This window comes from Staphylococcus condimenti, assembly GCF_001618885.1.
GTDB lineage: Bacteria > Bacillota > Bacilli > Staphylococcales > Staphylococcaceae > Staphylococcus > Staphylococcus condimenti.
The window spans coordinates 1,152,140-1,209,810 of the sequence record NZ_CP015114.1 but is presented as its reverse complement, the minus strand read 5'-3'; the positions used below and the strand labels follow the sequence as shown (position 1 = coordinate 1,209,810).

Below are 57,671 nucleotides of genomic sequence, written 5' to 3'. Positions count from 1 at the left end.
ATTACACTATACAATTACACATTATGTGATTTTAAACAGCATTAAATTTGGGTTATTATTAAAAATTTGTTTTTAATTAATAATTGTGCTAAATTTGAGTTGGTTTATCCTTTATAATTTAATAGGAGAGGAAATAAAATAAAGACACTATCAATGATTTTACAGAAAAAGAGCTTATTTTATTTAAAGGTTATATTATGAGAAGTAGTATTATTGAATTATATACGGCAGACAGTTTGCCACAAAGTAGATGTTATGATGGAATTTTATTATTATGGCCTGCAGATTCTACTGCAGAAATTCAACACTTCACACAAATGTATACCTTATCTGATCAATTACATGTCATTAATCATAATGACCTTTTTCAAATTAATAAAAATGAAGCAACCATGATACTTTATATAGCAAGTGATTGGTTTATTGAAAATGGATTCAGCTTTTATAACTATATGTTCAACACGCAACTCATTCACTCAATAAAAGATATAAAGAAATGTATCGCAACTTTAATGATGTATCATCTCAAAGAAACACTGACTGAAGAAATCTTGACAGAACAAATTACCAAAATCTGTTCTGTTTTAATTGAAGAAGCTGCAGTGGATCGAAATTACATTACCTCTCAATTAACACCTTCGGTCAATAATCAATATAAGGATATTTTAGAATATATTGATTCCAAATTGACATTAGATTCAATATCGAAAACCTTTTTTACTTCTAAGACCGCACTATCTGCGCGATTCCAAGAAATTTTCAATGTGGGATTTAAAAAGTATGTAGAAACATTAAGAATTGGCTTATCTTTAGAATATTTGAATGCAACTGATGATACAATTAGTTACATTTCTGAAAGAGTAGGTTTCAGCCATTCAAGTTTGTACACAAAGAAATTCAAACAATACTTTGAAATGACGCCTAATATTTATCGTAAGCTTACTAAATTCCAAAAAAACCTGAATTACCTTCTGAAAGATTATAATATCCCGCTATCCGAAAAGAAAATAACATCTTACATTCTGTATCTCACAGAAGAATTGCGCAACTGGCGAGATGAAAAAGAAAATATTGTATATATTGATGATTTGCAGCCTCGCTTTTCTCCCACTCGTCCTTTTATCATGGTCATACACATTCATAAGATGAGTGAATTAAAAGCGATATTGATTGAAAGAAGTTATAGAGACATATTTGACTTTGATAAAGAGGTAATGTTGTTAATAGATATTAGTCTGGAAAAAATCTACCGTAAGTTAGATAGCGAAGAAATGCTCCAGTTGTTAAATACCATATATCACTATCAAGTGAGTGTCTCATTTACTATCAAAGATAAATCAGATATAGATTGTATAAAAAATGGTTTATTGCATTCAGAAAGATTTTTAAATCACCCTGTATATAACGCATTGAAATCGCCCAATCCGAATATATCATTTACTTTCTGTCTCCAACATGAATCTTTAAAAGAGATATATGTTCAGATGCTGCGTGTGCAAGAGTTAGATTTTAAAATCGACTTCAATCTTGATATTACTAATCTTTTTAATAATCCTGAAGAATTTAAAACACTGGAAACTCGATTAAAACGCATTAATTTCTGCTATTACTTTATTGATAATGAAAAGTTGGATTACCCTTATTTAGAAAAAGAATATGATAACTTGCCAATTAAGCAAGTTGCAGAACTATCAGAAATAAAAACAGTAATGAAAGAAATGGATCTAGATGAACGTCGTTATATTCTTATTAATCTGCCTAACCGCAATCTGATAAATGATGACTTAAGTTTATTAGACAGTACACCATTAATGATGTATATGTTTATGCAATTTTATGGAACATTGTATGGGATAGGTGTGGATTTAATACAGCAGCCGAATAGTAAAACAGTGTATCTTTATGATAAAAATAATTTGAAAACCACCCTTTATTTTTTGTATCAACAACTTTCAGATTTTAAAACGTTCTACTTTGATGAAGAAAAGTCTTATGTCATTACAGAAGATGAGGAACGTTTTGCGATTATGCTTTACGATTGGCGTGTGATAGAGAATGAATTGTATTTAACTAACCAAGGTAGCCAACTTTTCAGTATAGGTTTTAAAAATAATCAATTACGGAAACATTATCTTGTTACGAGGGAAATTACAGATTATAGATATGGTAATATTAATGAAATTATATCTCCTAAATTATTAGAGAGGTATAATTGGTCAGAATATTTGAAGCGGAAAATTAAAAGCGTAAACAACCCGAGGTTTGAAGTAGATGAACACAACTTCCAAAAGGGTGCAATGCGCATAAACATTAAATTTAATTCATTACAACTCATCTCTATTTATAAAAAGAATAGGTAACGCGAATAATTATCTAAACAAAATAATAAAGATTACGCAACTTAATGTGTGTTACTTGGAAAAAGTGAATAAAGAATATGGGCAAACATTAAAGACTTTCTGGCTTTAAATATTCATAATTAAAGTATTATATCTGTATAAAATATGGAGGAGTATACTTTGAAAAAAAGTAAAGTGATATCGTTATTAAACGAATATAAGAAGTATATGGATCTAATGAATTACATAGAGACATCATACAAAATTAACATGAATGATTTTATGGTGTTGAATTGTATTCACGATAATTGCACTGAAGAAAAAATGCTGATGCAACCATTTTTGAAGGTTGCAACTGACTCATTTGAGTTAAGCCGTACAAAAGTGCTAGCATCTATTCGCAAATTAGTGAATCAAGATCGTGTCAGCAAAGTTAGATCTGATACTGACGAACGTAAAGTTTATTTGTTTATGAATGAAAGCAACGTAGAAAAACTGAATGCTATGCTCGATGATATTGAAAAATATTTAGAAAAATAGCTCGGAAAGCATCAATACTTTCCTATAAAAGTACAGTGAAAGATATAATACCGCAAAAGATAGCCGCCTAATAGCGGCTATCTTTTTTTATATAAAAACAAGAAAATATTCACTAAACGGGTATTTCGTGTGTTAATCCTATATATTAGCCAGAAAATCATGTATAATAGTTGATGTTAAAAAATGAGAGCGAAAGCGAGATGGAAGTATGGGACGTAAATGGAATAACATCAAAGAGAAAAAAGCCCAAAAAGATAAAAATACAAGTCGTATTTATGCGAAATTCGGTAAAGAAATATATGTTGCCGCAAAATCAGGTGAACCTGATCCAGAATCGAATCAAAATTTACGCTTAGTTTTAGAGCGTGCTAAAACATATAATGTACCTAGAAATATTATTGATCGTGCAATTGATAAAGCTAAGGGCTCAGATGATGAAAATTATGATAATTTGCGTTATGAAGGATTTGGACCTAATGGTTCTATGTTAATCGTTGATGCTTTGACAAATAATGTTAACCGTACAGCTTCTGATGTCCGTGCAGCATTTGGTAAAAATGGTGGGAACATGGGCGTATCTGGTTCAGTTTCATACATGTTCGATCATACTGCTACATTTGCATTTGAAGGCAAATCAGCAGATGAAATTTTAGAAGTATTAATGGAACAAGATTTAGATGTACGTGACGTTGTAGATGACGGCAACTTAACAATTGTTTATGCTGAGCCTGACCAATTTGCTCAAGTGCAAGATGCTTTACGTCAAGATGGAGTAGAAGATTTCCAAGTAGCTGAATTTGAAATGCTGCCTCAAAATGACATTCAATTATCAGATGAAGACAAAGCAACACTTGAAGGTTTGATTGATGCATTAGAAGACTTAGAAGATGTACAAAACGTTTATCATAACGTAGATTTGGATTCTTAAAATGCGTTCAGCTAACGAATGGGTGCAATTACTGGATTTAACACCTCACCCAGAAGGCGGTTTTTTTAAAGAAGTTGTGCGAGAACCAAAAGAATCTCGTCAATCTCGAGCAGATTATACAAGTATTTACTTTTTGTTAACAGATGATAATATTTCGCATTTTCATCGTATTGATGCAGATGAAATTTGGTATTATCATGCAGGTCAAACGTTGACAGTTCATATGATTTACCCGGATGGTCAATATGAAGCGGTTCATATTGGACCGAACATTGCTGATGGAGATGTGTTACAGCATGTTGTTCCTGTAGGAACGATTTTTGCTTCTTCCATCAAGGATGAAGAAGGTTATGCGTTAGTAGGTTGCATGTGTCATCCTGGTTTTATGTTTGAGACCTTTGAATTGTTTAAACAATCAACTTTGAAACGACAATTTCCTGAGTTGACTGAAGTTATTGAAAAGTATGCACTTACTGAAATATAAATTGAAATAATATCACGTTGTCTTGAAATGGCTTTTATCCTCAAAGACAACGTGTTTTTTTTAGATTTTTGTTGAGTCTGATTACTTTTTAAAATACATTTGAATTTTTAAACAAACGCAAATGTTAACTGGTTACTTTTTAAAAAATTGAAATTGTAATGTGTATAAATGTTAAGATTAGCAAACATTGAGTGACATGTATCTTTCAGTTTTATATAATGATGTCAAGGAGTTGGTGACTATGAAAGTGAAGTATATCGATAAACGTCACTGGCGTCGGCTGATTGAGAGAGATTATACTGAAGTTAAGGTGAATAATAATAAATTCAAAGGAATCATTGGATTAATCACAATGAAGAAGGTCAAAGAACCATTGAAAGTAAATGTTGTCGGTCAAACAATTGTCGTTGCAGATGATAATTATCAATGGTTGCAAATTGTACCAGACAAAAAACGCTACAGTATAACAGTGATGCTAGATGAACAGGGAAATCCGCTAGAATATTATTTTGATATAAATATTAAAAATATTACGCAAAAAGGGAAAGCGCGCACAGTTGATTTATGCTTAGATGTAATTGTATTGCCGAATGGAAAGTATGAACTTGTTGATGAGGATGACTTATTGCGTGCTTTAGAATCAAAACAAATTTCTAAAAAACAATATCATGAAGCATATATCATTGCACATCAACTAATGATGAAAATTGATAACGACTTCCCGGGTATGCAGGATAATATCATGTACTGTTATAATAAAATCAAACGAAAATATCTAAGTGATAAACATACGACACATCACCATCGAAGTTGAATGCATCGGTGATGCTGCATTTTAAAGTTGCGGGGATACATTAGTTTATTATGGGGGCCATGCTGTTAGCTTTATTGCTGCATGGTTTTATTTTTTAGAAGCAAGATTTGAATGATGTAGGAGGAAATGGTGTGAAGATTGAAGATTATCGTTTGTTAATCACATTGGATGAAACGCGTACATTGCGTAAGGCTGCCGAAATTTTATATATTTCGCAACCTGCTGTGACGCAAAGATTGAAGGCGATTGAAAATACGTTCGGCGTGGACATTTTTATTCGCACGAAAAAACAGCTGATTACGACAACTGAAGGTGCTATGGTGATAGAGCATGCACGTGAGATGTTGAAACGGGAGCGTCTTTTCTTTGATAAGATGCAAGCACATATTGGTGAAGTCAACGGCACCATTTCTATCGGCTGTTCATCACTGATTGGGCAAACGTTGTTGCCAGAAGTACTAAGTCACTATAATGATAAATATCCCAATGTAGAAATTCAGGTGCGTGTTGGTTCTAGTGACCATATTAAAGCACATCATCGTGATTACCATATTATGATAATTCGTGGCAGCAAAATTACGAATTTGAATAATGAACACTTATTTAATGACAAACATTATTTTATTTACCCTAAAGGAAAAAGAGATACAGTTGCAGAAATGCCTTTTATCGAGTTTCAAGCTGATCCAATATATATGAACCAAATTAAAGAATGGTATGGACGTAATTTAGGCCGAGATTATCATGCTATGATTTCAGTTGACCAAGTTGCAACATGTAAAGAAATGCTAGTTGGCGGTGTCGGTGTAACAATCTTGCCTGAGATTATGGTGAAAGGTCTTGATAAAAACCGTTTTGAATTTGAACAGGTAGATATTGAAGGTAACCCACTCGGCCGTTCTACTTACTTAAGTTACGATTCTAGTATGCTGCAGTTGCCACAAGTTGAATCTTTTGTAGAACTAGTAAATCATGATTTGAAAGATAAAGATGAATAATTTAAAAAATGAATTCTTGTTGAGGCACACCTTGGTTGTTAGGACTAAAATCTAACAATCAGGGTGTTTTTTGGGGGAATTTTAGTAAATCTCTATCCAGCTATTCCAAATCAAAGATAAATTCATTAGAATAGTATAGAATCAAATATTTAAATATGTTGAGTGAGGTTAAAGTATGTTTCGAGCTTTACTGCAAATTAAGAACTATAAATTGTTTGCAGTTAACATGATGCTCTTAGGTATGGCAATCGCAATTACGATTCCATTCCTCGTCTTGTTTGCTACAAACGAATTAGGTATGACAACCACACAATTTGGTATATTGCTCGCACTTGCTGCAATTAGCCAATTTTCTGTGAATGCAATTGTGGCACGTTTTTCTGATAATGGAAAAGTAAATCGCAAACTGCTGGTTATTATCGCATTGTTTATGGGTGCTATGAGTTTTAGTATTTATTTTTATGTCCATAATATTTGGTTGTTTATTGTTTTATACGCTATGTTACAAGGTCTTTTTGCTCCTGCAATGCCGCAACTCTATGCTTCAGCAAGAGAAGCGATTAATCAATCTTCTTCACGTAATCGTGCGAAATTTGCAAACACTGTTTTACGTTCCATGTTTTCATTCGGTTTTTTATTTGGACCTTTGATTGGTTCGGTATTAAATAGAACAATGGGATATGCGGGCTTATTTGGCGGTACCGTAGCGGTTATTCTTATCACGTTGATTCTTCAAATTTTCTTTTTTAAAGATATTAAAGTAGAACATCCGGTTGAAGAAGGTCCTCATGTGGAAACAAAAGCTCCGAGTATGTTAAAAGAAAAATCTTTAATCATTCCATTTTTAGCATTTATCTTATTACATATCGGACAATGGATGTATACATTGAACATGCCGTTATTTGTAACGAACTATTTACATGAAAGTGAAGATTATGTAGGTTATTTAGCAAGTTTATGTGCAGGATTAGAAGTGCCATTTATGATTATTTTAGGTGTTTTATCTTCAAAATTAGAAACACGAACTCTTTTAATATTAGGTGCTATCTCTGGTGCATTATTCTTCTTCAGCATCGGTGTATTTGATGATGTTCGTATGATGTTAGTAGGGCAGATCTTCTTAGCAATGTTCTTGGCGATTTTATTAGGTATTGGAATCAGTTATTTCCAAGACATATTACCTGCATTTCCAGGGTATGCATCAACACTTTTTGCCAATGCAATGGTTATAGGACAACTTTTAGGGAATTTACTTGGCGGTGTTATGAGTCAATTTGTGGGATTAGGGAATGTGTTTTATGTATCAGCTGCGTCTTTAGTCTTAGGTATGATATTAATTTTCTTTACAAAAGAGCAGAAATTTATAGAATAAGAGGTAGAATAATTAATGGTAGCAACTATTTTATGGATATGTATTATCGCTTGTTTTGTCGTCGCATTTGTCGGATTGATTAAACCGATTATCCCTTCTATGCCAATGATATGGATTGGTTTTCTGATTTATCAAATTGGTTTTCATAACGGACGTTTATCTTGGATTTTCTTTGTATCCATGATTATCTTGACAATCCTTGTGTTTGCAGCAGATTTAATGATGAGCCAATATTTTACACGACGTTTCGGTGGTTCGAAGGCTGGAGAATATACTGCGTTAATCGGTGTGATTGCAGGTTGTTTTATCTTCCCTCCATTTGGAATTATTATTGTGCCGCTAGTAGCCGTGTTTATTGTTGAATTGATACTGCGAAAAGATCCGACGATTGCTTTAAAAGCAAGTTTCGGTTCAGTTGTAGGATTTTTGGCGAGCACAGCAGCTCAAGCAATTGTGATGATTATTATGGTATTGTGGTTCTTTTTAGATATTATTTTTTAAGTAGAACATAGGTATTGAATTAATAAACTCCCGATAAAGCAAACACTGGATTGTGCAACTTTATCGGGAGTTTTGATATTCATAAATATAGTATTAATAAAACAAAATAAACATATGCTTTTCTCTTATTATAAATAAGTATTTGAGTCCTTTTTCACATAGTGATGATCAACATAAAATGCAATGGGTGTAATAATGAATGAAATGATAATAAAAGTCCAGTTTGCAATTTTAATATGCGGACCGAAAGCTAGGAAAGATTGCGGAATATAAACGACATAAAAGAGCAATGCCACGATTGCAAAAATAATCGCATAAGTAAGCAACCAAACCCAATTTGAATGATTAAAAGCTTGTATTTGTACTGTTTTGAATGCCCACCAGACAAACAAGAAAATGATAAATAATCCTGCTAATAAAGTAATCGGAAATGTATATAAGTACAGCGGCTTTTCACCGATGAAAAATCCGATAAAACCTTTGAAAAAGCAAAAGATTCCGAGTAAGAACAGAATATGATGCCATATGTATTTGAAAATATTCTGGACCATTTCGTTTTTTAATTCTTTTATCGTTCGAACTGCATGCGCTTTTGGGTTATGGTCGAAGAAGTCCATCGCCAACATCCCTTTATTTTCAGCTTTTAACAAATGTTTCAAAATACGATTCAGCATACGTTCTGAGTCATGCGGGTTAACACGTAAATCTGCACGTATATAAGTCATGTAGTTTTCGAAAATTTCTCGGTCTGTATTATTTAGTTGCAATGATTTAACATTGTTTTCTCGCATTAACTGCTCAGTTGATTTAGCCATCTACTCCGCCCCCCTTTATTTTAATTATACAATCAAAGAATATTATGACTAAGTTAAGCATGGAAATCAATCGATGTTCGTTTAATTGCCTAACTTTCCGTATACTTTGCTTTCAATCAATGAACCAAACTTGGAAAAATGGTAAAATAGAGATGATTTAGTTTTTATTTTTCAAAGGAGCCGAACCATGAAGAAAATAATGATGTTGCTGTTAGCATCTACGTTGATTTTAGGTGCTTGTGCTAAAAATGATGAAAAAGCAGCGCTTCAAAAAGATATTGATAAATTGCAAAAAGAAAATAAATCATTAAAAGCCACGAAAGATAAACTTCAAAAGCAAGAAAAGAGCACACAAGAACGTGTAGATAAACTTCAAGATGAAGTGAAAGAAAAAGTGGCTTCTGAAAGCGTCAAACAAAAATCAGATGAAAAAAGTAAGGAAGATGACAAAAAAGAATCAACATCTGAAAATACTCAAAATAAACCTGAAAAATCATCAGATCAAAATCAAGCAGCAAAAGATAAACCAACAAAAGACAATCAAGCAGCTTCAACTACAACAAAAGATAAGACATCTGGAACTGCAGCAGATAAGAAAACTGACAATACTTCCCACTAGTTTTGTATGAAACACACAAGGGTAAGAAATATATAATAGAAAATGCGGAAAAATTAAAAGGAGTCGATACCATGTATGAACCAGAATTTCATGAATTAGAAGGTAAGAAAATGACTTTAAAACAAGTCAGCGAAGCAATTGAAAAAATTTCAGGATACCAATTAGAACAACCTACTGGGCAAATTAAACGTATCGTTGCACAAAAACCAAACTTTGAGTCCGACACGGATACATTCCAAGCTACATATAAACTGAATCATCTTGGTGACTTTGTTGATGTGACATTCACAGCATTAAAAAGTGAACGTGAGCGTTTGAATGATGTCCAAGTTACGATTCAGTTAATTACTTATATTACACGTTCAAAATTACCGCAAGCATAAATCTTAAATAGATAAAAGGTAATTACAAACGTACTCTACTTGAAGAGGGTAGAATAATTTCAGAGTTAATCTGAAAGTCAGTGCCGACAATCGAATAAGTAAAAGAAATAAAGGCGCTTGCGAGTAAGGTAGATATTAATAATTAAGAAATCAAACCTTACTTTCAGTGCTTTTTCTATAGGAATTTACGCAAAGTATTTGAGATTTATTTGGTGTATGAGGTGGAATCAATGAGCGTATATATAGAAACAGAACGATTAAAATTAAGAGATTGGGAAGAAAAAGATTTATTACCATTTCAAAAAATGAATGCTAATCGACAAGTGCGTCGTTTTTTCCCGAGTATATTGAGTTATCGTCGTTCTGAACTGGATATGCAAGCGATGCAAAAAAATCTTGAACAAGATAGCATCGGTTTATTTGCAGTTGAGTTGAAAGAAAGCGGAGAATGGATCGGTTTTATAGGTCTGAATTATATTCCAACAAACAGTCAATATGATTTTCCAGAGTTGCCTTTTTATGAAATAGGCTGGCGACTTATCCCAGAAGTGTGGGATAACGGAATTGCAACTGAGGGTGCAAAAGCAGTTTTAGATTATGCAACTGAAAAAGGCTTGAAAGATGTATATAGTATCGCAGCTGAATCTAACGCTGCTTCAAGACGTGTGATGGAAAAAATAGGCATGTCATTAATGGATACATTTGAATTGCCTGGGGTGTCTGAAATTCATCCATTACGCCCACAAGTTCGATATCATAAACGATTGAATGAATAAAGAGGAAGCAATCTTGGACAGGACTGCTTCCTCTTTTAATAACATTTAAAGACACGATATATACTATATTCAAGTTTAATCAATCGTAGCTGCGCGTGCCTACTGATGTATAATTTTCCAAGCTTTCGAATAAAGCATCTAAATCATCATATAATGGCGCTAATGCGCGATATTTAGCATCGATGAAACCTGCATCAATCATATCATCAAGCATAGTTTGAAGCGGTATAAAGAAGTTATTGATATTAAAAACTGCCATAGGTTTATCATGAATACCGATTTGAGCCCAACTGTATGTTTCGAAAAATTCTTCTAATGATCCTGCGCCTCCAGGAGCTAGTATGAAAGCATCTGCAAGTTCGGACATTTTTGCTTTACGACCATGCAATGAATCTACCAAAACGAGGTCAGTGAGACGTTGACTTGTAATTTCTTTATCATCTAAACTGCGCGGCATGACTCCAGTTGCTGAGCCTCCATGGTCTAAAATGCCATTCTGAATTGCCCCCATAATACCTACAGAACCGGCACCGAATATTAATTCATATCCATGTTCTGCCATGTATTTACCAAGTTCGTAACCGCGTTCCATGTAGATAGAATCTTTACCTTTACTTGCGCCGCAATATACGGCAATTCTTTTTAAACTCATTTTTTACCATCTCCATACTTCATGAAGTAATTTCATTAATTACATACTGGAATTTTTGTTCGAATTTTGTGCGTGCTTCTTCAGTGAATCGACGAGGGCCTTTATGACGTTCACCTTGTTGGCGTGCTTGTGCATGTTGATAACGTTGTTCTAACAAGCGTCCCATGTTATTTTCAGTATATATCATTCCATTATGATGCATAACCACACGTGCTTTGCCGATGAGCAGACTTGCTAAACCATAGTCTTGTGTAATGACAATATCTGATGGATTTGTCAATTGTACGATTTTATAATCTACCATATCTGGACCGTCATCTACATACTTTACTGTTACGTGAGAAGGATAATCTTGCATCGAGAAATGTGAATAGCTTCTTATTAACACAACAAAAATGCCTGTCCCTTCAGTCAGTCGAATTACTGAATCTGTAACAGGACAAGCATCACCATCAATCATCACCCGAGTCATTTAAAGATTCGGCTTCTTTTCATATTTTTGGATTTCTTTGATGCGTTCCTCTTGGTTAGCACGTCGCGCTTCTTCTTCTTTTTTCAAACGCTGCTCGATGCGGTCTTCCAAGATACGGTTCATATCGTATGCTTCATCTTTATTTTCTTGTTCAAGTTCTTCACCTTTGTTGGCAACTTGTTTATCAGAAGCACCGCCAGGAACAAGACCTACTTTTTCTTGATATTTTTGTGCATCTTTCATTTCTTTAACTAAACGTTTACGTGTTTTTTCATCATCTTTTTCTTCTTCTTTATGGCGTTTTTCTATGTTTTTATCCAACTTTTTCGCCATTTTTTCAGCTTCTTTGCGATTTTTCTTCTCTAATTTTTCACCTTTTGCTTTAATGCGCTCCGGATCATTTTCTTTTGCTTCTTTTTTTGCTTGGCGTTTTTCTTCAAATTCTTCCTTCTTATCGCCAACATATTGTGCAAATTCAGAAGATTTATTTGAAACCGCAGACGCAGCTTGAGAAGATTTATTAGATATACCGCTTGCTAGTTGAGATGATTTGTCAGATACGTTTTGTCTTAAATCAGCAGTCTTATCATTTACCTTCTGTACATCAGGGTGATCCTTGATGCGTTTTCGTTCTACGATTAAAGGTACAAGAATAACTGGTAAAACCGTAATTAAAGTTCTAATTAATCTCTTCTTCTCCATTGTAGTGTCCTCCATTTGTTGTTAGTGTATAACTTTTAAATACCCTGTCACTCTTTGTATTAAACGATATATTCAGTATATCATTAAAGCCTTAAACCATGCTGATATACGTCTTTGGAGCGGAAAGGCAGACGTTTTAATATAAAAATAAAAGACATCGAAATGAATCGATGTCTTAGAGATACTATAATTTTAAATTCCTTTTCCAATACCGAATCCGAAGTAAAGGATTGCGATAAAGATAACTAAAATAATTCGATAAATCGCAAATGGTACCAATTTAACACGATTAATCAAGTTTAAGAACAGACGGATTGAAAGTAATCCAAATATAAATGCTGCTAAAAATCCGATGATGTAAAATGGAATATGATTTAAATGAATATATCCGATGTGTTTTATTAATGATAAACCACTTGCCGCAAGCATAATCGGAACTGCCATAATGAACGTAAAGTCTGAAGCAGCCTTATAATTCATTTTCATTAATACACCTGTTGAAATAGTTGAACCAGAACGACTGAAACCAGGCCACATTGCTACAGCTTGTGATAAACCGATAACAAAAGCTTGGAAGAATGTAATTTGGTCAATATTTTCACGGTGTGCATAGCGTTCGCTGAATTTTTGAGCGAAAATCATGTAAAATGCACCTAGTAATAATCCAATCATTACTGTCGGTACACTAAATAAGTATTTTTCAATCACATCATCAAAAAGTAATCCTAAAATACCGGCAGGAATCATACCTACAAGTACATGCCACAATGTTAAACGTTTCGGTTTAGCACGTTTGCCGATTTCACTATTAACTGATTCAGTTTCTGTAGCAGCGGGCTGATATTTTCCTATGTACAGCATTTCGAAATAACGTTTTCTAAACACCCAAGCAGCTGCAAATACGGAACCTAACTGTATGACAATTTTAAACGTAAACGCTGACTGTGATCCCAGAAACTCAGGGGATTTCAGCCACATATCATCCACTAAGATCATATGACCCGTAGAAGATACTGGCGCAAATTCCGTCAATCCTTCAACAATTCCTAGAATCAACGCTTTTAATAATTCTAACAATAACATAGCGTACCTTCCTTATTTCTAAATGATATTCAGATTTTGATTTATTATGTAAGCACATGTTGAAACAACTTTTATGATAGCATAATAAAAAATATTTGTGCTACTAATATTAGAATAATGTAAAAAGATAGGTCTTAAGATGTACGTGGGGTGAATTTAATATAATTGCACACACATGAATTTTAAATAAATACATTTTGCAGAAAATATAAAGAAGTAAACAACGCATTATTTTAAGCTTTTCAAGTCGAATAAATTGAAATTATACAACGCATGTTTTAAGTTAAGAGTAAGACATTTTTGACACAAAAAGGACAGCACCATCGTCCGAACTTCTAAAATAAGATTAAAAAACACAGTGGGTGGAACAAGTATGCATATAACACATACGTGTTCCGCCTTTGTTGTGTATTTTGAACCTGATAAAAAGATACAAGGTGAATTTATATGAAGAATTTAACGCGTTATATTCAAAAGTACATATCATATCCTATTTTGATGGCATTTGTATGTGCTTTACTCGCTATTGTTGTTGTAGCTCAAAATGTCACAATCGCGAAAGTATTAAATATCATGTTGACGAAAGCACAAAGCAGTATTTCCTTAACGGCTATTCTAGGAATTTTATTAGTCATTCTTATTTTACGTGCTGTACTCAATATGTCTAATCAATTGCTAGGGTCACAACTCGCTTATAAAGTAAAAACAAATCTGCGAAAGCGTGCGGTTGCACAAAATGCTGATCAGCCGATTGGTGAACAAATGAGTGTCATTACTGAAAGTATTGATGGTATTGCACCGTTTTATCAAGATTACTTGCCGCAAGTTTTTAAAGCAGTTATGATTCCGCTGTTTATTATTATTGCGATGTGTTTTATTCATTTGAATACGGCACTTATTATGATGGTCACTGCTCCATTTATTCCTGTTTTTTATATTCTATTCGGATTAAAAACACGTGATGAGTCAAAAGATCAAATGACTTATTTAACGCAATTCAGCCAACGCTTTTTGAATTTAGCACAAGGTTTAATTACTTTGAAACTTTTTAATCGTTCAAAACAGGCTGAAACAACGATTTATCAGGAAAGTACTAAGTTTCGTGATAAAACAATGAAAATTTTGCGCAGCGCATTTCTATCAGGTCTGATGCTGGAATTCATCAGCTTGCTCGGAATCGGTTTAGTAGCCCTCGAAGCAGGCCTAGGGCTTGTCTTATTTCATAACATCAACTTTCAAACTGCTGCTATTGCTATTATTTTAGCGCCTGAATTTTATAATTCGATAAAAGATTTAGGACAAGCATTCCATACTGGTAAACAAAGTGAAGGGGCAGCTGATGTTGTTTTTGACATGTTGGATACTGACCAAAACAACATTGGAACAACACGTTATTCAGTCAATGCAGCTCAAGATGCTCAAATTCATTTAGACCAGGTGTCTTATCATTACCCTAATACTGAACGTCTTGCGGTAGATAAGGTAACTTTAGATATTCATAAAGGAGACCATATTGCTTTGGTAGGACCCAGCGGGGCAGGAAAGACAACACTTTCTCAATTAATTTTGCAAATACGCCAACCTTCTAAAGGTACAGTTTCTTTTAATAAAGAGAATTTAAAATTAGGCGTTTTAAGTCAACAGCCTTATATTTTTAATGCAAGTATTCGTGATAATGTGGCGATGTTTAAAGATGTTCCAGATCATGAGATTATGAAAGTAATCGAAGCCGTAGGTCTAATGGATAAAATAGAATCACTGCCGCAAGGGTTAGATACAGCCATTGGAGAAGGCGGAGAAATGTTATCTGGAGGACAAATGAGACGTATTGAATTATCACGTGTTCTCTTAGACCGTCCAGAAGTTGTTGTATTTGATGAACCGGCTACGGGCCTTGATGTTTGGACTGAACGAATTATTCAAACAGCATTAAAAGAATATTTTGACACACGGACGGTTATCATGATTGCACACCGTCAAAGTACAATACGTGCTGCTGATCGCAGAATTTATATGAAACAAGGTCGTATTGAAACGGATGACCGAGACATTTCAATAGGCATGCGTAAAGGACGTGAGGACTCATGAAGAAACGACCAATACAATTTAAATTAGATAAAGACTTGCTATTTGCGATTATAGTAGGAGTTATTGGCGCACTTGTTGCTATCGGAATGTTCTTTTTAAGTGGTTTGATGATTTCCCAAGCTGCTCAAAATGCACCGCTTGTTGCATTAATTATACTTGTTGTGCTTGTGAAAATGTTCGGGTTTATTCGAGCACTCGCACGTTACTTTGAACGTCTGTTTTCACATCGTACAACCTTTACAATGCTAAGAGATGTACGTGTTCAATTTTTCTCAGGTCTGACAAAAGTAGTACCTGATATTTACCGGAAATTTAAATCAAGTGACTTAATTTCACGAATGGTTTCAAGTGTAGAAGCTTTGCAGAATATTTACCTTCGCGTATATTATCCGCCTGTAGTGATTGGAATCACTGCTTTGATTACAGTTATAGCGCTTTGGGAATTTTCATTTGCACATGCACTTTTATTGTTTTTCAGTATGGCAGTTTCTTTAGGCATCTTACCATGGTTAAGCGCCAAACGTGCACGTGTATTAAGCGAACGTGTCACTGAAGATGAAAGTCAATTTCTCAGCCGATATTTTGACTATAAAGAAGGTTATGGAGAGTTGCAGCGTTTCCATCAAGCAGAGAGTTATCGTAAAGGTTTAATGCACCGTTTGATTAGTTACAGTAAGCGTCAACGCAGTGAACAACGTTTTTTAACACTTTATGATTTTGCATTAGATGCAGTATCGATGATTTCGCTATTTTTATGTGTGTGGCTAGGAATAATTCAAGTTCAAAGTGGTAATATGGATGTTATCTATCTTACTAGTATTGTATTGATGTTATTAACATTATTCGAACAAGCGGTACCCATGAGCAATGTAGCTTATTTCAAAGCAGATACTGATCAAGCAATTATAAACATTAGTGAAGTTTTAAATGATGTTCCAGATTCATCCATATATTCACACAGTGGCTTGAAAAACAACTCAAATATAAAACATGAATTAATAGATGTTGAAAATGTTGACTTCAAATATTGGAATCAAGTAGGGAACGTTTTGAAACAAATAAACTTACATGTGAAAAAAGGTGAACGTTTAGCAATCATTGGACCATCTGGCTCTGGTAAAAGTACATTGATGCAAGTCATAGCGGGTCTATATCAAACTGAAACAGGATCCGCGTTATTAAATGGACAAACTATTTTTGAACTAACAGAAGCAGAAAAAGCAGAAAACTTTAATGTGATGTTGCAGCATCAACAATTATTTGATGGTACCGTCAGAGATAACTTATTGTCAGATGCTGATGATAATAAATTGCGGCAAGTTTTAGATGATTTAGGTTTAGAACATGTGGAATTAGATTATGAAATTACTTTAACAGGCGCCGGATTGTCTGGCGGAGAATTACAACGTTTATGTTTAGCACGTTTATTCTTAAAAGAAGCACCTATTTGGTTATTAGATGAACCTACACGTTCGCTTGATTGGGATAACTCTGAACGTATGATGCTGCGTATTTTTGAACAAAGTGAAACACTAATTGTTGCGACACACGATTTAGAACTACTTCCAAAATTTGATCGTATTGCAGTAATGATTGAAGGAGAACTTGTAGAAATAGATAGTTATCACCATTTAATGCAGCAAGAAGGTTATCTCTATGATATGGTAACACTGAATAAATAATTGTAAGAACTTTCCATTTGGGAAGTTCTTTTTTGTAATAAAAAAAGACAAATCCTAATTTAGAATTTGTCTTTCCTACGCTTAAGCTCTATTTTAAAAGTGACAAATGAAATTATCACTTTAATTTTGATAGCATTAAAATTTATGCATTTTCTTTAGCAAGTGAGTCGATTAATTTATCAAGTAAACGATTTAATTCTTTTTCTTCACTTTCAGATAAACCTGAGATATCAGCTAATTGATTGCAAGCTTGACCAAGTTCAGGTTTAATTGCTTCACTTTTTTCTGTTAAATGAATAAATACTTCACGTTGATCCACTTCAGAACGTTCTCTTTTAATAAGATCAACTTGTTCCATTCTTTTTAATAGAGGTGAAACAGTACCAGTATCAAGAGCTAGTTCAGTTACTACTTTCTTAACATTTACAGGTGAATCTTCCCATAAAATTGTTAATACTAAAAATTGCGGGTAAGTTAATTTGTACTTTTTAAAAACTTTATTAGAGTAGTAGCGATTTACTTGTCTTTGAGCATTGTACAAACTAAAGCATAGACGCCCGCCTAAATTAAGTTGTTCAGACATTGAGTTCTCCTCCAGACATTCTATCCGTATTTTTCTGTGTTCGGAATTTGTTCCGTCTTAGTTGAATAATTGAGCAAGGACAAAGATAATAGCATGAAAATGCCATTTTGTCTATTGCTTACAAGCCATGTTAAAATTAAAGCATGTATAAATTTTAAAAGATACCTTGCATTAAATCAAGTTGTATCATAATATAATACATCCATTATTCATTGTACCTTCAAGAACTTTAGAAATGAGTGTTAAAAATGGAAAGAAATAATAACAGTAAATTATCTATTTGTATTGTAACAGGTTTTCTAGGCAGTGGTAAAACGTCTTTCCTCAAACATTATACTGAGGAATTATTAAAAAGAGATGAGAAAATTGCAGTCATCATGAATGAATTTGGCGATTTTGATGTAGACAGCCAAATTCTAGAGCCTGTTATTCAAACTATTTCCCTACAGAACGGTTGTGTTTGCTGCGATTTATCGCAGGATTTAGTTGCACAACTTTCTACCTTAATCAATCAAAATCAAGCACAACATGTCATAATTGAAGCTACAGGCATTGCCCACCCACTTCAACTCATTGAAGCCTGTTTTGACCCTGTTTTAGCTAATCATGTCAATCCGCCTCTAGTAATCGGGCTTGTAGACACTCCGAGATTTTTACAACGCCATGAATACTCTGCTTCCACACAACAATTGATGGAAGAACAAATTGAAGTAAGTCATGACATTATTGTGAACAAAATAGATTTAATCAGTGATGATGAACAAAATGAAGTAAAATCACAGTTGAAAGCTTTGAATCCTCATGGAATTATACTTTCAACAACATACGGTCAAGTTGATTTTGACAGGTTGAAACAAAATCATTCATCAGATCAACCGCATTCCCATTCGCATTTGCATCATCATGGAATCAGTTCGATAGCGTATACTTTCACGGCACCTATTGATAGACAAATGTTTTATCAATTTATATTACGCTTACCTGAAAATGTATACCGCTTAAAAGGATATGTTCGTTTTAAAGACATGCCTGAAACAACCTATTTATTTCAATTTGCATACGGAATGCCTGATTATGAACCTATTCAAGGGAACAAAATCAATACGGTTGTATTGATTGGTGAAAACCTTGATAAAGAACGTTTGCGAAACCAGTTAGATGCTCTGCAATTCACTTGAAAATTGACGAGTAAGTAAAAGTAAAACTATAATAGATACAACGTTTTGTAAGGTATAGAACTAATAATAATCAACAAAATTTGCAATTGTGTCGATAATCTACTCTATTATAGTGAACTTCTTAGGTGAATATAGCAAGCGATTCAGCTTATTTTTTTAAAATTAAGTGTGAGAAAGGTGACGGTGAAATGGAAAGAGTACAAATCAATCATAACGTAGACTATTCACGGATTATACAAGGATTTTGGAGAACCAAAGATTGGCAAAAATCAACACAAGAATTGAATCGTTTTATCCATGAACTCGTAGAATTAGGAGTAACCACTATGGATCACGCAGATATTTATGGAGATTATTCTTGTGAAGCTTTGTTCGGCAAAGCTTTAGCGCTCTCACCAGAACTACGCGAGAAATCCAGTTGATTTCTAAATGCGGCATCATTTTGCCAACAGATCGTTTAGAATTATTTGACGGACATCGTTATGATTTAAGCAAATCACATATTGTAGGTGCCGTAGACCGCTCTTTAAAAGCGTTAGGTACAGATTATCTAGATACTTTACTCTTACATCGTCCATCACCATTAATGAACCCCGATGAAGTTCGAACTGCTTTAGATATACTGGTAGAACAAGGGAAAATTAAATCTTTTGGCGTGTCTAATTTTTCTAACACGCAATATGACTTATTGAATTCCGATATTAAATCTCACAAATTGCATATTGCAGTGAATCAACTTCAAGTATCACCGTATCATGCTGAACCGATGTATGATGGTACAATTGATCATATGTATCAAGATGGTGTTAAAATTATGGGGTGGAGTCCGTTGGCAGGCGGTAAACTGTTAAATTTAAATGATGACAAAGCCAAACGTGTAATGTCTATCATCAGCCCGATTGCATATAAAAATAATGTTGCACCAACGTCAGTTGTAACTGCATGGCTTGCTAAACATCCAGCAACGATTATGCCGATTATGGGAACAGGTCAGATTGAACATATGCAAGATGCGGTTAAAGGTTTAGAAATAGAATTAAGTGATCAAGAATGGTTTGATATTTATGTCGCAGTATTAGGGCAAGATATCCCATAAATATATTTAAGTTTGAAGGAGTAAAAAAGAAATGAATCCAGATGAAAAAGCACGTCAACGTATAAAGTTTGAACGCAACTTTGTCGTGTTACCATATATTATCTTTGCTATTATCGTATTTATATTTACAACGATTTTTGCACAGCCGACTGTTGTGCTTGCCCTTTTCGGTATTTTCTTAATTTATAATGCAGTATTATTGTTTGTTGCGTTTATCAAACACTATCATCGTACAATGATTTTATTGTTGATATTGACGATATTTGTTGGATTGATATTCGGCATTTCTGCAACAGCACATTTTTCTGCGCGATATAATTAAACAGTAGAATTAGAAAAGAAATTTACACCTGAGTTGTATTGCTAGGGTGTATTTTTTATATTAAAGAATTGAGGTGAAGTTTTTGAACCAATGGTTAACCCATGTGATGGAACAATTTGGATATCTAGGTGTTGCATTGCTCATTTTTTTAGAGAATTTATTTCCTCCGATTCCTTCTGAAATTGTTTTAACTTTTGGAGGATTTTTAGCGGGTGAACATAAATTATCATTTATTGGTGTTGTGCTTTCTGCTACGACAGGTTCTGTGGCGGGAGCAATTTTATTATACGGCTTAGGTGCTTGGATTGGTAAAAAACGTATTTATCATTTTACTGAAAAGTATGGGAAGTACGTTTATATAAAAGAGACAGATATTGATCGGACAGTACACTGGTTTGATAAATATGGACATTGGACTGTGTTCTTTTGTCGTTTCATACCTGTCCTGCGCTGTTTAATTTCTTTACCAGCTGGAATGACGCATATGTCATTTTGGACATTTGTTACCTATAGTGCAGCGGGTGCATTAATTTGGAACGGTATTATGATTTATCTTGGCAAAGCAGTTGGCAATCATTGGCATTCTGTTTTACAATATATCGACTATTATTCTAAGTTTTTTATCATTATCTTAGTTATTGCCGTGATTTTCTTAATTTGGAAATGGTGGAAACGAAAAAAATCAGATAATAAATAAGCGACTTGAACATAAATTAATGGGTTCAAGTCTTTTTGGTTTTTAAATAAAAGTTAAATTAAATCTTTCTTTTTTGCAAAATTCCAAAATTAGTGGAAGCGTTTTCTTTAATTTGCTATGCTTGAATTGAAAGAGGTACGTAGCGTGTTACACACTAAGGGGGAAGAAAAGATGGCTAAAAATAAAATTGCAATTATCGGAGGAGGACATACAGGTTCAACGTTAGCTTTTATTATTGCAGAACGTACATTAGCAGATGTGGTGCTGTTGGAAACTCCGAAAAATGAGAAGCCGGCAAGTGGGAAGGCACTAGATATTAAAGAAAGCGGTCCGATTTTAGGATTTAACGGGAATGTTTTGGGCACTTCTGATTATCAGGATATTGCAGGTGCGGATATTGTTGTAATTACAGCAGGAGCAGCACGTAAACCTGGTATGAGCCGTGATGATTTGATTCAAATTAATGAAAATGTAATGGCACAAGTGACAGAAGGTATTAAGAAGTATGCACCAGAAAGTAAAATTATCGTTTTAACAAATCCAGTAGATGCAATGACATATGCAGTATATAAATTGTCAGGTTTTCCAAAAGAACGTGTACTTGGCCAATCAGGTGTTTTAGACACAGCACGTTATCGTACATTTGTATCAGAAGCATTGAATGTAGCCCAAACAGATGTAACAGGATTAGTACTTGGCGGTCATGGTGATACAATGGTACCGCTATTAAGCACAACAATGGTTGGAGGCGTGCCATTAAGAGAATTGTTAGTACGAGATAAAATTGACGCAATCGTTGAACGCACGCGTAAAGGTGGTGCAGAAATTGTTGGGTTGTTAGGGAATGGTTCAGCGTATTATGCGCCAGCCGCAGCAATTTATGAAATGGCTGCAGCGATTTTAAATGATGAGAGACGTTTAGTGCCTGCCATTACTTATTTAGATGGTGAATATGGATTTAAAGATATTTGCTTAGGGGTGCCAACAATTTTAGGTGCTAATGGTGTTGAAAAAGTGGTAGAGATCGAGTTGTCAGATGAAGAAGAGCAACAACTGCGTGATTCAGCTGATGCAGTTGAAGATGTTAAATCTGCGTTGAAAAATAAATAATTGTGATATGAAGTGATTTAAGCGAGCTTATTTAAAGCTCGCTTTTTGCTTTTTCAAGTACTTGCTGAACTAATTTTGAATAAAATGTGAATTTTTTAACAAATTCCTGAGAAATACATCTATGTAAACGCATTATTGCTATAATAAAGTTGAAAAAGGTGTATTGCTAAAGAAGGAAACAGTATTGTGAAACACCTGTAAAAGTGGCTTGTTCTTTTGTAAAACACCAGATAAAACTGTTTTTCGTTTTAAAGACGGACAGTATGCTTTAAGGGAGGAAATTGATATGGCAAGAAAGGAAGATACTTCACAAAAAGAAAAGAAAAATAAGAAAGTAAAACCGTTGTGGATTGTAATTAGTTTTGTTGTGCTTATTGCAATTATGTTGATACCGACAGGCAATAGCATACCAGTGATGGCTAAAGTTTCATTGGCAATTCTCGCTTTCGCAGTTATTATGTGGGTGACCGAAGCGGTATCTTATCCTGTTTCATCTACAATGATTGCAGCATTAATGATTTTACTGCTTGGATTTAGTCCAGTACAAAACCTTGCTGAAAAATTAGGTAATCCAAAAGCAAACGGGGCAGTGCTGCATGGTAGTGATATGTTTGGAACTTCTAACGCTTTGAAATTAGCATTTAGCGGTTTTGCTACACCAGCATTAGTACTTGTGGCAGCAGCTTTATTCTTAGCAGCAGCAATGCAAGTGACAAATCTGCATAAACGTCTTGCATTACTTGTTTTATCTATCGTGGGTAATAAAACAAATCGTATTGTAATCGGGGCTATTTTAGTATCTATTGTACTTGCTTTCTTTGTACCGTCAGCAACAGCACGTGCAGGAGCGGTTGTGCCAATTCTGTTGGGTATGATTGCAGCATTCAAAGCTTCAAAAGAAAGTAAGCTTGCAGGTCTATTAATTATTACAGCAGTTCAAGCAGTGTCTATTTGGAATGTAGGAATCAAAACAGCAGCAGCTCAAAATATAGTAGCAATCAACTTTATCAACCAAAGTTTCGGACAGGATGTTTCTTGGGGACAATGGTTTTTATATGCAGCGCCATGGTCCGTACTTATGTCGATTGCATTATACTTTATTATGTTGAAAGTCATGCCGCCAGAACATAAAGAAATTGAAGGCGGTAAACAGCTTATCCGTCAAGAATTGGATAAACTTGGTCCGATTACTTCGCGCGAATGGCGTTTAATCGCAATTTCAGTGTTATTGTTATTCTTTTGGTCAACTGAAAAAATCTTACATCCAATCGATTCATCTTCTATCACACTTGTAGCAATGGCTGTTATGTTGATGCCGAAAATTGGTGTAATGACATGGAAAGAAGTAGAAAATAAGATTCCATGGGGAACAATTATTGTCTTTGGAATTGGTATTTCACTGGGTAATGTATTGTTAAATACTGGCGGAGCGCAGTGGTTGAGTGATAAAACATTCGGCTTGATGGGCTTGCAACACATGCCGTTAGTAGCCACTATCGCACTTATTACATTATTCAATATCCTAATTCATTTAGGATTTGCGAGTGCAACAAGTTTATCATCAGCATTGATTCCAGTCTTTATTTCATTAACAACAACTTTGCATCTAGGCGATCAAAGTATCGGATTTGTGCTTATTCAACAATTCGTTATTAGTTTCGGATTCTTGTTGCCAGTAAGTGCACCGCAAAATATGCTTGCATATGGTACAGGTACATTTACAGTTAAAGACTTCTTAAAATCTGGTGTTCCATTAACTATTGTAGGTTATATTCTTATTGTTATTTTCAGTATGACGTATTGGAAATGGTTGGGACTTATTTAAAAAGTGAAGTTCGGTAAAATAATAAATATTAATTTTTAGTAATATAAGAAGCGCACAGACAGTTAAAAAAACTAGTCTGTGCGCTGTATTGTTTAAAAAACAAAAAAGCAAACATATAACGCTATATATTCAAAGAAAGTCAGTAAATACATATATTTTAACCGTAGTTTTACACCAATTGGAACTTCCCATTTCGGATAATGTTGTTCATAATAAGTGATTTGCAGTAAAAACAACCCTATTCCTAGAGGCAACAACATAAGACCGATACTGACTGGATATGAAAAACCAATTTTACGGATAAGATGTCCGATAATCATTTGAAATAAAACGATAATGGCTAAAAAAATTCCTAGATAGACTGTCATTTTACCATGCGCACTCCTTTAATTAAGATCAAGAATAGGAATTGTAATACTGTCATCAAAAAGATAAAGAATACACCTCGAGTATCAAGCAAAGTCATCACATCACGGAAGATGGATAAGGGCTGGTTGACTAAATAGACTGTGTGCAAGCGTAAAAATCGGCCCATGAAAATGCCTAAACTATTTGTGAAAACCAAGATGATTACAATGAGGTAATTAAACACGGGTTTATCTGTTAAATGCAGCAGTTTCATATAAATAAGTGCATATAAATAAAGTGCAAATAGAACACCTGATACTAAGAATGTAAAATACATCCATTCCGTTGGACGTGCACCATTATAAATGTTGAAACCAAATTGATTGATATGAATGAGATCTGTAACCATATAGAACGTATTTGGAAGTATCAAGATAAAGATTACAGTGAATACAATAAATAATGGCCATTCAAATGTTCTTTTAGGTAAAAATAATGGAAGCAGTAGTGCTAATTCAAAAGGTATATATGCTAAAAAGAGATTCAGTGCCATAAAACCATAAAAATGATTTAAAGGAAAAGTTAATAATAATAACAGCACAAAGAGTATTCTAGCAATATAGCGAGATTGCATAATTGATGCCTTCTTTCTACGATCGTAACGAATAATTTTAAATTTATATTAGTCATATTGTAATTTGGATCATTCAGACTTATTTGTTTATGTTACAGAGTTTTGAACATGATATCAATTTAAAAGGACAGTAAATACCTAACTAAAGTGTTATATAAAAGTGATGGATTTTGAATTTTTAATTTAGGGAATAACACAAGAAATTGCAATATTGCTATAAAATGTATCTATTGAGCGTTAGGGAGACTATGGTGTATAATGGGTAGTCATTAAAAATTTAGGTGCAAATAAGCAATAAAGGAGGACATCATGAGTAAGCAATTAATCACATTATATTTTAATATATTTCTTGTTTTCTTAGGTATCGGATTAGTTGTACCAGTATTACCAGTATATTTAAAAGATCTTGGTTTAAATGGAAGTGATTTAGGAATTCTTGTTGCGGCCTTTGCATTGGCCCAAATGGTTATTTCGCCATTTGGTGGTAACTTAGCAGATAAATTAGGTAAAAAATTAATTATTTGTATTGGGCTCGTTCTTTTTTCCGTTTCGGAATTTATTTTTGCAATGAGCAGCAATTATACTTTATTAATTATTTCAAGAATTATCGGCGGTTTCAGTGCAGGTATGGTAATGCCGGGGGTTACTGGAATGATTGCGGATATTTCTCCTGCTAAAGATAAAGCGAAGAACTTCGGATATATGTCAGCCATTATTAACTCAGGATTCATATTAGGCCCCGGACTTGGCGGTTTTATGGCAGAGTTTTCACACCGTTTACCGTTCTATTTTGCAGGAACTTTAGGTATTGCAGCTTTCATTTGTTCGATCTTTTTTATACATGGTGCAAAACGTCAAACAACAGATGGTTTTACTCACTTTGAACCGCAAGAATTGGCTAAAATCAATGTTAAAGCTTTTATCACACCAGTGATTATTACTTTTGTATTAGCTTTTGGTCTATCAGCGTTTGAAACATTATTCCCGCTTTATACAGCAGATAAAGCGCACTATACACCTAAAGATATTTCAATTTCAATCACTGGAGGCGGAATTTTAGGTGCTGTTTTCCAAATCTTTTTATTTGATAAATTTATGAAATACTTTAAAGAATTGACATTCATACAACTCGCATTATTTTATTCAGCTTTAGTCTTATTCTTTTTAATTATTGCACATAGTTATTGGTCTATCATGCTTATCAGCTTTATTGTATTTATCGGTTTTGATATGATCCGCCCAGCAGTCACTAATTATTTTTCAAACATTGCAGGAAACCGACAAGGTTTGGCTGGTGGGTTGAACTCGACTTTTACCAGCATGGGTAACTTTATTGGACCTTTAGTTGCAGGAATCTTGTATGATTTTAATTTTGAATTTCCATTATACATGTCGATTGCTGTCATGTTATTAGGAATATTTATTATATTTGTTGAGAAAACGATTAGAGAAAAAAATAAACTCAAAAAGGTTGATAATAAGGCTTGAAACATAGATTGTTTCAGCTTTATTATTCACTTTTATTTTTCAGAAAAATTAAAAATTTAATTGACGGTGTTTATTGATAATGATAGGATAAAAATAATTCAATTAATCAAACTCTTATCCAGAGTGGCGGAGGGATGTGCCCGACGAAGCCCAGCAACCATCGTATAACGAAAAGGTGCTAATTCACATTAAGCGAAAGCTTATAAAGATGAGAGAAAGTAATTAAGACTTTCTCTTTTTAAAGGGAAGGTCTTTTTCATCGTGATGTAAGAGTGGATTAAATTGGAGAACTCTTACATAGGATGGTGTCCATAGATATGAAAAAATTAATAAGCGTCTTAACTTTAGTAGTGATTGCATTTACGCTTTCAGCTTGCGGTCAAAGTAATAGTGCAGAGAATAAGAAAATAACAGTGGCAGCTTCTCCTGCTCCTCACGGTGAAGTATTAGAGCATGCGAAAGAAGAAATGAAGAAAAAAGGGTACGACTTAGAAATCAAAGTCGTCAATGATTATAAAGTGCCTAATAAATTGTTGGATAAAGGTGACGTTGATGCTAACTTATTCCAGCACGTACCTTATTTAAACGCAGAGAAAAAATCTCATGGATACAAAATTGAAGAAGTAGGCAAAGTATTTACGACACCAATGGGTGTATATAGTAAAAAATATAAAGACATTAAAGATATCCCAGAAGGTTCTACGATATATGTTTCAAATAACCCTGCCGAAGAAGGACGCTTCTTGTCATTTTTCGTTAACGAAGGTTTAGTGAAACTTAAAAAAGGTGTCAAAATTGAAGATGCTAAATTTGATGACATTGTTGAAAATAAAAAACACCTGAAATTTAATAATCAACAAGGTGCAGAATTCTTACCGAAAACTTATAAAAGCGGAGAAGGTGCAGCTGTGATTATGAACTCTAATTACGCAATGGACAATGGTTTGAAACCTTCTAAAGATGCGATTGTTATGGAAGATAAATCATCGCCGTTCGCGAATATTCTCGCAGTAAAAGAGGGTCATAAAAACGATAAAAATTCCAAGAATTAATTAAAGTCTTGCAATCTAAAGATATGAAAAACTTCATTGAGAAAAAATATGGAAAAGATGTAGTTCCATATGAAGCAAAATAACTGACAACTTGGAGGTAATCAAATGACAAAATTAGGAATTATCGGGACAGGACGTGTAGGCAGTCAAGTATTAACGGACGCACAATATTTAGGAATCTTTTCAGAAATAGTTTTGATAGATACGAATGAAGATTTGGCGAAAGGTGAGGCTCTGGATCATCGTCATTTACAAGGGTTGGGACATACACACCATGTCGATATTTATAGTGGTAACTATCAAGATTTATCAGATGCAGATATCGTAATCGTATCGGCAAGCGCGCCTTCTACGCCAGAGATGGCAGATAGAACGTTATTGACGCGTGCGAATAGTTTAATCGTACATTCAGTTTTTCAACAATTATCTGAGGTTAATCAAGAAGCAGCCATTATTTTGATTTCGAATCCAGTAGATGCTATGACATTGATTGCACAAGAAGCGGGTTACCCAGCACATAAAGTCATTGGAACTGGAACAAATTTAGAGTCGTCGCGTTTTCGTACTTTAATTGCAGATCATTACAATGTGGATCCTAAGAGTGTTGAAGCATTTGTATTAGGTGAACATGGATCCCATGCAGTACCGATTTGGAGTCGAGTTCGTATTGCTGGTATTGAATTGTCTGAATTTGAAACATTAACCAAAAGTACACCGATAGATAAAAAAGCAGTTTCAAAACGCATAGATGAAGTGGCCTTTGAAGTATTCAAGAAGAAAGGCTGGACCAATTCTGCTATTTCAAGATCAGCTGTTCAGTTGGCACAAGCAATTTTATTAGATGAACATACAATTGAACCTGTCAGTGCCTCTGTAAACGGAGAATATGGATTAACAGGTGGAGCGCTCAGCTTATTATCTTTAATTGATAAGAATGGTATCGCAAAACGTTTGCCAATTTCATTGCACCCTGACGAGCTTCAGCAGCTTAAAGATGCACATACATTTATTAAAGAAGCTGTAGAACAAGCGCATAAGGAGATTGAAAATATATCATAAGCAACAAGCTTGTAAGTTTTGTTGAATGTTTGTAACATAAAAGAATTAAAAAACTAGGGAAAATTACGTACTTTACTTTGATAGTTGTGAAGTACGTATTTTATTTTGAACAAAGCGCTTGAATAACAACGATGAAAACAGTTACATAAAAAAGGTATGTCACCATTTCAAAAGTATCGTTTGTGTTACATTTATTACGTATATTACATTTGGTTTAAATAGCATACCACATAAAGATTTGGCATAGTTTCTGTGTTAATATTGTAAACACAATGATAGAACTATGAGGGAAGTAGAATGAAAACAGTTATTTTATGGATTTATGCTGGCATTCTGACTTGTTGTCTGGTATTTCTACTTGTCTTAGTATCTAATGAATCAGAACTTGCTAAGTTCCAAAATAGCGTTTCAACGTTTATGCAAGGGGAACAAGTTTCTTCAAGCGATACAAAAGATAGTGGAACGCCGCCGACTTATAGTGCGGTTGCAGGAAATAACATCAATCATCAGACACATTCAGAAAGTAAGCAACATACTGAAAAACAAAATGCAGACAAGACATTTGTAATCTCACTTACATCTGTCAACTTGAAAATGAGTCACTATTTATTTGAAGACCTTTCGTCACAAGGTGCCCATGACACAAGACTTCGCTAAGTGCGAATGTTTACATAATGTCAGGCGCCTTGTTTTTTTGTCTAAAATTTTAATATAGTACTATAAGTTCCTTTTAATGGATTTAAAATGCTATATTTGAATTGTGAGGTGAATGACATGAAACAGAAGAAAACGAATGCAATGCGTATACTTGAAAATGAAGGTGTTGATTACGAAGTGCGCACCTTTAAACTAGGAAAAGAACATTTAGAGGGGAAAGAAGTCGCTGAATTGATAGGCGCCTCTTCAGAGCAGGTGTTTAAAACGCTTCTTTTTATTAATAATAACCATGATCCTTATGTGTTTGTTATTCCTGTTGAAGGTAACTTAAATATGAAACATGCAGCTCAAGCGGTTGGTGAAAAGAAGCTGCATCTATTACCTCTATCAGAGCTTACTAAAGTAACAGGATATATAAGAGGCGGTTGTTCACCTGTAGGCATGAAACATTTATATCCTACTGTAATTGATGCGTCTGCTGAGCAGCAGAAGACCATCTTTGTCAGTGCAGGACATCGTGGTGTTCAAATGGAAGTAAATGTTGAAGACTTAGCTAAGGTGACAAAGGCAAAAATAGCAGATGTAGCAAATCATCATGTTAACTAAGGAAGATGGACAAAAGTTCATCTTCTTTTATTTGTCACAAAATGATTGTTTTTGAATGAAAATGAAAGTTTTTGGTTGAAATTTGTAAGCGGAAACATTATAATAAAATAGAAATGAGGTGGCGATATGATTACTGAGAAACGATTTGAAGTCATCATTAACTTATTAAAAGAAAAAGAATTTCTCACTTTGCAAGAGCTTATTAAAATGACTGGATGCAGCGCTTCTACTATTCGGCGCGATTTGTCTAAGTTACAGCAGCAAGGTAAATTGCAACGTGTGCATGGCGGTGCAACTTTGAAAACAACGTCTCTTAATGAGCCGAAATTATCTGAGAAGCAAGTACGCAATACGCAAGAAAAAAGAGAAATTGCTAAAATTGCGGCCATGAAAATAGAAGATAATGATTGTATCTATATTGATGCAGGATCTTCAACATATGAAATGGTTGAGTATATCACTGCAGAGAATATAGTTGTTGTAACTAATGGCTTAACGCATGTTGAAGCATTATTGCAAAAAGGATTTAAAACAATCATTGTCGGCGGAGATGTGAAAGCTAACACACTTGCTGCAGTAGGACCAAAAGCAATCGAAACTATAAAAAGGTATCATTTCGACAAAGTGTTTATCGGCATGAATGGTGTTGATTTAGAAAAAGGATTGACCACACCTGATGAGCAAGAAGCTTATGTAAAAGAAACGGCGATGAAATCTGGTGCACAGATTTATATATTAATTGATTCATCCAAATTCGCGCATACATATTTTGCTGATGTTCAAATACCGCAAAATAAACATGCTTTGCTTTTAACATCTGAAAAAGCACTTCAACGTCAAGATATTAAAGCATATCGCAATCGATTTGTAATAAAAGGAGGACAATCATGATCTATACAGTAACATTTAATCCATCTATTGATTATGTAATGAAAGTTGATGGGTTTAACACTGGTGGTTTGAATCGAGCAGCTGCCACTTATAAATTTGCAGGCGGTAAAGGAATTAATGTATCACGTGTACTTCAAACACATGGTACAACTTCAACTGCATTAGGATTTATCGGCGGTTTTCCAGGAAAATTCATTAAAGATGCATTAGAAAAAGCAGAAATTCCAACTGGGTTTATTGAAGTAGATGAAGATACGCGTATCAACGTTAAGCTTAAATCAGGTAATGAAACAGAAATCAATGCGAATGGACCAACAATTTCTGAAGATGCTTTCCAAGCTTTACTTTCTCAAATAAAACTTACTACACCAGAAGATACAGTGGTGGTTGCGGGAAGCGTACCAAAAAGTATCCCGGACGATGCTTATGAACAAATTGCTCAGATTACAAAAGAAACGGGCGCGAAATTGGTTGTGGATGCAGAAAAACATTTAGTAGAAGCAGTACTTCCTTATCATCCGTTCTTTATCAAACCGAATAAAGATGAATTAGAAGTCATGTTTGATACTGAAATTAATTCAGACGCAGATGTTGTACGTTTCGGAAAAGAAATTTTAGCGAAAGGTGCGCATGCAGTGATTGTATCACTTGGTGGCGATGGTGCAATTTATATTGATGAGACGCATCAATTAAAAGCTGAAGTTCCAAAAGGTGATGTAGTGAATACTGTTGGGTCAGGAGACAGTACGGTAGCTGGTATGATTGCTGGATTAGAAAAGGGCATGAGTGTTGAAGAAGCATTTCGAAATGCAGTAGCTTCAGGAACTGCAACAGCATTTAGTGATGATTTAGCGGAAAAAGAAATGATTGAAGCGGTAAAAGAAAAAATTGTTTTGGCGGATTTGGAAAAGGAGTGACAATGAATGAGAATAACTGAATTGTTAACACGCGATACTATCGCAATGGATATTGATGCAACGACTAAAGACGGTGTCATAGATACACTTGTTGATCAATTAGATCAAGCAGGTATTTTAAGCGATAAAGCAGCGTTTAAAGAGGCGATTTTTGCAAGAGAAGGTCAAAGTACAACAGGAATCGGAGAAGGAATAGCGATTCCGCATGCGAAAGTAGCAGCTGTAAAGAAACCAGCAATTGCATTTGGGAAATCTAAAGAAGGTGTAGACTATCAAAGTTTGGACGGGCAACCCGCACATTTATTCTTCATGATAGCAGCGCCTGAAGGCGGAGCTCAAACGCATTTGGATGCTTTAGCAAAATTGTCAGGTATTTTAATGGATGATAATGTGAGAGAAGCATTACTGCATGCTGAAACACCAGAAGAGGTTTTAGCAATTATTGATAAAGCAGATGATGAAGCGCCGGATGAAGATGAAGAAGCATCTGTAGACCCAGCTGCAGATAACAAAGAAACAGCAGACAATGAACCATATGTATTAGGTGTAACAGCTTGTCCTACAGGTATTGCTCACACGTATATGGCAAAAGATGCATTACTGAAACAAGCTAAAAAAATGGGCGTCAAAATGAAAGTTGAAACAAACGGTTCAAGCGGTATTAAAAATCGTTTAACTTCAGAAGATATCGAAAAAGCTGAAGGAATTATTGTTGCTGCGGATGTACATGTTGAAACAGATCGTTTTGATGGTAAAAATGTGGTTCAAGTTCCAGTAGCAGACGGGATTAAACGTCCAGGTGAACTTATTGATTTAGCACTAGCTACTGATCGTACACCTTTTAGAGCGAAAGAAGGACATAGTAAAGGTGCTCAAGGTGCTGCAGGTGGTAAAACTGAAAAACAAAGTGTTGGTAAAACAATTTATAAACATTTAATGAACGGTGTTTCTAATATGTTACCACTTGTTATTGCCGGTGGTATTTTAATGGCAATTGCATTTATGTTCGGTACTAACTCATTTGATCCGAAATCTTCAGATTATAATGCTTTTGCCGAGCAACTTTGGAATATAGGTAAAAACAGTGCCTTTGCATTGATTATTCCAATCCTTGCTGCATTCATCGCACGTAGTATCGCAGATAAACCAGGTATGGCAGCAGGTTTAGTTGGTGGTATGTTAGCGATTAGCGGTGACTCAGGATTTATCGGTGGTATTATCGCTGGTTTCTTAGCAGGTTATTTAACTGAAGGCATTAAAGCGATGACACGTCGCATGCCACAATCATTGGAAGGTTTAAAACCTACATTAATCTATCCAGTATTATCTGTAACAATTACTGGTTTGCTTATGATATATGTATTCAACCCGCCAGCATCTTGGATTAATCATTTATTATTAAATGGATTAAACAGTTTATCAGGAACTAACATTATGCTTTTAGGTCTTGTTATCGGTGCGATGATGGCCATTGATATGGGTGGACCTTTCAACAAAGCTGCATATGTATTTGCAACAGCTGCTTTAACAGAAGGTAATGCTGCGCCAATTACAGCAGCAATGGTTGGTGGTATGGTTCCGCCAATCGCAATTGCTTTAGCGATGATTATATTTAAACGTAAATTTACAAAAGCGCAACGCGGTTCAATCGTTCCTAACTTTGTAATGGGTGCTTCATTTATTACAGAAGGTGCTATTCCATTTGCTGCAGCTGATCCATTAAGAGTTATTCCATCCATGATGGTTGGTTCTGGTGTAGCTGGTGCTATCGCGCTTGCTTTAGGATCATCAATTCGTGCGCCGCATGGTGGTATCTTTGTAATATTTGGTACAGACTGGAGCCACTCTTTACAAACATTATTAGCAATTATTATTGGTTCAGTTATCGGCGCTTTAATCTATGGTTTATTGAAACGTAAACCAACAGCTGATGAAATTGAAGCATCAGAATCTATGGACGAATAATCATATTTGAAATTTAATACAATTTATCGCATTATATATAAGGTGCTTCTTTAAATTAGAATCACTTTGAGAATAATATTTACTGTGGTAGGTAAATGAATATATTCAAAAAAACAGTTGAGCAAAGACAACTTGCAGATATAACTTGTTGTCTTTGTACTCAGCTGTTTTTTTGTATCATATAAAATGTGATGGAATTATGTGATTAAATTCTGAGTAAAGACGTCCAAATAATTTACTATTACATGAGCTACTATGGTATGATAGTCTTGTTAGATTTTACGCAAGTTGGGAGGTGTCGCTGTGATCATGGGAAGGATGTAGCTTTAATTCATGTAACATTAAGCATTACGGAATATACATCAATGCCGTACACAGTGGCATTTAATTTTGGAGGTGAATCCCTAGCAATAGGGAACTAATTGGATAGTACGACCATAATAAATTTAGTTATATTTATATTTTTAATCGCTTTAACTACAGTCTTTGTAGGATCTGAATTTGCTCTAGTAAAAGTAAGAGCAACGAAAATTGAGGAAATGATAGCAGAAGGAAACGGTAGTGCAAAAGTGGTCAAGAAGATGATTACAAATCTTGATTATTATTTATCTGCCTGCCAACTTGGTATTACGGTTACATCTTTAGGATTAGGTTGGTTAGGAGAACCAGTTTTCGAAAAATTACTACATCCTTTATTTGTTCTATTGCCATTACCAGATGCGCTAACTACGACAGTTTCTTTGATTGTTTCGTTTTTAGTTGTTACTTACTTGCATGTGGTCATTGGTGAATTAGCACCTAAATCATTCGCGATTCAACATACTGAAAGAGTGGCGTTATTATATGCACGTCCGCTATATTATTTCGGTTTGATTATGAAACCATTAATTTGGTTAATGAATGGCTCAGCACGTATGATTATTCGCATCTTTGGAATTGATCCCGACGAAAATAACGATGCGATGTCTGAGGAAGAAATCAAAATGATTATTAATAACAGTTATAATAGCGGTGAAATTAACCAAACAGAGTTGGCTTATATGCAAAATATTTTTTCATTTGATGAAAGACAAGCTAAAGATGTCATGGTTCCTAGAACACAAATGTCAACATTAAATGAACCGTTTACTGTTAATGAATTGTTAGAAACAATCAGAGAATATCAATTCACACGTTATCCTATTACAGAGGATGGAGATAAGGACCATATTAAAGGTTTTATCAATGTGAAAGAATTTTTAACAGAATATGCATCAGGCAAACCTATTAAAATCAGCAATTATATTCATGAGTTGCCGTTAATTTCTGAAACTACACGTATCAGTGATGCATTAATCAGAATGCAGCGTGAACGTGTGCATATCAGTTTGATTATTGATGAATATGGTGGGACAGCCGGTATTTTAACAATGGAAGATATTTTAGAAGAAATCGTCGGTGAAATTCGAGATGAATTTGATGAAAATGAAGTCAATGATGTTGTTAAATTGGGAGAAAACACGTATCAAATTAATGGACGTGTGTTACTTGAAGATTTAACAGATGACTTCGGTATTGAATTTGAAGATTCGGATGATATTGATACAATCGGCGGTTGGTTGCAAGCACATAACACTAACTTGCAACAAAACGATTATGTAGATACTTTTTATGATCGATGGATTATTTCAGAAATTGATAATCATCAAATCATTTCAGTCATTTTAAAATATGAATATAATGAAGAGCGTAAAGAAGAAATTGAAGAAGATAGCGATGACGATAAAAATCATAAAGATAAACATCACAAAGATAAAAAAGATAAGAAAGACCGTAAAGATAAAGAAGAATAATACTTTTACAACCAGCACTTAAAAAGGGTGCTGGTTTTTTCACGTTTAGACACATTTTCGACATGATAAAAAGTTATATTTCAATTAATAAATAGTTAATGGTATCCAATTCATGTTCAACATATAATTAACTCAACATATTTCAAATAAATAGAGAAATGAGGGGTTAACATGAAACCATCACATTTAATAGCAACAGCATCTTTGGCAGCAGCGCTTGTTTTAGGAGGATGCGGAAACAAAGAAAAAGAAGAAAAACATGAGCACGATAATAAAACAGAAGAGCATCAACATAGCAATAAATCACATAAAACTTTGACAGGTAAATTCAAGTCTGGAGAAGAACATGTAGAAGGCAACGCTAAGATTGAAAACGGAAAAATCATGCTTACAGATTTTAAATCTGCTAAAGGTCCTGATTTATATGTGTATTTAACTAAAGACGGTAATATCAAAGAAGGAAAACAACTTGAAATGGTAGATTACAATAAGCCAGAACAAACTTTTGATATTCAAGGTGCAGATTTAGATAAATATAACGAGGTAACAATTTATTGTAAGAAAGCGCACGTAATCTTCGGTGCAGCAAAAGTAAAATAATAATACAGACAATGAAGTTGGGAGACAGTCAACCCAACTTCATTTTTAAATCAAACAACATTAAAGGAGAATAAACATGAAAAATTACAAGGACATCATACAATATATTATTATTTTCATTATCCGCGTAGGTTCAGGCGGTTATATTTTAGTACAAGGTTGGGAAAAATTAACAGGAGGATTCACAATTAATGGTCTTATTCCAGTTGTGATTAAGAATGAAGATTCACCAGAATGGTTTAAATTCTTTTTTGAACATATAGTAGCACATACAGCTGGAATCTTTAATATTGTAGTGCCTTTAGGAGAGATTGCTATAGGTCTTGGATTATTGTTCGGAATTATGTCACAAATTGCGAGTTTCTTTGGAGCGTTTGTTATGCTAAATTATATTTTATCGGATATGATTTTCACATACCCTGTTCAACTCGCATTTTTTATTATCCTACTTATGAATCCTGTTATTTTGAATAAGATATCCTTAAAGGCTATGATCCTATATATTAGAGAAAAAGGTGATTACAAACATGAACCACATCCTACTCGTAGACGATGAAAAAGATATCGTAGATATCTGTCAAACCTACTTTGAATACGAAGGCTACACTGTAACTACAGCTTCAAATGGCGAAGAAGCACTGCAACATCTCGATGATTCCATTGATTTAATAGTATTAGATATTATGATGCCTGAATTAAATGGCTATGATGTTGTTAAAGAAATGAAATTAAGACAACTAGATATACCGTTTATATACTTATCAGCAAAAACACAAGAACAAGATACAATATATGCATTAACGCTAGGTGCAGATGATTATATGACAAAACCCTTTAGTCCGCGTGAGTTAGTGCTTCGCGCAAATAATTTATTGAATCGTGTCCAAAAATGCATGAATTTACAATCTTGCTTAAAATTTGGTGCACTTGAATTGAATGATACTCAAAAACGAGCACTTATTTATGACGAGCCAGTCAACCTCCGAATTAAAGAATTTGAACTACTATGGTATTTAGGAAAACATGAGAACGAAGTTATTTCAAAATCTGAATTAATACAAGAAGTATGGCAATATGATTATTACGAAGATGTCAATACTGTTAATGTCCACATACATCGTTTACGTGAAAAATTTGAACAATTTAATTATCGTGATTATACGATTAAAACCGTTTGGGGATTAGGCTATACTTTCGAAAGGAACCAAATTTGATGTTTTCAATTAGAACACAAGTAATTATTGGTGTGCTTTCGAGTATTTTGTTAGCTTCGACGATATTAGGAATGGCATATAAGCTAATGGTATTTAATGGTCACACCACAGCCCTACTGACCATTAGTGCGATAATTTCTAGTTGTTTAGCTTTATTAATTTGTAGTTTGTTTTTGACGCCTTTAGTAAAGAGAATTAAAGTTTTCAATCGAAAAACTAAAGAGTTTGCGAACGGCAATTATAAAATGGAGCCTATTAATTTTAAATCACCTCGAGAAATTAAAGAATTAAGTCATTCTTTTAACAAAATGGCAAAAGAAATTACTGAACAGATGGCACAAATAAAAACAGAGCAGCAAGAAAAATATGAACTTATTCAAAATCTTGCGCATGATTTAAAAACGCCACTTTCATGTATTATTTCATATTCTGAAGGTTTAAAAGAGGGGATTATTGCAGCACCGAAAGATCGAGATGCAGCTTATGAAAGTTTGATAAAACAATCAAAAAGATTATCGAATATGTTTGATGAACTGACAAACGTTGCAGCATTAGAATTACCTAACAAAGATGCGGTAGAAATGATTCAAATTGATCAACTGCTTGTTACGATTTTAAGTGGTTATGAACAACGAGTGAAATTAGATTTAAGAAATTTAGAAGTGAATTTTTGCAGTCAATTAGAACCATTTAAACAATATCCGAGACCTTTAGAGCGTATTTTAACAAACCTTATTGATAATGCATTGAAATTTTCACCAGCGGGAAGTCCGATTAATTTAACACTTGCTGAAAACGGTGAAAATATTGATATCTCTGTAGAAGATGAAGGTATAGGTATACAACCAGAGTATCTCCCCCGTATATTTGAACGTACATTCAGAGTGGAACATTCAAGAAATAATGAAACTGGAGGTTCTGGTTTAGGGCTCTATATTGCTAATGAATTAGCAAAACAAATTGGAGGGCTCATCAATGTAGAAAGTACACCAGAAGTGGGTACAAAAATGACAGTCTCAATTCCGAGACTATAATAATAAAACTGGCAGTATTCATAAAATTATGGATACCGCCAGTTTTTATATTAGCTATTTTCTTTTTCTAGACATTTTTCGAATAATACATGATTTTCTAAATGAACATACTGCAATGTTGCATTTTCTAATGCTGCAATTCTTGTATATACGAGACGCCATGTTCCGCAAGCTTCTACAGGTGGTTGGAAGTTGTTAGTAAGTTCAGCCATTTTTCTTAAGATAACACCTGTATTGTTGTGGTCTGATTTTAAATCTTGAATAATAGCGTTAATATTTTTAATATCTTTACCTTCAGCAAAAGCAATCAGTTGAGGGAAATCTTCATTATCTTCTTTTTCAGTATGCTCTAACATATTATTTTTAAAAGTAGTATAAAGATCTTTTAATTCCAGAAGATAAGGGTGATTTGGTCCATGAACTTTCGCTAGCTTAGTAACATAAGGAGTTAAGTTTTTAAATTCCTCTTTCATCGGTTTATGGTAGGCATCTTGAATGTATTGTATTAAAGAGGGGATGCTCAAATACTTAGGGTTAAGTCCATCAGAACTATTATCCTGTTTACTAACTGCTTCCAGTTCAGTTATTAAATCGTCCAAAGATACTTTTTTCTTTTCTTCGGCTGCTTTCTCTATAGAAACTTGGCCGCCACAACAAAAATCTATTCCAGAACGTTTGAAGACATCTGCAGTCTTAGGATAATCTGTCACTACGTTCGCTACAATATCACTTTTTGAAATCATAAATCATTCTCCCTTTCGATTTACTTCGACTCATCTCTAGTATAAGAAGGATGTCAGTAAATAAAAACAGTGATTTAATTAGAATAAATAAAGAATAATAAAACAACGACAGTTAACACACTATGTTATTTTAATTAGTGATTTTTAGAGTGATTATACAATATAGAATACGATTTTAGAGGTAACAAAAGTTGTTTTGAGTTTTAAGTTACTATAAAAGAAACTTAAAACACTTTTGTGTCGAATTTTCGAATAATTGAGAAGACTTATCATTCACAAAAACACATGCTCTTATTCTTAAGCATGTGTTTTACGAATGATTATTTTAAAGTACCGATTTTCACATCATCAGGGTGTTTGCCTTGACGCAAGTTTTTATTCAAAGCATCTATTTTTTTAACATCTTTTTCTCTTAATTCAAATTTGATAGCATCAAAATTTTCATAGATTCTTGAAGGGGTTTGAGATTTTGGAATAACAATACGACCATGACACAAATGCCAATTTAAAATGATTTGGGCAGGTGTTTTTTCATATTTCTTAGCTAATTTTTCAATGACTGGATCTTCAAACAAACCACGTCCACGCATTAATGGCATCCAAGCAGTTACTTTAATGTCATGCTTATCACAAAAATCTTGTAATGGTTGTTGGTTTAAATAAGGGTGACATTCAATTTGATTTACTGCAGGTACAATTTCTGTTTCAGTCATTAATTTTTCAAGGTGATGCTGTTCAAAATTACATACACCGATTGCTTTTATGAGTCCTTCTTTGTATAGTTCTTCCATAGCTTTATATGTTTCGATGAATAATCCATCTGCTTCACATGGCCAGTGTATTAAATATAAGTCTAAGTAGTCAGTGCCTAATCTTTCAAGAGAAGCTTTGAACTGTTCTTTTGTGCTTTCGTATCCTTGAAAGTCATTCCAAATTTTAGATGTTATAAATAATTTTTCACGAGGAATATCACCTTTTTTGAGTGCTTTTCCTAGTTCAGTTTCATTTTTATAAATATAGGCAGTATCAAATGAACGATAACCTGCTTTTTCAGCAGCTTTTACAGCCGGATCCATATGATCTTCGTCGATTTTATATACTCCAAAACCAAGTCGAGGTATTTTTAAATCATTATTCAATTTCATGGTCTTTTTCACAATGAGTCGCTCCTTTGGTCTTTTTCTTAATTGTAACAAACAACTTATCTGCAATTCTATTAATTAGACAGGCAAATTTAAATGCATAAAATTATGCGTAACTTTTTGAATATGAAGTATAGTATCCTGCAGCAACACGCTTTTTTTACCAAATAAATAAAAAAATAACGTCGAAATTCAAAAAATGAATTCCAACGTTACTTATCAATTATTTCATTTAGTTTTAAAACTAACTATTTACGTTTACGCATTGCACCGAAAATGAATGATACAATAGCGACTAAAATAATCGTACCGATTAATGCAGGGAAGATTGAGATTCCGCCGAAGCTAGGGCCCCAATGTCCGAAAATAGCTGAACCTAACCAAGCACCTACGATACCTGCAATAATATTACCGATGATTCCACCTGGAATATCTTTACCTAAAATTGCGCCGGCTAACCAACCGATTAAGCCACCGACAATTAGCATCACTATAAATCCCATAATCTTGTCCTCCTATCTATTTAACAAAATTCATATTTTTGTTTTGCTTTTATTTATCTACCACTAGATTTGGAGGTTTAACCATAAAATAATCAATTAATGTTAAAATATTTTCATCCATAATATAAATGCTATTAAAATCAAATAAATAATTACGAAAATATACCAAAATGGTGTAAGAAGAGTCATAATCATGAATGATAACACGATTAATACAGTTCCAATTGTCATTTTGTTCCGTAGTCTTAGAGATGAATTATTTTTTTCAACATCACTATTTTGAAAAATACTCAAAAATAATAGCGAAGCACCCATTAAAAAGAATACAGGAGATAGATAAGGAATAGACATATAATAAGAATCTTCGCTTGTATTAAAGATAATAAAGAAGGAGACGCTCATTAAAGTGAAAATAATGAAAGCAGCAAATTTTTGCGTTTCAAATACAACTGGATGCAGCTTCCAATCTGTAAGCAAAGCCAATACAGTCCAAATTAATATAAAGGCAATGATAGAAAAAGAGATAAAATCATATTTTCCTATAACCCAAATATTAATTACACTATTTATTGTCAAAGCAATTAGCAACGTGCTCAGTCTTAATTGGTGAGACGTATGTAGCCACATATCAATTGCAATCGCTGATATGATGATTAAAATATTAATAATTATGTAAATGAGCATAAGATGTGTCTCCTGACTACTATTATTTACTGAAGTATTATATCAAATTATAAGTGTTATAAGCATTAGAAAACACTTTGTTTCAGCAAAGATTAATAGTAATAAAAAAGATTGTTCAAATATAATCTGAACAATCTTTTTATTTTCATGAAATTTTAAACACCTTTTTGATTACTCCATAAGAGTGTGTGCAATTGAGGAAGCACGTAAACCTTATTCATTTCGCTACTGTGCATTACTGTTTCTACTAAATTTTCATAACGTTCTAATAACCGCTCAGTGTGTTTTTCGACTTTATCCTCTAAATAAGGATTGCCGACTTGAAGATAGAACGGAATGTCAGGGTAGCGATGATGGATTTCTTTTGCAAAGTTAAAGTCTTCATCTTCGAATATGACTACTTTTAAATTCAAGGATTCAGGCACACATTGCGCAATGACATCATCTAATATTTCTAAATTAGGCTTCATACCTGAACTAGGCGGTTTAGGACTTATTGTTAAATCATTGATTTGACGCATCCATGGTTGATAACGACTACCTTGTGTTTCTAGAGCAGTTTCAATGTTTTTTTCTTCAAAAAGATCAACCAATTCTTGAATCCCTTTGATTAAAGCTGGATTACCGCCTGAAATAGTGACATGGTTAAAGTAATCGCCACCAACTTCTTTGAGTTGGTGAAAAATTTCTTCGGCTGTCATCATTTCAATTTGGTCTTTTGCACTGCCGTCCCAAGTGAATTTAGAATCGCACCAACTACAATGGTAATCACATCCTGCAGTTCTTACAAACATTGTTTTGCGTCCGATTACTCTGCCTTCACCTTGGATTGTAGGACCAAAAATTTCTAATACTGGTATTTTAGCCATTACGAAACTCCTTACCTTTATAAACAACATAACTGGAAGGTGTTTCACGAAGATACACTTGTGCACATTTTGGATGATTAGGTTGTTTATCTAATATTTCTTCCGTCATTTTATAAATAGTTTGTGCAACAATTTCAGTTGAAGGGATTTCATCTTTGAATTGAGGTAAATCATTTAATAGATAATGATCAAATTGTTCATGAATTTGTTTTTTTAAGTAAGCAAAATTAATTAAGAAACCACTATGATCTAAGTCGTCACCGACGATTGTTAAATTCACAAAATAAGTATGGCCATGTGTTCGCACACATTTCCCTGCATCTTCGCAAGGAATATAGTGTGCAGCTGCAAAATGAAAATCTTTATTTAATTCGAACGCATAAGGATGAGAAACACTGGGGTAAATTTGCTGTAACATCCTACTTCACTCCTTTTTCTTCTAAATAGGCATTTAAACCACGTGCACGTAATTTACAGGCAGGGCATTCACCACAGCCATCTGCAATAATTCCGTTGTAACAAGTTAATGTTTGGTTACGAACATAATCTAATACACCGAGTTGATCGCTCAAAGCCCAAGTTTCTTTTTTATCCAGCCACATTAATGGTGTATGAATGACAAAATTTTTGTCCATAGATAAATTCAACGTCACATTCATTGATTTAACGAAATCATCACGACAATCTGGATATCCTGAAAAGTCAGTTTCGCATACACCAGTGATAATATGACGCGCTTTGATTTGATACGCCAATGCTCCGGCAAATGATAAAAATAATAAATTTCTAGCTGGTACAAATGTATTGGGAACACCATCGTCAGTTTGTCCGATTTCTAGATTGTGTTGGGTAAGTGCGTTGGGAGTGAGTTGTGATAAAAGAGACATGTCGAGGATATGATGCTTTAATCCTTGTTCGTCTGCAATTTTTTTTGCGACTTCTATTTCCGTATCATGTCGTTGTCCATATTGGAATGTAACGAGTTCAACTTCTTCAAATTTTTCTTTTGCGTAAAAAAGACATGTTGTACTATCTTGACCGCCGCTGAAAACAACCAGTGCTTTATTATCATCAAGTGTATGAGATGCCATAAATCAATCTCTCCTTTATATTTCGCGGCCTAGCTAAAACAAAAAAATTGGACACTGTATGAACTGATTTGCTAAAAGTACAAATATCAGTTCTCAGGTCCAAGTTGACGTGATAGACAATTCATTTTTTGCCTATCTCTATAAAAGATAGACGATTGAAAGTAAAAGTCTAGTTTTTTATAGAGGGTATCAGCTAGGAACCTCTGCTTATCGATTTCGATAGTTAGAATAATATATTTAAGCTGCAAAATCAAGATAGACTTCTAGTCATGTATTACATTCTTGTGCTTTATTTTGTAAAATAGAATTAAACCAAGCAATTTTGTTAGGGGCATACAATATGATTATTATGATAGATAACAAAGATTCATTTACATATAATATAGTAGATTATTTGACTGTTGAAAGTGAGACGGAAATTAAAGTACTGGATAGTAAAGAACTGTCATTGTCTCAATTAAAAGCATTACAACCTTCAGCCTTAGTTATCTCTCCAGGACCAGGTCGTCCAAGTGACTATCCGATTTTGCATCAAATTCTCGAAGAATATGAAAAGAAAGTTCCGATATTAGGCGTTTGTCTAGGTTTCCAATTTTTAATTGAATATTATGGAGGGAATATAGTACCGAATTCTCGTCCAGTACATGGGCACACAACGCGTATTACAAACACAGGTGAAGGTATTTTTGAAGGGTTACCGACATCTTTTGAAGTAATGCGTTACCATTCATTAATGGCAGATGCCAAAAGGGTGCCGCCTGTTTTAAAAGTCACAGCAACCAATGATGAAAATATTATTATGAGTATTCAACACAAACAATATCCGATATATGGGGTTCAATATCATCCAGAATCTATCTTGAGCGAATATGGACATGAACAATTTCATTTATTTTTACAGAAAGTGGGTGAAACAGTTGGTAGTTAAGTTTAACTTTCGTTATTACGAAGACGAAGTGAAATTTAAAGATTACCGATTTAATTTTACTTCTATAAAAACTCAAAGTATTGCTTATTCATTAGCAGATGCTAAAAGAGTACTCGATTTTGCAGAAGAATATCAGGCAAAAGGAAACTATGTAGCACTCTATTTGCCATATGAAGCAGCACCTGCTTTCAATTCTGATATGAAAGTAAACTTCTCTAAAGAGACGTCAAATATTTATGCGGCCGCCTATGTCTTTGATAGTCCCAATAAATCGAACGAACTGTATGAAAAATCATTGAATTCTAAGCCGAAACTGAATTTCAAATTTCGCTTGCCTGATGATATGCTGCAAGCACATATTCAAGCTGTCCAACAAGCGATTGTAGAAGGTAATACATATCAAGTTAATTATACAACAAGGTTATACGATGAAATCCGGGTTCCTATTACTGAATTATATGCTTATTTAACTCGCAATGCGCACGGGAATTATACAGTATTATTAGATACAGCTGAGTTACAAGTTGCTTCTATATCTCCGGAGCTATTTTTCCAAAAAGGGCGATTTAAAGAACAAGAAAATGTGGTATTGAGTAAACCGATGAAAGGAACAATGTCACGAGGGCATAATGAAGCGGAGGACCATATGCTATATGAAAAATTGGTACATTCTTCAAAAGACCGGGCTGAAAATGTGATGATTGTAGATTTATTAAGAAATGATATTGCACGCATCGCAAATCCAGGAACTGTGAAAGTTTATCAACCGTTTCATATTGAAAGTTATCAAACAGTTTATCAGATGACGAGCATGGTGGCCGGAATAATAAAAGAAAATACATCTTTAGTTTCGTTGTTTGAAGCATTATTTCCGTGCGGTTCTATTACGGGAGCACCAAAAATTAATACAATGCGTTATATTAAGCAATTAGAAGAAATACCGCGTCATGTTTACTGCGGTACAATCGGGTTGTTGCTTCCAGATGATAAAGCAATATTTAATGTTGCAATTAGAACAATTCAATATATCAATGGAAAAGCAATATATGGGGTTGGAGCTGGTATAACAATTGATTCTGATCCTATAGCTGAAGTAGAAGAGTTTAAATCAAAAACGAAGATATTGGAGTAATAAAAATGTATTTATTTGAAACAATGCGTATTGATTCGGGTAGGATTCCAAGAAACTTCTATCATACAAAAAGGATAGCACAGTCAGCTGATCAATTAGGTTTTCAGTTTGACAAAAAAGAATGGGAGACCTATTTGGACAATATATGCCGACAACATACAGAGGGATTATGGAGATTGAAAGTGATGTTGGATAAAGACGGCACGTTGACACATCAAATTATAAATCTGCCTGTTAAAAATCAATTTAGTACACGATTTGAATGTATAGGTGCCAAATATCCCAATTGGCAATATACGAATAAAACATCAGAACGGGCACATGTGTCGCATGATCATGAAACTGATACAGTACTTTATTATGATGCGAAGGGGAAAATTTTAGAGTTTGATATTGGAAACATTGTAGTGGAAGAAGCGGGAAACTGGTATACACCTCCATTTGAAAATGATTTTTTAAAAGGATGTATGCGCCAAGCATTATTAGACGAAGGAAAATTACAATTGCGTTCTTACTACTTAGAAGAATTGAGAGAGAAGTTGAAAAGCGGCAAAGCACAAATTTTTCTTGTAAATAGCTTAAGAGAGGTTGCCGATATTCAGATTAATCTTTAAAATTAATTATATTCAGAACAATCAAAGTAAATGAAGGGTATAAATTAAGGTGGCAGCATGATTTGGGTTATCATTATTTTAATAGTTGCTGTAACATATCTTACTAAATTAGCATCGAATTATTTAATTCAAATAAAGAGACTTAAAACAGCACGCTTAATGGTGAGCGTTATGATATTTGTACAAATTATACTCGTATATTACTTCGTAAGAATGCTTAACTCTTACATTATAAATATATTGAACATGTTTTATAACCAATAATTATTTGAGGTGTATTATGAAGATTTATAGTCAGGGTGACCAAGCTATTGTGGTTTCAGTAGAAAAAGAGGTTACACAAGATACGACTGAAGATTTATTAGCGTTACGTTCTTATTTAATTGAACAAGATTATCCTTTTATTACTGAAATTGTCCCGACAGAGTCGGATATGATGATTGTATATGATGCAAGAAGCATGATTAAACACCATCATATTAAATCCCCGTTTCAGTATATGACGGAATTACTTCAGTCTATTAAGATTGAAGTGAAACACGGAGAGACAGTTAACATGCCGACTGAAATACCTATAATTTATGGTGGTAAATACGGTCCGGACCTAGAGGAATTGCTTGAATTTTATAAAATAGGAAAAGATGAATTTATAAAGTTGCATTCTCAAAAAACTTATTTCGTATCAATGATGGGCTACTCACCAGGCTTTCCTTATCTGACAGGCATGAATGAACGTTTGTATATTAATCATACAGGCGATGGAAAAAAATTCATTCCATCAGGATCAGTCATTTTGGAAGGGAAAAAATGTGGCATTGTGACAACAGATACATATGGTGACTGGATTGTAATCGGTTATACACCTGTTAAATTATTTGACCCTTCAAAAGAGGACTTTACTTTATTGAAGTTAGGAGATACAGTACGTTTTAAACCTGCTGATTCAGACTTCGAAAAGATTGGAGGCGAAGCTTAATGACAATCATCATAGAAGATCCAGGCTTGTTTTCAAGCTTCCAAGATTTTGGTCGCCAAGGCTATGAACATGATGGTGTGATACCAGGTGGTGCACTTGATTTTCTAGCTCATGAAGTGGCCAATCGACTTGTAGCAAATGATAAAAATGAAGCTACGTTAGAAATGACAATGAAAATGGCACGCATCCGTTTTACGGAGCCTACTTTAATAGCCTTATCCGGTGGAAATTTCAAAGCATGGACGCAAAATATGCGCATATTACCTAATAAACTCTATCTAGTTGAAAAAGGAGATGTATTGCAATTTGCTGAGTCTAACCGTACTTCACGCGTTTATTTAGCAATTGGAGGCGGTGTTGAATTAGAAGAATGGCTTGATTCTACATCTACCGATTTTTTATCCAAAATAGGCGGATTCGAAGGACGCAAATTGCAAACAGGCGATGCTATCAATATGAAACGTGACTATACTGAACGTCACTTGAAGTTGTTTGAAAATCTGAAACATACGCACAAGACCAATTGGGGCGTTGATGGTTATGCTTTATCATTCAATTATATGTCAGATATGTTTCATGTTGTTTTAAATAAAGGCTCTGAAGACTTTGATGAGGATACTCTGAATCGCTTTACGCGGGGTGAATATAAAGTGACTAGTAAAGCCAATAGAGCAGGAATGATATTAGAAGGCGAACCTGTAAAAGCCTATTATGAAGACATGCCTCCGCATCAATCTGTAAAAAGAGGTACGATACAAGTAAAACGTGATGGTTCTCCTATTATTTTGTTGAATGATCATTATACTTTAGGGAGTTATCCGCAAATCGGAACAATTGCAAGTTATCATCTGACAAAGCTAGCGCAAAAGCCGCAAGGATCTAGACTGAAGTTTCAATATATAGATGTCTATACAGCTGAGGATAACTTAATGAAATATAGCAGCTGGGTTCAACAACTATTCCATGGAATTGAATTTAGAATGATGCAAGAGATGCAAAAATAAGCAAGCTAACCATCTTAACTAATTAAATAAAGCAATACTTAATATGCTGGTTGAATAAATGTAAATTCAATCAGCTTTTTTATTTTTTGAGTAAAAAGCATAGTGAAATATCTGAAGTTATTTAATAGGTCTGTGGTCTGATTTGGATATTCGAAAAACAATGTATAATTTAATGCTATCAATACACTTTAATTACATCGAAAGTATATTTTAATCATTTCTAAGCATGCATTTCATTATACCTTATTATAAAATTAACAAATAAAAAATAAAGTGTAATAAGTGTAAAATGGCCGGGTTATTGCTTGAAATTCGACTAGATTTGTTCTATATTTAATTACTGTACTATATGCTTTTTGTTACAAAGAGGTTACAAAAAGTAGAGTTTGTAAATTAATGATTAATTAGCGACGAAATTTCAAAAATGATGAACTTGATGAAATGTAAAAGAAATAAAGTGGTTGGGATAAAAGCATGATGATTTCCAAATATAAATTCAACTGAAATATGTTACAAGGTAAGTAAATCTAGTTTAGAAAGTGGGGTCACTTTCCAAACCATAAACTTTTTAGTCTCAACCCCAATTTTTAATGTATAAATAATGTTTTGAGATTGAATAAATAATAACGGGGGAGACACACATGAGTCTGCAGAAAAAGAAAATAAGTATATTCGGCTTTTTTATACTCACGTTAATAACGCTGAGTTTAAAAACTTACTTTGCTTATTATGTTGATTTTTCTTTAGGAGTTAAGGGATTAGTACAAAATTTGATTCTACTGATGAATCCATACAGTTTAATCGCACTAGTATTAAGCGTATTCTTATTCTTTAAAGGTAAGAAAGCATTTTGGTTTATGTTTGTAGGCGGCTTCTTACTTACATTTTTACTTTATGCGAACGTTGTTTACTTCAGATTCTTCTCAGACTTCTTAACGTTCAGTACTTTGAACCAAGCAGGTAATGTTGAATCTATGGGTGGAGCAGTTTCAGCTTCATTTAAATGGTATGACTTTGTTTACTTTATTGATACAATTGTTTACTTATTCATTTTAGTCTTTAAATCTAAATGGTTAAGTACACGTGCATTCAGTAAAAAATTCGTACCTGTTGTGATGGCAGTTTCTGTTGCATTGTTCTTCTTGAACTTAGCATTTGCTGAAACAGACCGTCCTGAGTTATTAACACGTACATTTGATCATAAATATCTTGTGAAATATTTAGGGCCATACAACTTCACAATTTATGATGGCGTTAAGACAATTCAAAACAACCAAGAAAAAGCACTTGCATCTGAAGATGATTTAACTAAAGTTTTAAATTATACAAAACAAAAACAAACACAACCTAACCCTGAATATTACGGGGCTGCTAAAAAGAAAAATATTATCAAAATTCACTTAGAAAGTTTCCAAACTTTCTTAATCAATAAAAAAGTAAATGGTAAAGAAGTTACACCATTCTTGAATAAATTATCATCAGGTAATGATGAATTCAGATATTATCCAAACTTCTTCCACCAAACTGGTCAAGGTAAAACATCGGATTCAGAGTTTACAATGGATAACAGTTTATACGGCTTGCCACAAGGATCTGCTTATTCATTGAAAGGTTCAAACACTTACCAATCATTACCAGCTATTCTTGATCAAAAAGAAGGTTATAACAGTAATGTAATGCATGGTGACTATAAAACTTTCTGGAACCGTGACCAAATCTATAAACACTTTGGTATTGATAAGTTCTATGATGCAACATACTATGACATGAGTCCTAATAATATCGAAAACTTAGGATTGAAAGATATGCCGTTCTTCAAAGCATCAGCGGATTATCAATCTAAAATGAAACAACCGTTTTATTCACATCTGATTACATTAACAAATCATTATCCATTCACATTGTCACCTGAAGATGCGGATATTGAAAAACCAAACACTGGTGATTCAACAGTCGATGGATATGTACAAACAGCAAATTACCTTGATAGATCATTAGAACAATATATCAATGATTTAAAAGAAAAAGGTCTCTATAAAGATTCAGTAATCATTATTTACGGTGACCACTATGGTATTTCTGAAAACCATAATAAAGCAATGGAAAAATTATTAGGTGAAGATATTACACCAGCAAAATTCATGGACTTAAACCGTACTGGTTTATGGATGAAAATACCTGGTAAACAAGGCGGCGTTGATCACACTTACGGTGGTCAAATAGATGTTATGCCGACATTGTTACACTTAGTAGGTATTGATTCTAAAAACTACTTGATGATGGGTACTGACTTATTATCTAAAGATCATTCACAATTAATACCATTCAGAAATGGTGACTTCATCACACCAAAATATAAATATGTAAACGGTAAAGCGTACGATAACAAAACAAACCAACCGCTTACAAAAGAACCTGCCGATTTACAGAAAAACAAACAGCAAGTCGAAAAAGATTTAGAAATGAGTGATAACGTACTCAATGGCGACTTGTTCAGATTCTATAAAAACCCAGATTTCAAAAAAGTAGATCCATCGAAATATCAATATAAACCTGGCCCGAAAGGTTCAGAACAGAAATAATTTAGAAGTTAACTAGAGTGCTTAGGACATTATGTTCTAAGCACTTTTTTTATGATAAACAACAGGAACTCCTTATGTGTAGTTTATTATTTAATGCACATGAGTTCTTTACAGTTTCTTAATAATTAGTGGTGATAATCCTTACTTATATAGTATCTTTTAGAAGCTAAAAGGTGTATAATATATGGAACTGATTTCACTATAAACTAAGTAATATAGTGAGCTACGCAAAGAAATGAACGGACCAATATAAGTGGAGGCTGAAAATGGAATCATACAAAATAGAACACTTACATAAATCTTATGCAGATAAGGTGATATTTGATGACTTGCACTTATCTGTTTCTGAACATGAGCGCATCGGTCTTGTGGGTATCAATGGGACAGGAAAAAGTACTTTGCTGAAAGTAATCGCAGGATTGGATGAAGATTTTGAAGCAGAGGTTAATTGTCCTAATCAATATCGCATACGTTACTCTTCACAAAAACAAGACTTAAATGAAGATAAAACGGTGCTTGAAGAAGTGCTAAGCGCAGATACGACTGCAGTTAAGATTATAAAGAACTATGAAACAGCTGTTCAAAAATATGGTGAAACACAAAGTGATGCTGATTTCCAAAAAATGATGAACGCACAAGAAGCAATGGATCAAGCTGAAGCTTGGGATTATAGTGCTGAAGTGAAGACCATCTTGTCGAAATTAGGTATTAATGATACTGCGCAGTCTGTAAAGGCGTTATCAGGAGGACAACAAAAACGTGTTGTTTTAGCGAAAACATTAATTGAACAACCAGATTTGCTTTTATTAGATGAACCGACTAACCACTTAGATTTCGACTCAATAAAATGGCTTATTAATTATGTAAAACAATATCCGCATACAGTATTGTTTGTAACACATGATCGTTACTTTCTTAACGAAGTATCGACTCGAATTATTGAGTTAGATCGAGGGAAATTGCGTACGTATCCAGGCAATTATGAAGATTACATTGCGATGCGTGCTGAAAATGAACAAATTGAGCAACAACAAAATCAAAAGCAGCGTGCTTTATATAAACAAGAGTTATCTTGGATGCGAGCAGGTGTTAAGGCGCGTTCAACGAAGCAGCAAGCTCGAATTAATCGCTTTAGTGATTTAGAGTCGCAAGTCAAAAATCAAACTACCAGAGATACAGGGCAACTTAATCTTGCGCATTCTCGTTTAGGGAAACAGGTGTTTGAATTAGAAGATCTTTCAAAAACGATTGAAGGAAAAACACTATTCGAACACGTCACACAAATTATACAAAACGGACAGCAAATCGGTATTGTGGGACCGAATGGAGCTGGGAAAACTACGTTGCTGAATATTTTAGCGGGAGAAGATGCTGATTATTCTGGTGTAGTGAAAATCGGGCGAACTGTGAAGACTGCTTATTTTAAACAAACAGATGAACGATTAGATAGAGATATTCGGGTTATAGATTTTTTACGAGAAGAAAGTGAAGTTGCAAAAGAAAAAGATGGAACAACCGTTTCAGTAACACAATTATTAGAACGATTTTTATTCCCAAGTACAACACATGGCAAAAAAGTCTATAAGCTTTCAGGCGGTGAACAAAAACGTCTCTATTTATTAAGATTACTTGTTCATCAACCGAATGTTTTGCTATTAGATGAACCTACGAATGATTTAGATACAGAAACACTTACTATTCTTGAAGATTATATCTCAACATTTGGCGGCACAATTATAACTGTCAGTCACGACCGATACTTTTTAAATAAAGTGGCACAAGAATTCTGGTATGTACACGATGGTCAAATTGAACGGATTATTGGTAATTTTGAGGATTACGAAATGTACAAAGAGGAACAAGCGAAAGTAAAAGAAGCGGCTAAACAACAACCTAAGCAGGTAAAAGAAAGACAGCGTAAAGGGTTATCGTATAAAGAAAAACGTGAATATGAAACAATTATGGAAAGAATTGAGGAAGCAGAAATTCGGCTTGAAGAAATTGAACAAGAGATGATAGATGCAAGTGATGATTATACAAAAATACAAACACTTAATTCTGAAAAAGAAACTTTAGAAACGCAATACGAACAAGATATGACAAGATGGAGTGAACTTGAAGAATTAAAGGAACAATAAGGGGTCAAAAATATGGAAACAATATTATCACATTATTTTGGATACCAAACATTCCGTCCTGGACAAAAAGAAATTATTTCCAAAATACTAGAAAAACAAAATGTATTAGGGGTTTTGCCGACTGGTGGCGGTAAATCATTATGTTATCAAGTGCCTGGTTTAATGATGGGCGGTGTAACTGTTGTTATCAGCCCATTAATCTCGCTCATGAAAGACCAAGTAGATCAACTGAAAGCAATGGGTATTAATGCAGCTTATTTAAATAGCAGTTTATCTCAAAAAGACCAAAAAGCAATAGAAGCAGAGTTGCGTAACGGTGAAATTCAATTCTTATATGTTGCACCAGAGCGTTTTGAAAATAATCAATTTATGAAGTTGCTTTATAGTTTAGATATTAAACTCGTCGCTTTTGATGAAGCGCACTGTATTTCAAAATGGGGGCATGACTTCAGACCAAGTTATCAACAAGTCATCGATAAAGTAATGTGCCTCCCGCAAAACTTTGCAGTAGCGGCATTAACCGCTACTGCCACTGCTGAAGTACAACAAGATATCATGGAACGACTTCATATAGCACAAGATGATATGGTCAAAACAAGCATCAAGCGTCCTAATTTAAAATTTAAAGTTAATTCTACCTATCAACGTCAAAAATTTGTTTTAGAATATGTGAAAGAACATAAGGATAAGGCTGGTATTATTTACTGTTCAACGCGTAAACAAGTTGAGGAATTGCAACAGGTTTTTGAAGATCAAGGTATTAACAGTGCAATTTATCATGCAGGACTGACGAATAAAGAACGTGAGTCAGCACAAAATGATTTTGTGTTTGATAAAATTAAAGTGGTTATTGCTACCAATGCATTTGGTATGGGAATTGATAAGTCAAATGTGCGCTTTGTGATACATTACAATATGCCTGGTGATTTAGAATCTTATTATCAAGAAGCAGGACGTGCAGGACGTGATGGATTAGAGAGTGATTGTATATTATTGTATAGTGAACGTGACATTGGTCTGCATCAATTCTTTATTGCCTCTTCTAAAGCAGATGATGATTATAAAGAAAAAATGGGCGAGAAATTGAATAAAATGATTCAGTATACTAAAACTAAAAAGTGTTTAGAAGCAACTTTAGTACATTATTTTGAACCTAATGAAAAATTAGAAGAGTGTGGTCGCTGCAGTAACTGTGTTAATGAAAATAAAACATACGATATGACAGATGAAGCTAAAAAAATTATTAGCTGTATTGTATGTATGCGTCAGCAAGAAACATATGGCGTTATTATACAGGTGCTCCGAGGTGAGACCTCAGACTATGTTAAATACAACCAATATGATGAACTTTCAACTTTTGGCATCATGAAGTCGTATACGACTTCAGAATGCAGTCATCTTATTGATGAATTACGTTTCAAAGGGTTCTTGAACGAAAATGATGAAGTTTTGACTTGTGATAAAAAGGTTAAAAAAGTATTAAGCGAAGGTTTAAAAATTTATACTGTACCGTTTAAACGCAAAGCTAAAGAAAAAGTAAATATTAATACTATTGAAGGTGTAGATCGTGCTTTATTTGAAGAATTGGTTGAAGTGAGAAAAACATTAAGTGAGACACTTAATATTGCACCAATCAGTATTTTTACAGACTTTACTTTAGAAGAGTTTGCTAAGCGTAAACCTGAATCTAAACAAGAAATGATTGCGATTGATGGCGTGGGCAGTTATAAACTGAAACATTATTGCCCGAAATTTATTGAAACAATTCATAATTACAAAGCACAAGTTTAAAAAAGTTATTATAAGGACAACAAGTATAACAGCGAATGGACAGAATTAGTGTTAACTTGTTGTCCTTTTTTAAATATAAAGAAATGTGGGTGAAGGAATGATTGAGTTCAAGCACGTCAGTAAGAAATATGGTAATAAAATTGCTGTTGATGATGTTAGCTTTAAAATTAACGAAGGGGAGTTCTTTGTTTTAATCGGACCTTCTGGCTGTGGGAAAACTACGACTTTAAAAATGATTAACCGCTTAATTCCGTTGACAGAGGGCTACATTTATTTTAAAGATTCTCCAATTAGTGATTATCCAGTTTATGAAATGCGTTGGGATATCGGTTATGTATTACAGCAGATTGCACTCTTTCCGCATATGTCAGTGAAAGAAAATATTGCACAAGTCCCTCAAATGAAGGGCTGGAATAAAGATAAAATTGACCAACGTGTCGATGAGTTATTGAAAATGGTGAACTTAGATCCGGATACATATCGTGATCGCAAACCAGATGAGTTGTCAGGAGGACAAAGACAGCGTGTTGGTGTTGTCAGAGCGCTTGCTGCAGATCCGCCTGTTATTTTAATGGATGAACCCTTCAGCGCTTTAGATCCAATTAGTCGTACAAAATTGCAAGATGATTTAATAGAACTGCAAAAACAGATTAAGAAAACTATCATTTTTGTAACACACGATATTGATGAGGCTATGAAATTAGGTGATAGAATTTGTTTGTTGAATGAAGGACATGTTGAACAAATTGATACACCCGAGCACTTTATCAATCATCCTAAAAATGATTTTGTAAAACAGTTTATCAGTCAGTATGATAGAAATATTCAACAACAATTGAGATTAGATGACGTTTTAGAAAATACAGAGTTGAAATCACTTCAATCTACTCAAGATTTACCAGTTGTTCAACATGATACACCACTGAAGAAAGTTTACGGAGATTTAGCACGCTATAATGCTGTTGCAGTTGAACATAACGGCAAGACGCACATGCTGACAAGAGAAGATGTATTTAACTTCTTAGCTGATAGTGAAAGAGGTGACGCTTCATGAATGCATTTTTAGAAACACTCTCTACGCGTAAAGGTGAACTGCTTAGTACGTTACTAGAACATATTCAGATTTCTTTTATTGCACTATTGATTGCTTGTTTGATTGGTGTACCGCTTGGTATATTTTTGACTAAAACAAAATATATTTCTGAATTTGTTATAAATATTGCGGCTGTGCTTCAAACTATTCCTTCATTGGCTTTATTAGGTTTAATGATTCCGATTTTTGGTATTGGTACAGTGCCAGCTATTATTGCTTTAGTCGTGTACGCATTGCTGCCGATTCTCAGAAATACATATACCGGGATAAAAGAAGTCGATCCTTCGTTAGTTGAAGCGGCTAAAGGTATCGGTATGAAGCCGTGCAGAAGGCTGACAAAAGTAGAATTACCTATTGCTATGCCTATCATTATGGCAGGTATTCGTACAGCAATGGTATTAATAATTGGTACTGCCACACTAGCAGCATTAATTGGTGCAGGCGGCCTAGGTGATTTAATCTTATTAGGTATTGACCGAAATAACAGCTCATTAATCTTATTAGGTGCTATACCAGCAGCTATTTTAGCGATTGTTTTTGATTTAGCTTTACGTTATATTCAAAAGTTGTCTTACAAAAAAATCTTGATTACATTAGGTGCACTTTTAATTATTGTTGTATTAGTTATCGTTATCCCATTGTTTGGCAGTAAAGGTGACAAGGTAACAATTGCCGGTAAACTAGGTTCTGAGCCTTCAATTATTACCAATATGTATAAAATCTTAATTGAGGAAGAAACAGATGACACTGTTGATGTTAAGGATGGCATGGGTAAAACATCATTCTTGTTCAATGCTTTAAAATCTGATGATATCGATGGTTATTTAGAATTTACAGGTACAGTTTTAGGTGAATTAACAAAAGAACCTTTAAAATCTAAAGAAGAGCATAAAGTTTATGAGCAAGCTAAAACAAGTCTTGAAAAGAAAGATAACATGACTTTATTAAAACCGATGAAATATAATAATACGTATGCCTTAGCTGTTAAACGTGATTTTGCTGAGAAACATCATTTGAAAACTATTGGTGATTTAGATAAAGTTAAAGATGAAATCAAACCAGGTTTCACACTCGAATTTAATGATCGTCCAGATGGATTTAAAGCAGTCTCTAAAGCGTACGATTTACATTTCAATAAAATACGTACGATGGAACCTAAATTACGTTATCAAGCAGTTAAGAAAGGTGATATTAATTTAATAGATGCATACTCAACAGATGCGGAATTAAAACAATATGACATGGTTGTCTTAAAAGATGATAAGCATGTTTTCCCACCTTATCAAGGTGCACCGTTATTTAAAGAAAAATACTTGAAAGAACATCCTGAAATTAAAAAACCGCTCAATAAATTAGCAGGAAAAATTACAGATGAAGAAATGCAAGAAATGAACTATAAAGTTACTGTTAAGAATGAAGATCCATATAAAGTAGCGAAAGATTATTTGAAAAAACATCATTTAATTAAATAAGCATAAAAGTACTGAGGAAGCTTTAAAGCATTCTCAGTACTTTTCTTTTAAAATCAGGTTTGCATTCCAATGGTAAAAAGGGCTATAATATTTATTAAATTCGAAAATATCAGTAAATTTAGTAGGGGGCTTAACCGCATGAAAGAACAAATTCAACAGTTATCAGCATACCAACCTGGATTGTCACCAAGAGCATTAAAAAAAGAGTTTGGTCTAGATATTGATTTGCATAAACTCGCATCAAATGAAAATTTATACGGACCTTCTCCAAAAGCAAAAGAAGCAATTAAAGAACATGTAGATGAAGTCCTTTATTATCCTGAGACAGGCGCGCCTACACTTCGCAAAAAAATTGCAGATACACTTAATATAGATGAGAATCGTATCCTATTTGGTGCAGGATTAGATGAAGTAATTTTAATGATTTCACGTGCAGTATTAACACCGGGTGATAAGATTGTAACGAGCCAGGCGACATTCGGTCAATATTACCACAATGCCATTGTTGAAGCAGCTGAAGTGGTACAAGTACCGTTAAAAGAAAATGGTCAAT

The 57,671-nt window shown here is 33.9% G+C and carries 56 protein-coding genes, 2 pseudogenes and 1 riboswitch (1 of these 59 cut by a window edge); of the genes and pseudogenes, 43 read left to right on the top strand and 15 right to left on the bottom strand.

Annotated features, from left to right (window positions below; translation table 11 throughout):
- Positions 1-197 precede the first annotated feature (197 nt).
- The 8 genes from A4G25_RS06110 (at position 198) to A4G25_RS06075 (ending at position 7,976) form a co-directional block, all read left to right on the top strand.
- Positions 198-2,360 (top strand): helix-turn-helix transcriptional regulator, encoded by a 2,163-nt coding sequence (locus A4G25_RS06110; RefSeq protein ID WP_047132768.1) that lies wholly within the window; start codon positions 198-200, stop codon positions 2,358-2,360.
- Between the two features lie 159 nt (positions 2,361-2,519).
- Positions 2,520-2,879, top strand: coding sequence for a transcriptional regulator, SarA/Rot family (locus A4G25_RS06105; protein ID WP_174531719.1), 360 nt, complete (start codon positions 2,520-2,522; stop codon positions 2,877-2,879).
- 208 nt (positions 2,880-3,087) lie between these two features.
- Entirely contained in the window at positions 3,088-3,807 is a 720-nt protein-coding gene (locus tag A4G25_RS06100) for a YebC/PmpR family DNA-binding transcriptional regulator (protein WP_015899575.1), read from the top strand.
- A gap of 1 nt (position 3,808) precedes the next feature.
- The gene (locus tag A4G25_RS06095; protein ID WP_047132766.1) at positions 3,809-4,291 is read left to right on the top strand and encodes a cupin domain-containing protein; all 483 of its coding nucleotides are present in this window, start codon (positions 3,809-3,811) and stop codon (positions 4,289-4,291) included.
- A gap of 241 nt (positions 4,292-4,532) precedes the next feature.
- The gene (locus A4G25_RS06090) at positions 4,533-5,105 is read left to right on the top strand and encodes a ribonuclease FAU-1 family protein (protein ID WP_046100181.1); all 573 of its coding nucleotides are present in this window, start codon (positions 4,533-4,535) and stop codon (positions 5,103-5,105) included.
- 131 nt (positions 5,106-5,236) lie between these two features.
- Entirely contained in the window at positions 5,237-6,103 is an 867-nt protein-coding gene (locus A4G25_RS06085) for a LysR family transcriptional regulator (RefSeq protein ID WP_047132765.1), read from the top strand.
- Between the two features lie 175 nt (positions 6,104-6,278).
- The gene (locus A4G25_RS06080) at positions 6,279-7,475 is read left to right on the top strand and encodes a sugar efflux transporter (protein ID WP_047132764.1); all 1,197 of its coding nucleotides are present in this window, start codon (positions 6,279-6,281) and stop codon (positions 7,473-7,475) included.
- A gap of 15 nt (positions 7,476-7,490) precedes the next feature.
- The gene (locus tag A4G25_RS06075; protein ID WP_047132763.1) at positions 7,491-7,976 is read left to right on the top strand and encodes a DUF456 domain-containing protein; all 486 of its coding nucleotides are present in this window, start codon (positions 7,491-7,493) and stop codon (positions 7,974-7,976) included.
- 128 nt (positions 7,977-8,104) lie between these two features.
- Here the strand turns inward: A4G25_RS06075 and A4G25_RS06070 are convergent, their stop codons facing one another.
- Positions 8,105-8,791, bottom strand: coding sequence for a DUF1129 family protein (locus A4G25_RS06070; protein ID WP_047132762.1), 687 nt, complete (start codon positions 8,789-8,791; stop codon positions 8,105-8,107).
- A 187-nt stretch (positions 8,792-8,978) separates the two neighbouring features.
- Between A4G25_RS06070 and A4G25_RS06065 the strand changes: the two genes are divergently transcribed.
- The 3 genes from A4G25_RS06065 to A4G25_RS06055 all read left to right on the top strand — a co-directional run bounded on the left by A4G25_RS06065 (position 8,979) and on the right by A4G25_RS06055 (position 10,569).
- Positions 8,979-9,410, top strand: coding sequence for an SA0632 family lipoprotein (locus A4G25_RS06065; protein ID WP_047132761.1), 432 nt, complete (start codon positions 8,979-8,981; stop codon positions 9,408-9,410).
- A gap of 71 nt (positions 9,411-9,481) precedes the next feature.
- A complete protein-coding gene (locus tag A4G25_RS06060; protein ID WP_047132760.1) occupies positions 9,482-9,793 on the top strand; it encodes a hypothetical protein in 312 nt (103 codons plus the stop codon).
- A 230-nt stretch (positions 9,794-10,023) separates the two neighbouring features.
- Positions 10,024-10,569, top strand: a complete 546-nt coding sequence (locus A4G25_RS06055) for a GNAT family N-acetyltransferase (protein ID WP_047132759.1) — start codon at positions 10,024-10,026, stop codon at positions 10,567-10,569.
- 79 nt (positions 10,570-10,648) lie between these two features.
- Here A4G25_RS06055 and A4G25_RS06050 read toward each other — a convergent pair whose 3' ends face one another.
- The 4 genes from A4G25_RS06050 to A4G25_RS06035 all read right to left on the bottom strand — a co-directional run bounded on the left by A4G25_RS06050 (position 10,649) and on the right by A4G25_RS06035 (position 13,478).
- Entirely contained in the window at positions 10,649-11,221 is a 573-nt protein-coding gene (locus A4G25_RS06050) for an LOG family protein (RefSeq protein WP_047132758.1), read from the bottom strand.
- A gap of 19 nt (positions 11,222-11,240) precedes the next feature.
- Entirely contained in the window at positions 11,241-11,693 is a 453-nt protein-coding gene (locus tag A4G25_RS06045; protein ID WP_047132757.1) for a YaiI/YqxD family protein, read from the bottom strand.
- Positions 11,694-12,395 (bottom strand): hypothetical protein, encoded by a 702-nt coding sequence (locus tag A4G25_RS06040; protein ID WP_047132756.1) that lies wholly within the window; start codon positions 12,393-12,395, stop codon positions 11,694-11,696.
- A gap of 192 nt (positions 12,396-12,587) precedes the next feature.
- On the bottom strand, positions 12,588-13,478 hold the full coding sequence (locus tag A4G25_RS06035; RefSeq protein WP_047132755.1) for an undecaprenyl-diphosphate phosphatase: 891 nt from the start codon (positions 13,476-13,478) through the stop codon (positions 12,588-12,590).
- A 447-nt stretch (positions 13,479-13,925) separates the two neighbouring features.
- Between A4G25_RS06035 and A4G25_RS06030 the strand changes: the two genes are divergently transcribed.
- Both A4G25_RS06030 and cydC read left to right on the top strand, forming a co-directional pair.
- Complete coding sequence (locus tag A4G25_RS06030) at positions 13,926-15,566, top strand: ABC transporter ATP-binding protein/permease (RefSeq protein ID WP_047132754.1); 1,641 nt, start codon at positions 13,926-13,928, stop codon at positions 15,564-15,566.
- A complete protein-coding gene (gene cydC, locus A4G25_RS06025; RefSeq protein WP_047132753.1) occupies positions 15,563-17,248 on the top strand; it encodes a thiol reductant ABC exporter subunit CydC in 1,686 nt (561 codons plus the stop codon). The genes A4G25_RS06030 and cydC overlap by 4 nt, the downstream gene beginning before the upstream one ends.
- Positions 17,249-17,390: 142 nt before the next feature.
- Here the strand turns inward: cydC and mgrA are convergent, their stop codons facing one another.
- Positions 17,391-17,831 (bottom strand): global transcriptional regulator MgrA, encoded by a 441-nt coding sequence (gene mgrA / locus A4G25_RS06020; RefSeq protein ID WP_047132752.1) that lies wholly within the window; start codon positions 17,829-17,831, stop codon positions 17,391-17,393.
- 248 nt (positions 17,832-18,079) lie between these two features.
- Between mgrA and A4G25_RS06015 the strand changes: the two genes are divergently transcribed.
- From A4G25_RS06015 to A4G25_RS05990, 6 genes and pseudogenes are all read left to right on the top strand, one after another.
- Positions 18,080-19,009 (top strand): CobW family GTP-binding protein, encoded by a 930-nt coding sequence (locus A4G25_RS06015; protein ID WP_047132751.1) that lies wholly within the window; start codon positions 18,080-18,082, stop codon positions 19,007-19,009.
- A 188-nt stretch (positions 19,010-19,197) separates the two neighbouring features.
- Positions 19,198-20,105: pseudogene (locus tag A4G25_RS06010) on the top strand (aldo/keto reductase).
- Between the two features lie 31 nt (positions 20,106-20,136).
- The gene (locus A4G25_RS06005) at positions 20,137-20,427 is read left to right on the top strand and encodes a hypothetical protein (RefSeq protein WP_047132750.1); all 291 of its coding nucleotides are present in this window, start codon (positions 20,137-20,139) and stop codon (positions 20,425-20,427) included.
- A 73-nt stretch (positions 20,428-20,500) separates the two neighbouring features.
- Positions 20,501-21,124 (top strand): DedA family protein, encoded by a 624-nt coding sequence (locus A4G25_RS06000; RefSeq protein ID WP_103163121.1) that lies wholly within the window; start codon positions 20,501-20,503, stop codon positions 21,122-21,124.
- 171 nt (positions 21,125-21,295) lie between these two features.
- Positions 21,296-22,234 (top strand): malate dehydrogenase, encoded by a 939-nt coding sequence (mdh, locus tag A4G25_RS05995; RefSeq protein WP_047132748.1) that lies wholly within the window; start codon positions 21,296-21,298, stop codon positions 22,232-22,234.
- 286 nt (positions 22,235-22,520) lie between these two features.
- Positions 22,521-24,059, top strand: coding sequence for an SLC13 family permease (locus A4G25_RS05990; protein ID WP_047132747.1), 1,539 nt, complete (start codon positions 22,521-22,523; stop codon positions 24,057-24,059).
- Positions 24,060-24,151: 92 nt separating this feature from the next.
- Here A4G25_RS05990 and A4G25_RS05985 read toward each other — a convergent pair whose 3' ends face one another.
- Positions 24,152-24,427: a hypothetical protein gene (locus A4G25_RS05985; protein WP_047132746.1), complete on the bottom strand. Its 276-nt coding sequence runs from the start codon at positions 24,425-24,427 to the stop codon at positions 24,152-24,154.
- Positions 24,424-25,041: a DUF1361 domain-containing protein gene (locus A4G25_RS05980; RefSeq protein ID WP_047132745.1), complete on the bottom strand. Its 618-nt coding sequence runs from the start codon at positions 25,039-25,041 to the stop codon at positions 24,424-24,426. The genes A4G25_RS05985 and A4G25_RS05980 overlap by 4 nt, the downstream gene beginning before the upstream one ends.
- A gap of 309 nt (positions 25,042-25,350) precedes the next feature.
- On the opposite strand from A4G25_RS05980, the gene norA reads away from it, so the two are divergent.
- The 13 genes and pseudogenes from norA (at position 25,351) to A4G25_RS05915 (ending at position 38,356) form a co-directional block, all read left to right on the top strand.
- Positions 25,351-26,529 carry a multidrug efflux MFS transporter NorA gene (gene norA / locus A4G25_RS05975; protein WP_047132744.1) on the top strand — a complete coding sequence of 393 codons (1,179 nt, stop codon included), beginning with the start codon at positions 25,351-25,353 and terminating at the stop codon, positions 26,527-26,529.
- A 111-nt stretch (positions 26,530-26,640) separates the two neighbouring features.
- Positions 26,641-26,744: riboswitch (SAM riboswitch) on the top strand.
- 102 nt (positions 26,745-26,846) lie between these two features.
- Positions 26,847-27,664 (top strand): annotated as a pseudogene (locus A4G25_RS05970) (MetQ/NlpA family ABC transporter substrate-binding protein).
- 22 nt (positions 27,665-27,686) lie between these two features.
- Complete coding sequence (locus A4G25_RS05965; RefSeq protein WP_047132743.1) at positions 27,687-28,640, top strand: lactate/malate family dehydrogenase; 954 nt, start codon at positions 27,687-27,689, stop codon at positions 28,638-28,640.
- A gap of 297 nt (positions 28,641-28,937) precedes the next feature.
- The gene (locus A4G25_RS05960) at positions 28,938-29,297 is read left to right on the top strand and encodes a hypothetical protein (protein ID WP_047132742.1); all 360 of its coding nucleotides are present in this window, start codon (positions 28,938-28,940) and stop codon (positions 29,295-29,297) included.
- A gap of 117 nt (positions 29,298-29,414) precedes the next feature.
- Positions 29,415-29,903 (top strand): Cys-tRNA(Pro) deacylase, encoded by a 489-nt coding sequence (ybaK, locus tag A4G25_RS05955; protein ID WP_047132741.1) that lies wholly within the window; start codon positions 29,415-29,417, stop codon positions 29,901-29,903.
- Between the two features lie 126 nt (positions 29,904-30,029).
- On the top strand, positions 30,030-30,794 hold the full coding sequence (locus tag A4G25_RS05950; RefSeq protein ID WP_047132740.1) for a DeoR/GlpR family DNA-binding transcription regulator: 765 nt from the start codon (positions 30,030-30,032) through the stop codon (positions 30,792-30,794).
- Positions 30,791-31,711, top strand: a complete 921-nt coding sequence (gene pfkB, locus A4G25_RS05945) for a 1-phosphofructokinase (RefSeq protein ID WP_047132739.1) — start codon at positions 30,791-30,793, stop codon at positions 31,709-31,711. The genes A4G25_RS05950 and pfkB overlap by 4 nt, the downstream gene beginning before the upstream one ends.
- Positions 31,712-31,717: 6 nt before the next feature.
- The gene (locus tag A4G25_RS05940; RefSeq protein WP_047132738.1) at positions 31,718-33,676 is read left to right on the top strand and encodes a PTS fructose transporter subunit IIABC; all 1,959 of its coding nucleotides are present in this window, start codon (positions 31,718-31,720) and stop codon (positions 33,674-33,676) included.
- A 422-nt stretch (positions 33,677-34,098) separates the two neighbouring features.
- Positions 34,099-35,508 carry a hemolysin family protein gene (locus A4G25_RS05935; RefSeq protein WP_047132737.1) on the top strand — a complete coding sequence of 470 codons (1,410 nt, stop codon included), beginning with the start codon at positions 34,099-34,101 and terminating at the stop codon, positions 35,506-35,508.
- A gap of 171 nt (positions 35,509-35,679) precedes the next feature.
- Positions 35,680-36,108 (top strand): DM13 domain-containing protein, encoded by a 429-nt coding sequence (locus A4G25_RS05930; RefSeq protein ID WP_047132736.1) that lies wholly within the window; start codon positions 35,680-35,682, stop codon positions 36,106-36,108.
- A 76-nt stretch (positions 36,109-36,184) separates the two neighbouring features.
- Positions 36,185-36,664 (top strand): DoxX family protein, encoded by a 480-nt coding sequence (locus A4G25_RS05925; protein ID WP_047132735.1) that lies wholly within the window; start codon positions 36,185-36,187, stop codon positions 36,662-36,664.
- On the top strand, positions 36,636-37,322 hold the full coding sequence (locus A4G25_RS05920) for a response regulator transcription factor (RefSeq protein WP_047132734.1): 687 nt from the start codon (positions 36,636-36,638) through the stop codon (positions 37,320-37,322). The genes A4G25_RS05925 and A4G25_RS05920 overlap by 29 nt, the downstream gene beginning before the upstream one ends.
- Positions 37,319-38,356: a HAMP domain-containing sensor histidine kinase gene (locus tag A4G25_RS05915; RefSeq protein ID WP_047132733.1), complete on the top strand. Its 1,038-nt coding sequence runs from the start codon at positions 37,319-37,321 to the stop codon at positions 38,354-38,356. The genes A4G25_RS05920 and A4G25_RS05915 overlap by 4 nt, the downstream gene beginning before the upstream one ends.
- A gap of 50 nt (positions 38,357-38,406) precedes the next feature.
- Here the strand turns inward: A4G25_RS05915 and scdA are convergent, their stop codons facing one another.
- From scdA to queC, 7 genes are all read right to left on the bottom strand, one after another.
- Positions 38,407-39,099 (bottom strand): iron-sulfur cluster repair di-iron protein ScdA, encoded by a 693-nt coding sequence (gene scdA / locus A4G25_RS05910; RefSeq protein WP_047132732.1) that lies wholly within the window; start codon positions 39,097-39,099, stop codon positions 38,407-38,409.
- Positions 39,100-39,419: 320 nt separating this feature from the next.
- Positions 39,420-40,259, bottom strand: a complete 840-nt coding sequence (locus A4G25_RS05905; protein WP_047132781.1) for an aldo/keto reductase — start codon at positions 40,257-40,259, stop codon at positions 39,420-39,422.
- A 230-nt stretch (positions 40,260-40,489) separates the two neighbouring features.
- Positions 40,490-40,744, bottom strand: a complete 255-nt coding sequence (locus A4G25_RS05900; protein WP_015899615.1) for a GlsB/YeaQ/YmgE family stress response membrane protein — start codon at positions 40,742-40,744, stop codon at positions 40,490-40,492.
- Between the two features lie 102 nt (positions 40,745-40,846).
- Positions 40,847-41,428 carry a hypothetical protein gene (locus tag A4G25_RS05895; protein WP_047132731.1) on the bottom strand — a complete coding sequence of 194 codons (582 nt, stop codon included), beginning with the start codon at positions 41,426-41,428 and terminating at the stop codon, positions 40,847-40,849.
- 155 nt (positions 41,429-41,583) lie between these two features.
- Entirely contained in the window at positions 41,584-42,297 is a 714-nt protein-coding gene (gene queE, locus A4G25_RS05890) for a 7-carboxy-7-deazaguanine synthase QueE (RefSeq protein ID WP_047132730.1), read from the bottom strand.
- Complete coding sequence (gene queD / locus A4G25_RS05885; RefSeq protein WP_047132729.1) at positions 42,290-42,715, bottom strand: 6-carboxytetrahydropterin synthase QueD; 426 nt, start codon at positions 42,713-42,715, stop codon at positions 42,290-42,292. Before queD ends, queE begins: the two co-directional genes overlap by 8 nt.
- 1 nt (position 42,716) lies before the next feature.
- Positions 42,717-43,388 (bottom strand): 7-cyano-7-deazaguanine synthase QueC, encoded by a 672-nt coding sequence (gene queC, locus A4G25_RS05880; protein ID WP_047132728.1) that lies wholly within the window; start codon positions 43,386-43,388, stop codon positions 42,717-42,719.
- A gap of 340 nt (positions 43,389-43,728) precedes the next feature.
- Here queC and A4G25_RS05875 point away from each other — a divergent pair, with 340 nt between their 5' ends.
- From A4G25_RS05875 to hisC, 11 genes are all read left to right on the top strand, one after another.
- Positions 43,729-44,316 (top strand): anthranilate synthase component II, encoded by a 588-nt coding sequence (locus A4G25_RS05875; protein ID WP_047132727.1) that lies wholly within the window; start codon positions 43,729-43,731, stop codon positions 44,314-44,316.
- Positions 44,306-45,448 (top strand): chorismate-binding protein, encoded by a 1,143-nt coding sequence (locus A4G25_RS05870; protein ID WP_047132726.1) that lies wholly within the window; start codon positions 44,306-44,308, stop codon positions 45,446-45,448. The genes A4G25_RS05875 and A4G25_RS05870 overlap by 11 nt, the downstream gene beginning before the upstream one ends.
- 5 nt (positions 45,449-45,453) lie before the next feature.
- Positions 45,454-46,062: an aminotransferase class IV gene (locus A4G25_RS05865; protein ID WP_047132725.1), complete on the top strand. Its 609-nt coding sequence runs from the start codon at positions 45,454-45,456 to the stop codon at positions 46,060-46,062.
- A 280-nt stretch (positions 46,063-46,342) separates the two neighbouring features.
- Positions 46,343-47,038 carry a 5-oxoprolinase subunit PxpB gene (pxpB, locus tag A4G25_RS05855; protein WP_047132723.1) on the top strand — a complete coding sequence of 232 codons (696 nt, stop codon included), beginning with the start codon at positions 46,343-46,345 and terminating at the stop codon, positions 47,036-47,038.
- Entirely contained in the window at positions 47,038-48,042 is a 1,005-nt protein-coding gene (locus tag A4G25_RS05850; RefSeq protein WP_047132722.1) for a 5-oxoprolinase subunit C family protein, read from the top strand. The genes pxpB and A4G25_RS05850 overlap by 1 nt, the downstream gene beginning before the upstream one ends.
- A 641-nt stretch (positions 48,043-48,683) precedes the next feature.
- Positions 48,684-50,624 (top strand): polyglycerol-phosphate lipoteichoic acid synthase LtaS, encoded by a 1,941-nt coding sequence (gene ltaS / locus A4G25_RS05845; RefSeq protein WP_047132721.1) that lies wholly within the window; start codon positions 48,684-48,686, stop codon positions 50,622-50,624.
- Positions 50,625-50,884: 260 nt separating this feature from the next.
- Entirely contained in the window at positions 50,885-52,762 is a 1,878-nt protein-coding gene (locus A4G25_RS05840; RefSeq protein WP_174531731.1) for an ABC-F family ATP-binding cassette domain-containing protein, read from the top strand.
- A gap of 12 nt (positions 52,763-52,774) precedes the next feature.
- Positions 52,775-54,553, top strand: a complete 1,779-nt coding sequence (gene recQ / locus A4G25_RS05835) for a DNA helicase RecQ (protein WP_047132719.1) — start codon at positions 52,775-52,777, stop codon at positions 54,551-54,553.
- A 97-nt stretch (positions 54,554-54,650) separates the two neighbouring features.
- Positions 54,651-55,607, top strand: a complete 957-nt coding sequence (locus A4G25_RS05830; protein ID WP_047132718.1) for an ABC transporter ATP-binding protein — start codon at positions 54,651-54,653, stop codon at positions 55,605-55,607.
- Positions 55,604-57,118 carry an ABC transporter permease/substrate-binding protein gene (locus A4G25_RS05825; protein WP_047132717.1) on the top strand — a complete coding sequence of 505 codons (1,515 nt, stop codon included), beginning with the start codon at positions 55,604-55,606 and terminating at the stop codon, positions 57,116-57,118. Before A4G25_RS05830 ends, A4G25_RS05825 begins: the two co-directional genes overlap by 4 nt.
- Before the next feature lie 138 nt (positions 57,119-57,256).
- Positions 57,257-57,671, top strand: the beginning of a protein-coding gene (gene hisC, locus A4G25_RS05820) for a histidinol-phosphate transaminase (protein WP_047132716.1). 650 nt of this gene lie beyond the right edge of the window; 415 of the gene's 1,065 nt are visible here — the first part of the coding sequence; it begins with the start codon at positions 57,257-57,259; its stop codon lies off the right edge, out of view.

Coding starts and splice junctions, on each gene's coding strand:
- A4G25_RS06045 (WP_047132757.1), bottom strand. CDS start 11,693: ATGACTCGGGTGATGATTGATGGTGATGCTTGTCCTGTTACAGATTCA.
- A4G25_RS05875 (WP_047132727.1), top strand. CDS start 43,729: ATGATTATTATGATAGATAACAAAGATTCATTTACATATAATATAGTA.
- cydC (WP_047132753.1), top strand. CDS start 15,563: ATGAAGAAACGACCAATACAATTTAAATTAGATAAAGACTTGCTATTT.
- norA (WP_047132744.1), top strand. CDS start 25,351: ATGAGTAAGCAATTAATCACATTATATTTTAATATATTTCTTGTTTTC.
- A4G25_RS05960 (WP_047132742.1), top strand. CDS start 28,938: ATGAAAACAGTTATTTTATGGATTTATGCTGGCATTCTGACTTGTTGT.
- A4G25_RS06075 (WP_047132763.1), top strand. CDS start 7,491: ATGGTAGCAACTATTTTATGGATATGTATTATCGCTTGTTTTGTCGTC.
- A4G25_RS06055 (WP_047132759.1), top strand. CDS start 10,024: ATGAGCGTATATATAGAAACAGAACGATTAAAATTAAGAGATTGGGAA.
- A4G25_RS06030 (WP_047132754.1), top strand. CDS start 13,926: ATGAAGAATTTAACGCGTTATATTCAAAAGTACATATCATATCCTATT.
- A4G25_RS05895 (WP_047132731.1), bottom strand. CDS start 41,428: ATGCTCATTTACATAATTATTAATATTTTAATCATCATATCAGCGATT.
- A4G25_RS05985 (WP_047132746.1), bottom strand. CDS start 24,427: ATGACAGTCTATCTAGGAATTTTTTTAGCCATTATCGTTTTATTTCAA.
- A4G25_RS06060 (WP_047132760.1), top strand. CDS start 9,482: ATGTATGAACCAGAATTTCATGAATTAGAAGGTAAGAAAATGACTTTA.
- A4G25_RS06095 (WP_047132766.1), top strand. CDS start 3,809: ATGCGTTCAGCTAACGAATGGGTGCAATTACTGGATTTAACACCTCAC.
- A4G25_RS06035 (WP_047132755.1), bottom strand. CDS start 13,478: ATGTTATTGTTAGAATTATTAAAAGCGTTGATTCTAGGAATTGTTGAA.
- recQ (WP_047132719.1), top strand. CDS start 52,775: ATGGAAACAATATTATCACATTATTTTGGATACCAAACATTCCGTCCT.
- A4G25_RS05900 (WP_015899615.1), bottom strand. CDS start 40,744: ATGGGATTTATAGTGATGCTAATTGTCGGTGGCTTAATCGGTTGGTTA.
- queD (WP_047132729.1), bottom strand. CDS start 42,715: ATGTTACAGCAAATTTACCCCAGTGTTTCTCATCCTTATGCGTTCGAA.
- A4G25_RS05925 (WP_047132735.1), top strand. CDS start 36,185: ATGAAAAATTACAAGGACATCATACAATATATTATTATTTTCATTATC.
- pfkB (WP_047132739.1), top strand. CDS start 30,791: ATGATCTATACAGTAACATTTAATCCATCTATTGATTATGTAATGAAA.
- A4G25_RS05930 (WP_047132736.1), top strand. CDS start 35,680: ATGAAACCATCACATTTAATAGCAACAGCATCTTTGGCAGCAGCGCTT.
- A4G25_RS06090 (WP_046100181.1), top strand. CDS start 4,533: ATGAAAGTGAAGTATATCGATAAACGTCACTGGCGTCGGCTGATTGAG.
- A4G25_RS06015 (WP_047132751.1), top strand. CDS start 18,080: ATGGAAAGAAATAATAACAGTAAATTATCTATTTGTATTGTAACAGGT.
- mdh (WP_047132748.1), top strand. CDS start 21,296: ATGGCTAAAAATAAAATTGCAATTATCGGAGGAGGACATACAGGTTCA.
- A4G25_RS05920 (WP_047132734.1), top strand. CDS start 36,636: ATGAACCACATCCTACTCGTAGACGATGAAAAAGATATCGTAGATATC.
- A4G25_RS05830 (WP_047132718.1), top strand. CDS start 54,651: ATGATTGAGTTCAAGCACGTCAGTAAGAAATATGGTAATAAAATTGCT.
- A4G25_RS06040 (WP_047132756.1), bottom strand. CDS start 12,395: ATGGAGAAGAAGAGATTAATTAGAACTTTAATTACGGTTTTACCAGTT.
- A4G25_RS06065 (WP_047132761.1), top strand. CDS start 8,979: ATGAAGAAAATAATGATGTTGCTGTTAGCATCTACGTTGATTTTAGGT.
- A4G25_RS06005 (WP_047132750.1), top strand. CDS start 20,137: ATGAATCCAGATGAAAAAGCACGTCAACGTATAAAGTTTGAACGCAAC.
- A4G25_RS06100 (WP_015899575.1), top strand. CDS start 3,088: ATGGGACGTAAATGGAATAACATCAAAGAGAAAAAAGCCCAAAAAGAT.
- queE (WP_047132730.1), bottom strand. CDS start 42,297: ATGGCTAAAATACCAGTATTAGAAATTTTTGGTCCTACAATCCAAGGT.
- A4G25_RS05990 (WP_047132747.1), top strand. CDS start 22,521: ATGGCAAGAAAGGAAGATACTTCACAAAAAGAAAAGAAAAATAAGAAA.
- A4G25_RS05965 (WP_047132743.1), top strand. CDS start 27,687: ATGACAAAATTAGGAATTATCGGGACAGGACGTGTAGGCAGTCAAGTA.
- mgrA (WP_047132752.1), bottom strand. CDS start 17,831: ATGTCTGAACAACTTAATTTAGGCGGGCGTCTATGCTTTAGTTTGTAC.
- A4G25_RS06050 (WP_047132758.1), bottom strand. CDS start 11,221: ATGAGTTTAAAAAGAATTGCCGTATATTGCGGCGCAAGTAAAGGTAAA.
- A4G25_RS05865 (WP_047132725.1), top strand. CDS start 45,454: ATGTATTTATTTGAAACAATGCGTATTGATTCGGGTAGGATTCCAAGA.
- A4G25_RS06080 (WP_047132764.1), top strand. CDS start 6,279: ATGTTTCGAGCTTTACTGCAAATTAAGAACTATAAATTGTTTGCAGTT.
- ybaK (WP_047132741.1), top strand. CDS start 29,415: ATGAAACAGAAGAAAACGAATGCAATGCGTATACTTGAAAATGAAGGT.
- ltaS (WP_047132721.1), top strand. CDS start 48,684: ATGAGTCTGCAGAAAAAGAAAATAAGTATATTCGGCTTTTTTATACTC.
- A4G25_RS05950 (WP_047132740.1), top strand. CDS start 30,030: ATGATTACTGAGAAACGATTTGAAGTCATCATTAACTTATTAAAAGAA.
- A4G25_RS05940 (WP_047132738.1), top strand. CDS start 31,718: ATGAGAATAACTGAATTGTTAACACGCGATACTATCGCAATGGATATT.
- pxpB (WP_047132723.1), top strand. CDS start 46,343: ATGAAGATTTATAGTCAGGGTGACCAAGCTATTGTGGTTTCAGTAGAA.
- A4G25_RS05825 (WP_047132717.1), top strand. CDS start 55,604: ATGAATGCATTTTTAGAAACACTCTCTACGCGTAAAGGTGAACTGCTT.
- A4G25_RS06070 (WP_047132762.1), bottom strand. CDS start 8,791: ATGGCTAAATCAACTGAGCAGTTAATGCGAGAAAACAATGTTAAATCA.
- A4G25_RS05850 (WP_047132722.1), top strand. CDS start 47,038: ATGACAATCATCATAGAAGATCCAGGCTTGTTTTCAAGCTTCCAAGAT.
- scdA (WP_047132732.1), bottom strand. CDS start 39,099: ATGATTTCAAAAAGTGATATTGTAGCGAACGTAGTGACAGATTATCCT.
- A4G25_RS06110 (WP_047132768.1), top strand. CDS start 198: ATGAGAAGTAGTATTATTGAATTATATACGGCAGACAGTTTGCCACAA.
- A4G25_RS05980 (WP_047132745.1), bottom strand. CDS start 25,041: ATGCAATCTCGCTATATTGCTAGAATACTCTTTGTGCTGTTATTATTA.
- queC (WP_047132728.1), bottom strand. CDS start 43,388: ATGGCATCTCATACACTTGATGATAATAAAGCACTGGTTGTTTTCAGC.